Origin of the sequence: Rheinheimera sp. SA_1 (genome assembly GCF_001669775.1) — a bacterium.
GTDB lineage: Bacteria > Pseudomonadota > Gammaproteobacteria > Enterobacterales > Alteromonadaceae > Pararheinheimera.
This window is the reverse complement of record NZ_LXWK01000015.1, coordinates 518,838-576,508: the sequence shown is the minus strand read 5'-3', so window position 1 is coordinate 576,508 and position 57,671 is coordinate 518,838. Positions and strand designations below refer to the sequence as shown.

Annotated in this window: 58 protein-coding genes (1 of these 58 only partly in view); 42 read left to right on the top strand and 16 right to left on the bottom strand. The window is 48.1% G+C overall.

Features of this window, described 5'->3' with window-relative positions; genetic code table 11:
• Positions 1 to 2: 2 nt before the first annotated feature.
• Together A5320_RS09885 and A5320_RS09880 are read left to right on the top strand one after the other, a co-directional pair.
• The gene (locus A5320_RS09885) at positions 3 to 977 is read left to right on the top strand and encodes an NAD-dependent 4,6-dehydratase LegB (protein ID WP_068063921.1); all 975 of its coding nucleotides are present in this window, start codon (positions 3 to 5) and stop codon (positions 975 to 977) included.
• A gap of 8 nt (positions 978 to 985) precedes the next feature.
• Entirely contained in the window at positions 986 to 2,131 is a 1,146-nt protein-coding gene (locus A5320_RS09880; protein WP_068063919.1) for a LegC family aminotransferase, read from the top strand.
• A gap of 22 nt (positions 2,132 to 2,153) precedes the next feature.
• Here the strand turns inward: A5320_RS09880 and neuC are convergent, their stop codons facing one another.
• From neuC to A5320_RS09855, 5 genes are read right to left on the bottom strand one after another with little or no spacing between them, the layout of a single operon-like run.
• The gene (neuC, locus tag A5320_RS09875) at positions 2,154 to 3,311 is read right to left on the bottom strand and encodes a UDP-N-acetylglucosamine 2-epimerase (RefSeq protein ID WP_068063917.1); all 1,158 of its coding nucleotides are present in this window, start codon (positions 3,309 to 3,311) and stop codon (positions 2,154 to 2,156) included.
• The gene (locus tag A5320_RS09870) at positions 3,298 to 3,960 is read right to left on the bottom strand and encodes an HAD family hydrolase (RefSeq protein ID WP_068063915.1); all 663 of its coding nucleotides are present in this window, start codon (positions 3,958 to 3,960) and stop codon (positions 3,298 to 3,300) included. The genes neuC and A5320_RS09870 overlap by 14 nt, the downstream gene beginning before the upstream one ends.
• Complete coding sequence (locus A5320_RS09865) at positions 3,938 to 4,834, bottom strand: ATP-grasp domain-containing protein (RefSeq protein WP_068063912.1); 897 nt, start codon at positions 4,832 to 4,834, stop codon at positions 3,938 to 3,940. Before A5320_RS09865 ends, A5320_RS09870 begins: the two co-directional genes overlap by 23 nt.
• A 12-nt stretch (positions 4,835 to 4,846) precedes the next feature.
• Entirely contained in the window at positions 4,847 to 5,536 is a 690-nt protein-coding gene (locus A5320_RS09860; protein ID WP_068063910.1) for a class I SAM-dependent methyltransferase, read from the bottom strand.
• A 1-nt stretch (position 5,537) separates the two neighbouring features.
• Positions 5,538 to 6,233, bottom strand: a complete 696-nt coding sequence (locus tag A5320_RS09855) for a class I SAM-dependent methyltransferase (RefSeq protein ID WP_197490055.1) — start codon at positions 6,231 to 6,233, stop codon at positions 5,538 to 5,540.
• 198 nt (positions 6,234 to 6,431) lie between these two features.
• On the opposite strand from A5320_RS09855, the gene A5320_RS09850 reads away from it, so the two are divergent.
• From A5320_RS09850 to A5320_RS09790, 13 genes are all read left to right on the top strand, one after another.
• Positions 6,432 to 7,100, top strand: a complete 669-nt coding sequence (locus tag A5320_RS09850) for a PIG-L deacetylase family protein (protein WP_068063908.1) — start codon at positions 6,432 to 6,434, stop codon at positions 7,098 to 7,100.
• Positions 7,097 to 8,182 carry an N-acetylneuraminate synthase gene (gene neuB, locus A5320_RS09845; protein WP_068063906.1) on the top strand — a complete coding sequence of 362 codons (1,086 nt, stop codon included), beginning with the start codon at positions 7,097 to 7,099 and terminating at the stop codon, positions 8,180 to 8,182. Before A5320_RS09850 ends, neuB begins: the two co-directional genes overlap by 4 nt.
• Positions 8,158 to 8,820, top strand: a complete 663-nt coding sequence (locus tag A5320_RS09840) for an acetyltransferase (protein WP_068063904.1) — start codon at positions 8,158 to 8,160, stop codon at positions 8,818 to 8,820. Before neuB ends, A5320_RS09840 begins: the two co-directional genes overlap by 25 nt.
• Complete coding sequence (locus A5320_RS09835; protein WP_197490054.1) at positions 8,774 to 9,880, top strand: nucleotidyltransferase family protein; 1,107 nt, start codon at positions 8,774 to 8,776, stop codon at positions 9,878 to 9,880. Before A5320_RS09840 ends, A5320_RS09835 begins: the two co-directional genes overlap by 47 nt.
• Positions 9,881 to 9,883: 3 nt before the next feature.
• Complete coding sequence (locus tag A5320_RS09830) at positions 9,884 to 10,867, top strand: Gfo/Idh/MocA family protein (protein ID WP_082971659.1); 984 nt, start codon at positions 9,884 to 9,886, stop codon at positions 10,865 to 10,867.
• A 2-nt stretch (positions 10,868 to 10,869) separates the two neighbouring features.
• Positions 10,870 to 11,565 carry an acylneuraminate cytidylyltransferase family protein gene (locus A5320_RS09825; protein ID WP_068063897.1) on the top strand — a complete coding sequence of 232 codons (696 nt, stop codon included), beginning with the start codon at positions 10,870 to 10,872 and terminating at the stop codon, positions 11,563 to 11,565.
• Positions 11,555 to 12,304, top strand: a complete 750-nt coding sequence (locus tag A5320_RS09820; RefSeq protein WP_157605762.1) for an oxidoreductase — start codon at positions 11,555 to 11,557, stop codon at positions 12,302 to 12,304. Before A5320_RS09825 ends, A5320_RS09820 begins: the two co-directional genes overlap by 11 nt.
• Positions 12,285 to 13,286, top strand: a complete 1,002-nt coding sequence (locus A5320_RS09815; protein ID WP_157605760.1) for a Gfo/Idh/MocA family oxidoreductase — start codon at positions 12,285 to 12,287, stop codon at positions 13,284 to 13,286. Before A5320_RS09820 ends, A5320_RS09815 begins: the two co-directional genes overlap by 20 nt.
• A 12-nt stretch (positions 13,287 to 13,298) precedes the next feature.
• Positions 13,299 to 14,270 (top strand): Gfo/Idh/MocA family oxidoreductase, encoded by a 972-nt coding sequence (locus A5320_RS09810; protein ID WP_068063892.1) that lies wholly within the window; start codon positions 13,299 to 13,301, stop codon positions 14,268 to 14,270.
• 21 nt (positions 14,271 to 14,291) lie between these two features.
• Entirely contained in the window at positions 14,292 to 15,041 is a 750-nt protein-coding gene (locus A5320_RS09805; protein ID WP_068063890.1) for an SGNH/GDSL hydrolase family protein, read from the top strand.
• The gene (locus A5320_RS09800) at positions 15,035 to 16,087 is read left to right on the top strand and encodes a polysialyltransferase family glycosyltransferase (RefSeq protein ID WP_068063888.1); all 1,053 of its coding nucleotides are present in this window, start codon (positions 15,035 to 15,037) and stop codon (positions 16,085 to 16,087) included. The genes A5320_RS09805 and A5320_RS09800 overlap by 7 nt, the downstream gene beginning before the upstream one ends.
• 109 nt (positions 16,088 to 16,196) lie before the next feature.
• Positions 16,197 to 16,613 carry a glycerol-3-phosphate cytidylyltransferase gene (tagD, locus tag A5320_RS09795; RefSeq protein ID WP_068063886.1) on the top strand — a complete coding sequence of 139 codons (417 nt, stop codon included), beginning with the start codon at positions 16,197 to 16,199 and terminating at the stop codon, positions 16,611 to 16,613.
• Positions 16,614 to 16,651: 38 nt separating this feature from the next.
• Positions 16,652 to 18,064 (top strand): CDP-glycerol glycerophosphotransferase family protein, encoded by a 1,413-nt coding sequence (locus A5320_RS09790; protein ID WP_068063884.1) that lies wholly within the window; start codon positions 16,652 to 16,654, stop codon positions 18,062 to 18,064.
• Here A5320_RS09790 and A5320_RS09785 read toward each other — a convergent pair.
• The 11 genes from A5320_RS09785 to pseB all read right to left on the bottom strand — a co-directional run bounded on the left by A5320_RS09785 (position 18,061) and on the right by pseB (position 28,769).
• Positions 18,061 to 19,236 carry an acyl-CoA reductase gene (locus tag A5320_RS09785; protein WP_068063882.1) on the bottom strand — a complete coding sequence of 392 codons (1,176 nt, stop codon included), beginning with the start codon at positions 19,234 to 19,236 and terminating at the stop codon, positions 18,061 to 18,063. The genes A5320_RS09790 and A5320_RS09785 overlap by 4 nt on opposite strands.
• A complete protein-coding gene (locus A5320_RS09780; RefSeq protein ID WP_068063880.1) occupies positions 19,233 to 20,378 on the bottom strand; it encodes a LuxE/PaaK family acyltransferase in 1,146 nt (381 codons plus the stop codon). The genes A5320_RS09785 and A5320_RS09780 overlap by 4 nt, the downstream gene beginning before the upstream one ends.
• Positions 20,365 to 21,864, bottom strand: coding sequence for an AMP-binding protein (locus tag A5320_RS09775; RefSeq protein WP_082971658.1), 1,500 nt, complete (start codon positions 21,862 to 21,864; stop codon positions 20,365 to 20,367). The genes A5320_RS09780 and A5320_RS09775 overlap by 14 nt, the downstream gene beginning before the upstream one ends.
• On the bottom strand, positions 21,861 to 22,622 hold the full coding sequence (locus tag A5320_RS09770; protein WP_068063878.1) for an SDR family NAD(P)-dependent oxidoreductase: 762 nt from the start codon (positions 22,620 to 22,622) through the stop codon (positions 21,861 to 21,863). The genes A5320_RS09775 and A5320_RS09770 overlap by 4 nt, the downstream gene beginning before the upstream one ends.
• On the bottom strand, positions 22,622 to 22,924 hold the full coding sequence (locus A5320_RS09765) for an acyl carrier protein (RefSeq protein WP_068063876.1): 303 nt from the start codon (positions 22,922 to 22,924) through the stop codon (positions 22,622 to 22,624). Before A5320_RS09765 ends, A5320_RS09770 begins: the two co-directional genes overlap by 1 nt.
• A gap of 1 nt (position 22,925) precedes the next feature.
• Positions 22,926 to 23,516, bottom strand: a complete 591-nt coding sequence (locus A5320_RS09760; protein ID WP_068063874.1) for a GNAT family N-acetyltransferase — start codon at positions 23,514 to 23,516, stop codon at positions 22,926 to 22,928.
• Positions 23,517 to 23,551: 35 nt separating this feature from the next.
• A complete protein-coding gene (gene pseI / locus A5320_RS09755; RefSeq protein WP_068063872.1) occupies positions 23,552 to 24,610 on the bottom strand; it encodes a pseudaminic acid synthase in 1,059 nt (352 codons plus the stop codon).
• Positions 24,611 to 24,710: 100 nt separating this feature from the next.
• Positions 24,711 to 25,856, bottom strand: coding sequence for a UDP-2,4-diacetamido-2,4,6-trideoxy-beta-L-altropyranose hydrolase (gene pseG / locus A5320_RS09750; RefSeq protein ID WP_068063870.1), 1,146 nt, complete (start codon positions 25,854 to 25,856; stop codon positions 24,711 to 24,713).
• On the bottom strand, positions 25,856 to 26,596 hold the full coding sequence (gene pseF / locus A5320_RS09745) for a pseudaminic acid cytidylyltransferase (RefSeq protein ID WP_068063868.1): 741 nt from the start codon (positions 26,594 to 26,596) through the stop codon (positions 25,856 to 25,858). Before pseF ends, pseG begins: the two co-directional genes overlap by 1 nt.
• A gap of 5 nt (positions 26,597 to 26,601) precedes the next feature.
• Positions 26,602 to 27,771 (bottom strand): UDP-4-amino-4,6-dideoxy-N-acetyl-beta-L-altrosamine transaminase, encoded by a 1,170-nt coding sequence (gene pseC / locus A5320_RS09740; RefSeq protein WP_068063866.1) that lies wholly within the window; start codon positions 27,769 to 27,771, stop codon positions 26,602 to 26,604.
• Positions 27,768 to 28,769, bottom strand: coding sequence for a UDP-N-acetylglucosamine 4,6-dehydratase (inverting) (pseB, locus tag A5320_RS09735; protein ID WP_068063864.1), 1,002 nt, complete (start codon positions 28,767 to 28,769; stop codon positions 27,768 to 27,770). Before pseB ends, pseC begins: the two co-directional genes overlap by 4 nt.
• Before the next feature lie 236 nt (positions 28,770 to 29,005).
• Between pseB and A5320_RS09730 the strand changes: the two genes are divergently transcribed.
• The 27 genes from A5320_RS09730 to A5320_RS09600 all read left to right on the top strand — a co-directional run.
• Entirely contained in the window at positions 29,006 to 29,803 is a 798-nt protein-coding gene (locus A5320_RS09730; protein ID WP_082971657.1) for a flagellin, read from the top strand.
• 135 nt (positions 29,804 to 29,938) lie between these two features.
• The gene (locus A5320_RS09725) at positions 29,939 to 31,402 is read left to right on the top strand and encodes a sigma-54 interaction domain-containing protein (protein WP_068063860.1); all 1,464 of its coding nucleotides are present in this window, start codon (positions 29,939 to 29,941) and stop codon (positions 31,400 to 31,402) included.
• A gap of 129 nt (positions 31,403 to 31,531) precedes the next feature.
• Positions 31,532 to 32,854: a sensor histidine kinase gene (locus tag A5320_RS09720; RefSeq protein WP_082971656.1), complete on the top strand. Its 1,323-nt coding sequence runs from the start codon at positions 31,532 to 31,534 to the stop codon at positions 32,852 to 32,854.
• On the top strand, positions 32,841 to 34,196 hold the full coding sequence (locus A5320_RS09715; RefSeq protein WP_068063858.1) for a sigma-54-dependent transcriptional regulator: 1,356 nt from the start codon (positions 32,841 to 32,843) through the stop codon (positions 34,194 to 34,196). Before A5320_RS09720 ends, A5320_RS09715 begins: the two co-directional genes overlap by 14 nt.
• Positions 34,197 to 34,458: 262 nt before the next feature.
• Complete coding sequence (gene fliE / locus A5320_RS09710) at positions 34,459 to 34,794, top strand: flagellar hook-basal body complex protein FliE (RefSeq protein WP_068063856.1); 336 nt, start codon at positions 34,459 to 34,461, stop codon at positions 34,792 to 34,794.
• A gap of 13 nt (positions 34,795 to 34,807) precedes the next feature.
• The gene (fliF, locus tag A5320_RS09705; RefSeq protein WP_068063854.1) at positions 34,808 to 36,523 is read left to right on the top strand and encodes a flagellar basal-body MS-ring/collar protein FliF; all 1,716 of its coding nucleotides are present in this window, start codon (positions 34,808 to 34,810) and stop codon (positions 36,521 to 36,523) included.
• On the top strand, positions 36,516 to 37,553 hold the full coding sequence (gene fliG, locus A5320_RS09700) for a flagellar motor switch protein FliG (RefSeq protein ID WP_068063852.1): 1,038 nt from the start codon (positions 36,516 to 36,518) through the stop codon (positions 37,551 to 37,553). The genes fliF and fliG overlap by 8 nt, the downstream gene beginning before the upstream one ends.
• A gap of 95 nt (positions 37,554 to 37,648) precedes the next feature.
• Positions 37,649 to 38,554: a flagellar assembly protein FliH gene (gene fliH, locus A5320_RS09695; RefSeq protein ID WP_082971655.1), complete on the top strand. Its 906-nt coding sequence runs from the start codon at positions 37,649 to 37,651 to the stop codon at positions 38,552 to 38,554.
• A 27-nt stretch (positions 38,555 to 38,581) separates the two neighbouring features.
• A complete protein-coding gene (fliI, locus tag A5320_RS09690; protein WP_068063848.1) occupies positions 38,582 to 39,934 on the top strand; it encodes a flagellar protein export ATPase FliI in 1,353 nt (450 codons plus the stop codon).
• Positions 39,935 to 39,936: 2 nt separating this feature from the next.
• Positions 39,937 to 40,389: a flagellar export protein FliJ gene (gene fliJ / locus A5320_RS09685; RefSeq protein WP_068063847.1), complete on the top strand. Its 453-nt coding sequence runs from the start codon at positions 39,937 to 39,939 to the stop codon at positions 40,387 to 40,389.
• Between the two features lie 153 nt (positions 40,390 to 40,542).
• Positions 40,543 to 42,477, top strand: a complete 1,935-nt coding sequence (locus A5320_RS09680; protein WP_068063845.1) for a flagellar hook-length control protein FliK — start codon at positions 40,543 to 40,545, stop codon at positions 42,475 to 42,477.
• Between the two features lie 94 nt (positions 42,478 to 42,571).
• Positions 42,572 to 43,123: a flagellar basal body-associated protein FliL gene (gene fliL, locus A5320_RS09675; protein WP_068063843.1), complete on the top strand. Its 552-nt coding sequence runs from the start codon at positions 42,572 to 42,574 to the stop codon at positions 43,121 to 43,123.
• A 30-nt stretch (positions 43,124 to 43,153) separates the two neighbouring features.
• Positions 43,154 to 44,248 (top strand): flagellar motor switch protein FliM, encoded by a 1,095-nt coding sequence (gene fliM / locus A5320_RS09670; protein ID WP_068063842.1) that lies wholly within the window; start codon positions 43,154 to 43,156, stop codon positions 44,246 to 44,248.
• Complete coding sequence (gene fliN, locus A5320_RS09665; protein WP_068063840.1) at positions 44,248 to 44,637, top strand: flagellar motor switch protein FliN; 390 nt, start codon at positions 44,248 to 44,250, stop codon at positions 44,635 to 44,637. The genes fliM and fliN overlap by 1 nt, the downstream gene beginning before the upstream one ends.
• Positions 44,637 to 45,068 carry a flagellar biosynthetic protein FliO gene (gene fliO, locus A5320_RS09660; protein WP_068063839.1) on the top strand — a complete coding sequence of 144 codons (432 nt, stop codon included), beginning with the start codon at positions 44,637 to 44,639 and terminating at the stop codon, positions 45,066 to 45,068. The genes fliN and fliO overlap by 1 nt, the downstream gene beginning before the upstream one ends.
• A 9-nt stretch (positions 45,069 to 45,077) precedes the next feature.
• Entirely contained in the window at positions 45,078 to 45,821 is a 744-nt protein-coding gene (fliP, locus tag A5320_RS09655) for a flagellar type III secretion system pore protein FliP (RefSeq protein WP_068063837.1), read from the top strand.
• Positions 45,818 to 46,087 (top strand): flagellar biosynthesis protein FliQ, encoded by a 270-nt coding sequence (gene fliQ / locus A5320_RS09650; protein WP_068063835.1) that lies wholly within the window; start codon positions 45,818 to 45,820, stop codon positions 46,085 to 46,087. The genes fliP and fliQ overlap by 4 nt, the downstream gene beginning before the upstream one ends.
• A gap of 1 nt (position 46,088) precedes the next feature.
• Positions 46,089 to 46,862 carry a flagellar biosynthetic protein FliR gene (fliR, locus tag A5320_RS09645; RefSeq protein ID WP_068063833.1) on the top strand — a complete coding sequence of 258 codons (774 nt, stop codon included), beginning with the start codon at positions 46,089 to 46,091 and terminating at the stop codon, positions 46,860 to 46,862.
• Positions 46,863 to 46,877: 15 nt separating this feature from the next.
• Complete coding sequence (gene flhB / locus A5320_RS09640; protein ID WP_068063831.1) at positions 46,878 to 48,008, top strand: flagellar biosynthesis protein FlhB; 1,131 nt, start codon at positions 46,878 to 46,880, stop codon at positions 48,006 to 48,008.
• 126 nt (positions 48,009 to 48,134) lie between these two features.
• Entirely contained in the window at positions 48,135 to 50,237 is a 2,103-nt protein-coding gene (gene flhA, locus A5320_RS09635) for a flagellar biosynthesis protein FlhA (RefSeq protein WP_068063829.1), read from the top strand.
• Positions 50,238 to 50,247: 10 nt separating this feature from the next.
• The gene (gene flhF / locus A5320_RS09630) at positions 50,248 to 51,675 is read left to right on the top strand and encodes a flagellar biosynthesis protein FlhF (RefSeq protein WP_068063827.1); all 1,428 of its coding nucleotides are present in this window, start codon (positions 50,248 to 50,250) and stop codon (positions 51,673 to 51,675) included.
• The gene (locus tag A5320_RS09625; protein WP_068063825.1) at positions 51,668 to 52,549 is read left to right on the top strand and encodes a MinD/ParA family protein; all 882 of its coding nucleotides are present in this window, start codon (positions 51,668 to 51,670) and stop codon (positions 52,547 to 52,549) included. The genes flhF and A5320_RS09625 overlap by 8 nt, the downstream gene beginning before the upstream one ends.
• Positions 52,546 to 53,265: an RNA polymerase sigma factor FliA gene (locus tag A5320_RS09620; RefSeq protein ID WP_068063823.1), complete on the top strand. Its 720-nt coding sequence runs from the start codon at positions 52,546 to 52,548 to the stop codon at positions 53,263 to 53,265. The genes A5320_RS09625 and A5320_RS09620 overlap by 4 nt, the downstream gene beginning before the upstream one ends.
• Positions 53,266 to 53,318: 53 nt before the next feature.
• Positions 53,319 to 53,690 carry a chemotaxis response regulator CheY gene (gene cheY, locus A5320_RS09615; RefSeq protein WP_206099418.1) on the top strand — a complete coding sequence of 124 codons (372 nt, stop codon included), beginning with the start codon at positions 53,319 to 53,321 and terminating at the stop codon, positions 53,688 to 53,690.
• Between the two features lie 25 nt (positions 53,691 to 53,715).
• Complete coding sequence (locus tag A5320_RS09610) at positions 53,716 to 54,468, top strand: protein phosphatase CheZ (protein WP_068063819.1); 753 nt, start codon at positions 53,716 to 53,718, stop codon at positions 54,466 to 54,468.
• Between the two features lie 15 nt (positions 54,469 to 54,483).
• Entirely contained in the window at positions 54,484 to 56,727 is a 2,244-nt protein-coding gene (locus tag A5320_RS09605) for a chemotaxis protein CheA (RefSeq protein WP_068063818.1), read from the top strand.
• A gap of 11 nt (positions 56,728 to 56,738) precedes the next feature.
• Positions 56,739 to 57,671, top strand: the 5' portion of a protein-coding gene (locus tag A5320_RS09600) for a protein-glutamate methylesterase/protein-glutamine glutaminase (protein ID WP_068063816.1). 207 nt of this gene lie beyond the right edge of the window; 933 of the gene's 1,140 nt are visible here — the first part of the coding sequence; it begins with the start codon at positions 56,739 to 56,741; its stop codon lies off the right edge, out of view.

The window sequence follows — 57,671 nt, the reverse complement described above, 5'->3', positions numbered from 1 at the left end:
CAATGCAAGTATTAGTGACTGGTGCAGATGGATTTATAGGTTCACATCTGGTTGAAATGCTGCTCCAGCAAGGTTATCAGGTTCGTGCTTTGGTTTGTTACAACTCTTTTAATTCATGGGGTTGGCTTGATGGTGTATCAAATAACAACCTTGAAGTTGTAGCAGGGGACATCCGGGATCCATTTTTCTGCCGCAAATTATGCCAAGGGATCGACACTGTTTTTCATCTGGCAGCTTTAATTGCTATACCATTTTCTTATGCTGCGCCTCAAAGTTATGTTGAAACAAACGTAACCGGCACTCTTAATATGTGTCAGGCGGCTTTAGATTCTGGCGTGAAGCGTTTTATTCAGACTTCAACCAGCGAGGTTTATGGTACGGCGTTATATGTTCCTATCGACGAAAAACACCCTTTGCAGGCACAGTCACCTTACAGCGCTTCCAAAATTGGTGCTGATGCGATGGCCATGAGTTATTACAGTGCCTTCGGGCTGCCAGTCATCATTGCCAGGCCGTTTAATACTTATGGACCTCGTCAGTCTGCAAGAGCAGTGATCCCGACGATAATCAGTCAGATTGCAACCGGTGTGACACAGATTAAGTTGGGGGATACCAGTCCAACCCGTGATTTTAATTATGTCCTTGATACCTGTGCAGGTTTTGAATTACTCAGTCGTTGCGATGCAGCAATTGGTGAGACTGTGAATATCAGTTCAAATTATGAGATATCTGTCGCCGATACTTTAGATTTGATCCGCAACCTGATGAAAAGTGATGTTGATTTCATCATGGATGAACAACGATTGCGCCCCCCGGGCTCTGAAGTGTTTAGATTATGGGGCGACAACAGCAAACTAGTACAATTAACTGGTTTTTCACCAGAACTTGATTTGACTGAAGGCTTACGCCGCACTATCGACTGGTTCACTCAGCCACAGCATCTGGCTCGCTATAAAGCTAGCCAATATAATAAGTAGACGCAGTTATGCACCAGCACTTGTTTGAATTTATCAGAGAGCTTTACCAGACAAAGGATTTTATCCCTTTGCATGCTCCTCGTTTTGTCGGACAGGAATCAGCTTATGTACAGCACACTTTAGACTCTACTTTTGTTTCCAGTGTAGGAGCTTATGTTGACCGGTTTGAAGCTGATCTAGCCTCGTACTGCAAGGTATCTAAAGCCGTCGCGGTCATGAATGGCACTGCAGCGCTGCAAGCCGCATTATATGCGGCAGGCGTGATAAACAATGATTTGGTGGTGACTCAGTCATTTACTTTTGTCGCTACCTGTAATGCTATTCATTGGTCAGGTGCAGAGCCAGTATTTGTTGATGTCTCTGAGCTTAGTCTTGGTTTATGTCCAAAGTCGCTGGCTGATTTTTTACAGCAACAATGTGAATTGACGGAAAAAGGCTGTATTCATATCAAAAGTCAGCGCAGGGTAAGGGCAGTTGTACCTATGCATACTTTTGGTCACCCGGTTCAGCTGGATGAGCTAATGCTACTGTGCCAGCAATGGCAGTTAGTGTTAGTTGAAGATGCTGCTGAAAGTCTGGGTTCTTTGTATAAAGGTAGACATACCGGTACTTTTGGCCGTTTTGGCACTTTAAGTTTTAATGGGAATAAAATTATTACTACGGGTGGTGGTGGCATGGTGCTTTGTGCTGATGCTAATGACGGCATGGCGCTTAAACATCTGACGACCACAGCCAAAATCCCACATAGTTATGAATTTGTGCATGACGACTATGGCTTTAATTATCGTATGCCAAATCTGAATGCAGCTTTGGGCTGCGGGCAACTGGAACAACTGGATGGTTTCATCGCGGATAAACGCGAAATCGCTGCCTTGTATCAGGACTTTTTTGCAGGCTCTGAGTTTCGTTGTATCAAAGAGCCGACTTATGCCCGGTCCAACTACTGGCTCAATGCCGTGATTTGTCCTTCAGCTGAAGTAAAAACACAATGGCTGGAGAGTGCTGCAGAGCAGGGCATTATGTTGCGCCCAGCCTGGCGACCCATGCATCAACTTGCTATCTATCAGCACTGTATTCGCACCAAATTAGCTGTAACTGAGCATCTGGCTGAGCATTTGGTTAATTTGCCCAGTTCAGTTCGCGAAACGCTTTAATGTAAAGCTGTCAGCTTGGACTTCAGTAAGTTATATCTTTAATCATGAAATTTGCATCCAGTGGAAGCTCGGCCAACAGAGCTGCAACTTTCTCTGACGAATGTCCGTCACCGTATGGATTGGAGCACTGCTGAATATGCCGGCGATATTCTTTGTCAAATACTGCTCTGGTGACAGAAGCAATAATTTCATCTTCTGAATGACTAACAAAACTGACGTTGTTCGCATGAAGGCGTCCTTTTTGTCTGTTTCCAATATTAACCACCGGTAACTTGAGTAAGGGGGCTTCCAGGATCCCAGCACTGGAGTTCCCGACCATACATGACGCATGCTTTAGCAAGTTGACAAATTGCAGGCGAGGGATGTTTTTAGCGATATGAATTAGAGGATATTGACGGTATTCTTCGATAGCGCGGATTAACTCATAGCCCCCAGCGTCACTATTGGGGTAAATAACTACAGCGGGGAGGTTTAGCTTTTTGAGTGCCCGCATTGTAATGCTCATCTGTTGATAGGCCTCTTCTATTTCCGTTGATATAACGTGTTGAATCACCACAATAAATGGGGATTTGAGCTCTGGAAAGTTCAGCTGTTTTGCCAGGATAGGCAAACTGATTAAGGGAGTGGTGCGTAAACGGTCCAGACCGGGATTCCCAATAGTGTGAACCCGAAACGGCTGCTCTCCCATGCGCAACAAGCGTTCACTACTCTCCATATTGCTGGTTAAATGCAGATGAACCAGCTTACTCACTGCATGCCTTACCTGATCATCGACATTACCTACCACTCTGTCTCCTCCACATAAGTGGGCAACAGCAATGTTCATGTAGGCCCCGGCAAGTGCTGTAGTCATTGATTCTTCACGATCTCCCAATACAAGTAACCAGTCAGGTTTGTACTGTTCAATCAATTGAATCAACCCCAGAAGTTGAATTGCCAGACCTTTCACCCGGGAAGAGGCTGTATCTGAGCTCAGTAAACTATGGATCTCTCCAAGCACTTTGAAGCCGTCTGCTTTGATATCATTCAGGGTGTAGCCATGTGCGGGTGAAAGATGGGCACCTGTGACCACTAATGCCAGATCTAAATATGGGTGAGCAGCAACAGCCTGGTAAACACTGGACATGATATCGTATTCAGACCTTATGCCTGTTACTGCCAATACTTTACGTTTTTGCATAATGATTCTCTTTGGATACAATGCGATGCTGGCAAAACACGAAACCTGCGGTGGTAGAAAAATCCTGATCTACAGTTCTGTCTCCAACATACATAACCTGACTTGCAGGAACCAGCGCTAGTTCTGGTAGCTGTGTCAAAGCTTTGGTTGACGGTTTGGCTGCATCAGGGGCTATACTGCCCGTAATAACGATGTTTTGAGGTTCAAACCAACGCAACAAACCGAGCTGCTTGATTTTATAATTCTGTGTAGCTACCTGGCCATCCGTGATTAAAAAAAGTGAAAAATGTGGCTTTAATTGATCAAGCATATCGATACTCGATTGCGGCAATTCTAATTTTGCTGGTGTTGAGCGATAAATTTTTACCGCTTCACTTACCATGGTCTGAATGTGCTCTTTGCCCATCGTATACTGATCGAGTAGTTCTGAAAAAATGAAGGGATAACTACTGCCTTTTTCTTGCCATCGCTGAAATAGCTTTTGATGCACCGCAGCGGCATCAATGTTCAGCTGCTTCGCAAAGTAGGCGCTTATCAGCTCATATGCCTGAATGACATAGTCTGCTTCATCGTACAAGGTGCCATCCAAATCAAAGCCTATATGACTGATGGTTTTCCTGTTTAGCTCAGTTAACAAAGTGTTCAGCATAATAGCGGTACATCTTCATTCCGTTTTGTACGGGAGGAATTTTGGGCTCAATGTTGTCAATAAATATAGCTATCATGGCTGGGATCCAATTCGTTGAGGCCGCGAATGCGAGTGCTGAACCTCCTCCTAACCGTGGATTGATTTCAATCACCTGTAGTCCTTGTGTTACATCGTCGATGAGTTGGATATTCACGGGGCCTTTGAAGGTAAAACTTTCACACACCTTGTGCACCAGTCTGCTTGTTTCGTCAGATATTTCGACCACGCCAACAATCGATTTACCTTCACGGACAGAGGCTCTGTAACGGGGGACGATACAAAGTGGTTTTCTATTGATACCAACCAGTACATCAACAGTGTATTCACGTCCCTGCAGCAATTGCTGAGAAATATGACCCTGCATAGCTACGGCATTCTGTTCAACTCTGACTCCTGCGCTTCCTCGCCCCAGTCTTGGTTTAATTAAAGGATACACTTGTTCAGTGCTGGTCAGTGGCATAGGGAGTTGATGGTTTTTGAAATGGGAATAGGTTAACCATTTATCTGTACAGGTCTTAATAGTGTGATGATCAGAGATCATCACATGTATACCCATTGCAGCGAACAATTCTTTACGTTCAGACCATCCGGTCAACGTATCGTCGAAGGTGGGAATTACCACATCAATACGGTGGCTGCGCATTAGTTCAATAGTTTTTTCCCACAGTAATGGGTCTTTCGCCGAAGGCATCAAAATAAAATCATCTGCCATATGGCGGGCTGCGATCTCTTCCTGAATATCTGAAGCTATAGCCTGATGGCCGGCTTGTTGTATTGCAGCTATTAAATAATGAGAGGTCAGGCAACCAGAAGCTTCAACCAAAAACCTTAGCATGTAATGCTCCTGTCAAAGCACGATATAGGAGATATTCGGATCAAAACTGAATCTCTGGAGTGAATACTTCGATAAGTCCAATACCTCTAGCAGTGCTTTTGTTTCACCTGGCCACCATGGGTTATTCACTTCATCAAACGCAATTATCGAACCTTTGCACATTCTAGGTAAAAAATGCTGTAGTGCTGTTTTAGTTGGCTCATACAAATCGAAGTCCAGAAATAACAGGCTGACAAGCACGTAAGGATGTTCTTGTATAAACTGAGGAATAGTGATGGTCGCATCTCCCTTGACCATAAATACTTTCTGCAAATGATTCAGGTAACGGTTTTGATCATATTCGGCAATTAATTCGTTCAGTTCCTGATAAACATCATAACCTGTGTCAAAGCCTCCGGCTTTCAGAGCGCCATTGTCAGATTGGTCGCCAGTTTTGTCTTCGTCATGTACTGCGGGGAAGCCGGTAAAAGTATCAAATCCAATAATGCGGCGATCCAAAGCGTAAGGCTCTAAACCTGCTGATAGTTTCGCCCAGCTCATCAAACCTGCGCCGTGATGAACACCACACTCGACGATACAGCCTTTAATGGGTTGCTGTAATTTAAACAACTCATATCTGGCTAAGAACCTGGTCATGCTCTGACGATTTATATATTTTTCAAAATGCCGCATTGGATCATTTAAAGATAATGGTTTGTTCATATTAATTGCACCGTTGGAGGATCAGATGAAAACGAGAATGGAATTGACCGCTCTTGGTATCCATACGTTTTATCAACGTAGTCTCTAAAATAGTGAAGAATGGAGTAAATAACTGGGAAATTTTTTCTGGGTTGAAATAGGACTGAATGGTGCCAAATTCATGAGATGTCTGAACGACTTCCTCACCACAATAATCCGGACCATGCCATGAGTCTTCACTACTGATTAAATCACAATAAAACAGCGCTCCAGGTTTGCAAACTCTGGCAGTTTCTTTTACCGCTGCACATGCAACATCAAATGGCATACTATCCAGTACGCCATGACTCATCACAAAATCAAACTCTTGGTCTGGCCAAGGTTGAAACCTTATATCGGCACATTGAAGCTTAGCCTGATTACCAAGGTTTTCTTTTTCTAACCAGGTTTTTGCAACAGCAATGGCGGTTTCCGACAGATCTATACCACAAATATCTATCCCCATTTTTGCAACAAAAACCACATGACGCCCAATGCCACATCCCAAATCCAGAACCTTAGCATCGCTTTTACACCGCCATTCTACTTGCTCTAATCCTGTGCGTTTAGCTATATATTTTGCGGTAAAACGAATGATTTCTTCATGTGGATAAAACATAAAATTGTCATGGTTTAGGTAGGATTGTTCCCAAAACATCTTTTTATCATCAATCGTCATAATGCCATTTCCGCTAGGTTTCCAATTCAACTTTGGTCTATATCGGCCGCAATTTTCTGCAATGTAGTAGCAATGCAGAAAATGTGGTGTACTTATTGCCTTAGTCTTTGATAATAATGTAACGAGATACCGATTATAAAGATAGAGTGTCAACTGATTGACAGGTGTTCATGGCTTGATTGAGAAAAGGGTCCTGATTTGACAAAAGTTCTAGTAGTTGCGCCCCACCCGGATGACGAAACTTTAGGTTGTGGTGGGACTTTATTGAAACACAAAGCCGCTGGGGACGAAATTCATTGGCTGATTGCCAGTTGCATGGACCCTTCCCAGGGCTATTCTGATGCGCAAATTTCTGAGCGGGAACGTATCATTAGCCAAGTCAGCAAAAGTTATGCGTTTGACTCGGTAACGCAGCTGCAGTATGTAGCGGGTCGTTTAGATACCTATTCTACCGGCACTCTTGTTAGCGATTTCAAGTGCTGTCTTGAACGAATTCAGCCAGATACCTTGTACCTGCCCTATAAATATGATGTTCACACTGATCATGCGGTGGTGTTTAATGCCATGGTATCAGCGTCAAAAAGTTTTAGAGCGCCGTACGTGAAAAGGTGGTTAGCTTATGAGACATTATCTGAGTCTGAGTTTTCGCTAGATCCTTTGAATGTGCATTTTAATCCCAACGTTTTTGTTGACGTAAGCCATTTCCGTAAAGCGAAGTTATCTATCTGTCTGCTGTATCACACAGAGATCTTTGCCCATCCTTTTCCCAGAAGTGTTGAAGCCGTAAACGCCAAGCTGACACTCAGGGGAGCTCAATGCAACGTTGATGCTGCAGAAAGCTTTGTGTTGTTAAAGGAAATTTTATGAAAACTTTTGTTATAGCGGAAGCAGGTGTCAACCATAACGGAAGCCTTGATTTGGCTTGCCAGTTGATTGATGCGGCCAAAAACGCTGGTGCTGATGCTGTGAAATTTCAGACATTTAAGACGGAACGGCTGGTTTTAGAAAAAACACCAAAAGCAGAATATCAAAAAGTGACAACCTCCGCTGATGAATCACAATATGAAATGTTGAAGAAGTTAGAGTTGTCATTTGATGAATTTCGCAAACTAAAGCAGCACTGTGAGTCGATAGGCATTGAGTTTATGTCAACGGGTTTTGATAGTGAAAGTATCGGCTTTCTACAGAGCCTGGACTTAGCCCGTTACAAAATTCCATCCGGTGAGTTGACCAATGCACCTCTGGTCTGGCAGGTTGCAAGGCAACGAAAGCCAATCATTCTCTCCACTGGCATGGCCAGCCTTGGCGAAATCGAATTTGCTTTGGCCGTGATTTGTTTTGCTTTGGGTCAAGATAATCCTCCGGCTAACAAAACTCAGATACTGCAGTACTTCAGTCAGGAAGTTAACAGGAGGCCGTTGGCCAACTATGTCACTTTGTTGCACTGCACTAGTAGTTACCCGACTCAAGCTCAGGACGTGAACTTAAACGCTATGCAAAGTATGGAAAAGTGCTTTGGGGTTGCCGTTGGTTATTCAGATCACACTATCGGTTATGTGGCTTCTTTGGCTGCGGTTGCTAAAGGGGCTACAGTGATAGAAAAGCATTTCACTTTGAGTAAAGACCTGCCAGGCCCAGATCACAAAGCGTCGCTTGATGTCCAGGAATTGACCAGATTTGTAGCTGATATCCGTGAACTTGATCAGATGTTAGGAGATGGTCGCAAGGTGCCACAAACCGCAGAGTTTTGTAACAGGCTGATTGCCAGACAACGTCTGGTAGCGCTTAAAGCAGTAAAAAAGGGAGAGCTGTTTACGCCCGAGACTTTAGGGACTAGCCGAAGCGTCTCAGGTCTTGATGCCGATCTTTACTGGGACTTGCTTTATACCAAGGCCAGCTATGACTATGAAGCTATGGAAGCTGTATGCCATCATCAGTTAAACCACTAATTTTTCTTGGCGCTGGTGGTCATGCGAAGGTTTTGCTGGCAATGGCTCGTCTTCTTCAATTTGAAGTGACAGGCGTTTGTTGTCCTTTACTCAGCGGCGACAGAGAAAGGACCTGGAATGGCATTGCTGTTTTAGGTGGGGATGAACAATTGGAACGACTAAATCCTGAAACCTGTCTGTTGGTGAACGCTGTCGGTTTTATGCCAGGCAACCAGCTAAGGCATCAGTTGTTTTGCAACGCAAAATCTAAAGGTTTTAACTTTGCCAGTCTGATTCACCCTTACGCGTTTGTTGATTCGAATTCCTTTCTAGGTGAAGGCTGTCAGGTCATGGCTGGTGCCGTAATTCAAGTAAACGCCAGTATTGCCGATAACAGTATTGTTAATTCCAATGCAACTATTGAACATGACTGCAGCATAGGTTTAAGTAACCATATAGCACCAGGTGCAACATTGTGTGGTGAAGTTGTCACTGGATCTCAAGTTTTTATTGGCGCAAATGCTACGTTGATTCAACAAGTTATCGTTAAATCTGGCGCTGTAATTGCTGCTGGTGCTTTGGTTTTAAGAGATGTGGAAGCAGGCAGCGTTCATGGTCGAAAATCTGGCCGAAGTGGAGGGCACAATGAAACCAAATAACTGGGGCAATATCGTCGTTTCACCCGATACTCCTCTGGCTGAAGCTATAGAAATTTTAGATCGGGAAGGAAAACGCAGTTTGTTAATAGCCACAGAGGACAATGTGCTGCTTGGAACTGTCAGTGATGGTGATGTGCGAAGGGCATTAATTCGGAAGGTCAATCTGGCAGAACCTGTCGACGCGGTTATGCAATGTACCCCTAAAGTCGCAGGTCTGGACTGGAGTAAAACAAGAATATTGAGTTTTATGGAGCAACATCAGTTGTTGCAGTTGCCTGTGCTGGATGAGAATAACCGGATTTGTGACGTGATGTTTCTTTACGATCTGTTGCAAAAACCCCGGATTGATAATCCAGTCTGCTTGATGGCGGGTGGTTTTGGCACGCGTTTGCGTCCACTAACAGATTTATGTCCTAAACCTATGCTAAAACTGGGCGATAAACCTATTCTGGAATTGATCCTTGAACGTTTTATCCACGCAGGGTTTCATAATTTTTATATTTCCACTCACTACCGTTCCGAGCAAATCACTGAACACTTTGGCGATGGCAGTCGCTACGGCGTTACTATCCGTTATCTGCATGAACATAAACCCTTAGGAACTGCCGGTGCTCTTGGATTATTGCATGGTACAGCGATTGAAAAACCATTATTTGTAATGAATGGCGATCTATTGACGGATGTAAACTTCCTGCAAATGTTGGCCTGTCATGAAGAACATGGAGGGGTAGCAACTATGTGCGTCCGGGAGTTTGAACAGCAAGTGCCTTATGGTGTGATCCAGACACAAGGTAGTCAAATCACTGATATTGTTGAAAAACCAAAGCATAAGTTTCTGGTTAACGCTGGCATCTATCTATTATCCCCAGAATTAGTCTCCACAGTAAGCCCTGAAGAGGTTATAGACATGCCTGATTTGATCAAAGGTTGCCTGAAAAAAGATTTACGTGTTAACCAGTATCGTATTGATGATGACTGGATTGACATAGGCCAACTGGATGATTTTAAAAGAGCCCAGCGACAGGTCGAAATCGCGTTTCAAAATAGCTTTGCAGGCTGAGTTATGTTTCAGGCAGTAGCAGTGGTGCGGCGTATCGTTATTGTAGGTTACGGCAATATAGGGCATCGTCATTTAGTCAATTGTCGTAGTTTATTTCCAGAGGCTGACATCTATGTGGTATCAAGTAGCGGTCGTGAGCTGGAGTTTACTGATGCAGCAGTTTTCCAGATAAATCTAAGTGAAGCCGTGAAACTCCATCCTGATTTTGCAATTGTTGCTTCTCCATCCAGTTTTCATCATCAGCACAGCATGCCTTTTATTGAGGCTGGTGTTCCCGTTTTATTGGAAAAACCAGTCTCAGATTGTATTGAGCACGCAGAGGACTTGCTTCAGCAAGCTCAGAACACACTGGTTAGCGTTGGCTATTGTCTACGTTACCTCCCCGCTTTTTCTGTAGTAAATCGGATACTCACTGAAATGAAGTTGGGACGGGTGCTCCATATCTACGCCCATGTTGGGCAATATTTGCCTGACTGGCGTAAATTTACAGAGTATCAACATTCGGTGACAGCATCAGCTGCGCTTGGTGGCGGTGTTTTGCTTGAGCTTAGTCATGAGTTCGATTATTTACACACCTTGTTTGGTGAACTGCATGCAGTTAGTTGTACGACAAAAATAGTGCCCGAGCTATCTACAGAGGTTGAGTTACAGGCTGATATGTTATTGCGAACAGCAGATGGTGTGAGCTGTTTTGTGCATATGGATGCAGTTCAAAAAACGGATCAGCGTTTTTGTTGTGTAGTTGGTTCTGATGCAAGCTTACGTTGGGATTTGAAAAAAAATACTGTAATAATTTCAGGTCCTGAAGGTGAGACGTTGATTTATTCTGACTCTTCTTATGATCGCAACATTATGTATCTGAATATGCTGAATGATTTTGTACATCGTATTCAAACAAAGAAACCGGCCGCGGTGTCGTTAGCAGCTGCAGTGGAAGTAGTCAAATTAATCGAACGCTTAAAACAACTTGCGAAAGAGGCCATTTAGTTATGTCCAGTTATGCATTTATCTTTGCCAGAGGCGGTTCTAAAGGGTTGCCCCGTAAGAATATTAAGCTGTTAAATAACAAACCACTGATATGTTATTCCATTGAAACTGCAAAAGCAGTGGAAGGTATTCAACATGTCTTTGTGTCCACTGATGATGATGAAATTGCGACAATAGCCCAATCTGCCGGAGCTCTTTTGATTCCACGCCCAGCAGAATTGGCTACGGACACAAGTGCAGAGTGGCTCTCATGGCGCCACGCGGTCTGTTGGGTCAGGGAACAGGTCGGTGATTTTGATACTTTTATCAGTCTGCCTGCGACCAGCCCACTTCGTGCCATCGAAGATGTGCAGGCTGCTATAGATAAATTTGCACAGAGTGATGCCGATATTTGTATTGCGGTGACTCCTGCTTCTCGTAATCCTTATTTTAATATGGTAAAGACCACTGTGGAGGGAAGGGTTGAGGTCGTTTGCGACAGTAGTGGCTTTGACCGTCGCCAGGATGCTCCTCAGGTTTTTGATATTACAACTGTTGTTTATGTCACTACTCCTGAATTTATTATGAGTGCTGACAGGGTCTTTGCAGGTAAAGTTGTTGCTATCGAAGTACCAAAAGAGCGAGCGGTAGATATAGACGATCACTACGACTTTTTGGTTGCAGAAGCTTTGATGAAAGAGGCAGGTCATGTTGCTTAAGAATAAAGTCATTCTAATCGCTGGCGCTGCGGGTAAGCTTGGTTCAGTTCTGGTGGATAAGGTACTGCAACAAGGTGCTTTGGTCGTCGCTGTAGACCTGAGTGTAGATATTTTGACAAAAAAGCTTGGTCAGGAACACAAGCATTTGCAGTTTCATGAAACAGATTTCACTGACGAAGAGCAAACCATGGCGTTGTTTGCGAAATTACCTCAACTGGATGGTGCTGTAAACTGCACTTATCCAAGAGGGCCTCAGTATGGTACCTCTGTTGCTCAATTATCTATGGCTGCATTTAATGAAACTGTGAGTCTACATTTGGGAGCTGCCTATCTATTTTGCCAGCAAGCAACAACGTACTTTCAGCAACATCAAAAACCTTTGTCGCTAGTGAATTTGTCGTCTGTTTATGGCTTGGTTGCTCCTAAGTTCGAGCTTTATCAAGATACAAAGATGACCATGCCGGTTGAGTATGCGGCGATCAAATCTGCAATCATTCATTTGAACCGCTATTTCACAAAGTATGTCAGAAATTCCGATTTTAGGGTTAACTCTGTTAGCCCAGGCGGTATCGCAGATAATCAGCCTGATGTGTTTCAACAGAAGTATCTGCAACATACCTGCGGCACAGGGATGTTGCAGGCTGAGGATGTATGTGGCCCTGTTATTTTTTTGCTGTCAGATTTAGCCCGTTATGTGAATGGCCAAAATATAGTGGTGGATGATGGCTTCACACTCTGACACCAGTGAAAGACAGACTTATTCACTTTGCATCATAGGTGCCGGAGCTCTGGGGAGCAGGCATCTTCAAGCTATGGCGAAGTTGCATTTTGCTAACATCTGTGTGGTTGATCCTTCTCCAGCGGCACTTGCTACAGCAGAGCAACGCTGGGTTGAGGTAGTTGATCCTTCGCAAAACAGTTTCGCGACTTTTACCGCAGATTTGCCTACACATATAAGTTGCTATGATTTAGTTGTTATTGCAACCAGTGCGATGCCACGACTTAAGGTAATGCAAGATTTGCTTGAGAAGTGCACTGTTAAAGCCCTTATCCTTGAAAAAGTATTGTTTACTCAATTGTCTGAATACAGTACTGCTACTGCATTACTCACACAGTATGCGGTTCCTGCCTGGGTAAATTGCACCCGTAGAACTTTTCGAAGCTACAAAGAATTAAAAGCGATGTTGCCAGTTGGAATGCCGTTGCATGTCAGAGTTGCTGGTGGTGAATGGGGACTGGGTTGCAATGCCATCCATTTTATTGATTTAGTTAGCTATCTGTCTGACGATCAAATAATGTCTGTTGATACAAAAGGGCTGGATCCTGGCTCTATTCCTTCAAAACGACAAGGCTATGTCGAGTTTGGCGGAAGCGTAGATGTTTATTTCAAGAATGGCAGTCAACTTGAGTTAGTGTCTTCAAAGGGAAAACACAGGCACCTTATTGAACTCAGAGTAGGTGAGCATCAATTCTTAATTGATGAAGTGAAAAAACAGCTGTTGTATTGTTTGGCTGACGATACAGTCTGGCGGACAGTGGCTTTTCATTTGCCACCAACAAGTGGCTCAATGACAGCAGTTTATCAGTCAATTTTGCAGCATCGCCATTGTGATTTACCTGATTTTCACCAATCAAGTCAGCAACATAAACAAATCATTGCTGCGTTGAGTAAGCACTTAGGCGGCGATTTCGCCAGCAATGGCATTTGCCCTATAACCTGAGGAGTTTGTCATATGTCAATCTGGTTGGTAGGGGCTGGTCCCATGGCACAACAGTACGCCAAGGTGCTGGATGCGATGCATTGTGACTATCAGGTTATTGGCCGTAGTCACAGGTCAGCATCTGAATTTACTGCTGCAACTGGCAAAACTGTGTTGCCCGGAGGCGTGGATGCAGTGTTACAGCGGTCTGTATTGACACCGTCCAAGGCTATTGTAGCTGTCGGTGCAAAAGAGTTGTTTAGTGTTGCCTCTAAGCTCATCATGGGGGGAGTGAAAGAACTGTTACTGGAAAAACCAGGGTGCTTGTATCGGAACGAGTTCAAACAATTAACTGACTTGGCGCTGGAGGCCGAGTGCAAAGTTTTCGTAGCGTACAACAGACGATATTTCACCTCTGTTATTAAAGCCCGGGACCTAATAGAGCAAGAAGGAGGTGTCAGTTCCTTTAATTTTGAATTTACTGAATGGAGCCATCTTTACCTTCAATCGGACAAAGATAAAGATATCCTCGCCAGAGCTTTGATAGGAAATTCAAGCCACGCAATAGATCTGGCTTTTTTTTTAGGTGGGAAACCAAAAGAGCTGTGTAGCTTCAGGGCCGGTTATTTACCTTGGCATGAGGCAGGCGCTCGATTTTCAGGCGCTGGCATCACAGAGGCAAATGCAACCTTCAGCTACTGTGCTGATTGGCAAGCAGCAGGACGTTGGTCAGTTGAAGTATTAACAGCTCAATATCGCTATATCCTTAAGCCTATGGAGACTTTGCATCGGATTAAAACTGGTAGCACTACGATGGAGAGTGTGGTGCTGGATGATGAAATCGATAAGCGTTTTAAGCCAGGATTATTCCGACAAACAGCTGCATTTATCCATGGTGACATCAGTTCGCTGTGTGGGCTGACAGAACAACTAATCATGTTTGATCTGTATTACAAAATGGCTGGCTATAAGGATGATAAAATTGCCGATAAACCAAATGTTTAGTGATATGCGAGGAAACAATAGATGAATAGTTCTGAAAAGATTATTTTGTTGATTGGTGATAGCTTTGGAATAAAAAGGGTTTATCAGGGAGACTGTTATGTTTCGGCCGAAGGTGCGTGGCCAGAACAGGTAAAACGTCAGTTTCCGAACCATAAAATAATAAGTGATTTTAGAAGTTATCGTCGTTTTGTTGAAATACCACAAATGATTACAGAAAAATATCCCGACTGTGATCTGGTCATTGTGCATGCCGGTATTGTGGATTGTTTTCCACGCCCGTTGTCGTCGGATGTCACGCGAAGTCCGAAGAAAATCTATAGTTGGTTGCGGCGTTTAGTGCGAAAGATGCGAAGATTCTGGATAAATTATATTTATAATAAAGCTTGGTCAAGTGCAGAAGATATTGAAAATGCATGCAACCAGTATGTTGAACTAGGAAAATGTAGGCAAATAGCCTTAATTACCCCAGTGCCAATGCCGCTGACGGAGTACATAAACACTCCGGGCGTACAGGAATCATTAATAGTTTATGCGAACAGATTAAGGGCGCTGAGCAAAGAGCATCAATTTGATCTGATTGATATCCATAAAGAATTAATTGCTTCTGATTTTTCAAAGTACTTGTATCCACACGATATGCATTTAAATCAGTTAGGGAATGATTGGTTGGCACAGCAAGCCATCGATTATTTGAAGGCCAAATTGCAATCAGCTAGCAGTCCCAATGATCAGTCGCAGAGTAAAGTGGCCGCGGGTTTCACCTTATGCTAAATAAAGCGTTATTTGTGATTGATACACCTGGACAGGTATTTAATCTAAAAGAAGCTCTAATAAGCTATAATATTGATGAATATGACATTATTGTTAACGATTGTTGCCGTGCTGATGCATATCAACAACTAGTCGTGTTGCTACAAAGTTTGTCACCTCGTAACTTGATCATCGTACCCAGAGTTACGGGTTCGGTCGAAAGCCGGATTAGTATTTATGCTCAACACTTGCCATATTTGACTCACCAACATTATCAACGGGTATTTTTCAGCAATATTCGCCAGCAGTGGCAACGCGACATTGTATGCAGTCTGCCTCAGGCTCAGGCAACGTTGATGGATGATGGGAACGCTTCGCTAGTTTTTTATTATGTTTTATTTTCTAAGCAACAATTTTTTGATTTTCCATTGGATTCTGATCAACAGCGTGCACATCTAGCCGCACAGATCAGAAGTAAATGGCAGGTCTCCGTTCAGCAACCGGCAAAGTTAGAACTATTCACGCTGTTTTCATTGCCGGAACTTCCGTGGCTTAGCGTGCGGCAAAATCAGATGAGCGCAATGACAAAAGTTCACCAAAACATTGCGCATGATCACGTACTTATCTTAGGTAGTGGTTTTGTTGAGTTGAATTACATAACGGTCAACAATTACATTGAGTTGCTTCAGAAAACGCAAGCTCTATTCCCTGGAAAGACTATTATTTACCAGCCGCATCGCATTTCTTCGGTCGAGTTGATTAATACTATTAAACAGAATACTTCATTTGAAGTAATGAGATTAGAGCAACCGGTTGAACAGTGGCTGTTTAATCATCCAACGCCTCCTGCTCGTGTTGTCAGTTATATCTCGATGGCTCTGTCAACCTGCGCTTTGTGTTTTCCGGCGCTTCAGGTGATTTGTGTAGATCCTGGGATGGATGCCTGGACAGGAGCACTTCAGTCGCACGTATGGAATGTGACACAGTGTAATAATTATCAAAGCATTCAAATCATTATGGATTATCTAAAAAACGATAGTAGCATTACCATGCATGCTGTTAAGTAATCCCTTTGATTGAAAAAACTATGCCTGTTACATTCGTCTCTGCTCCAGGCAAAACGTTATTAACGATATAATTGCAGCATATAATATGTACCACATGAGGATATAGTTGATGAAAACCATCCTAACCTACGGCACGTTCGACTTGTTCCATATTGGTCATCTGAATTTACTAAAACGTGCACGGGCTCTGGGTGACAAGCTGATTGTCGCAGTCTCCACCGATGAATTTAACGCCACCAAAGGTAAAACCACTCTAATGCCGTTTGAGCACCGGGTAGAACTGGTGCGTAGCGTGCGTTATGTCGATGAGGTCATTGCTGAATCGCAGTGGGAGCAGAAGATTGCTGACGTGCAGCAGCACAAGGTGGATGTGTTTGTGATGGGGTCGGACTGGCAGGGTAAGTTTGATTTTTTAACGCCCTATTGCGAAGTGGTTTATTTGCCACGGACCGACAATGTGTCTTCAACTGATTTGAAAAAAGCCATTCAGGTGTTTATGCAACTGAAACGGGATTTTCTGGATTAACATGCCTGCAGCAAGATTTCAGCAGCTAAGAGCGCCTGATGCCAATCTCGCGTGAAGTCAATGACTGGCAAGGCCAGCGTCTTTACATCGCACCGGATAATCCGGCCGGCAGGCATCTCGCGCTAGTACTGCAACAGCGAGGTGCTGTGGTGCTTGGGATGGTCGATAACCTGAAGCAGAGGCCTGATATTTGTAATCATGCTTCGCAAAGCAAACCTTATGATGCCGTGCTGATTGCCGTCAGTGATTTTCAGCAGAAAATCGCAGAAGGAATGCTACAAAATGGCTTTGTGGCCAACCAGATCTGGTGTTGCAACAGCTTGCAACCCTTGCAGTTTGTGCCTTTTCAAACAGGCTCGGTGCTGAAAAAGCTCGGAGTGATTCTTCATGAATATTTTGCATCGGTACTGGATTTGCTGCCTAAAGGTCCGGTGGTTTATTACGCCGAAAAGTATGTCGATAGCAACGTGCTGGTGGCTTTTGATGCACATTGTCGTCTGCATAAAAATGTTTATTTGGTGGTGAAAGACGCGCAGCGTTGTTTCCACCCAGCGCAAATTGACCAGGCATGGCAGGTACGCTGGATGCTGCAGCGGGCGAAGGTGCTGGTGCTGGATCATGAATCCACCGATCCGGTGTTGAATCGGGTGCGCACTCAGGCAAAAGTGGTGCAGCTGTGGCATGGTTTGCCGTTTAAGCATCTTGCTGGCAATAAACATTTTCCACATATTCTGGATGAAGCTTTTGCATCCAGTTCCAGCTGGTTTAATCAGCAGATTTTCCCCGGAATGTTTAAGGCCAGACACTATCTGGATTTTGGTTATCCTCGCAATGACGCTTTGCTGCAGGTGCCAGCACACCGCTGTTGGCACAATAGTCTGCCGGAGCAACAGTTACAGCAAATTCGGGCAGGCAAGAAACTGATTGTATTCATGCCAACCTACCGTGACAACGGCCAAAACGAGCATCCGATTGATTGGGCTGAATTACAGCAATTTCTGCAGCAGCACGACGCGGTGTTTGTGATGAAAACCCATCCGTTCCTGGCGCCTTTTGAAAAGCTGCGCCAACATGATGGCTGTAATCGGATTTTCCACTATCCCGGGCGTTTTAATGTTTATCCTTGGCTGGCGGACGCAGATTTGCTGATCACCGACTATTCGTCGGTAGCTTTTGACTTTCTGCTTTGTAATAAACCGGTTTTGCATTTTATGTATGACATTGAGCAGTACGCCAAAGTACGTGGTCAGTTTGCTATTGCCAAAGAAGATTTTATCGCCGGCAGCACGGCAGAGACTTTTGCGCAGTTGTTAGAGCAGATGGCACTGGATTTAACGTCCGACCGTTTTGCCGCCAAACGCCAGGCCTTGCAGCAGAAATTTAGTATGGTGAACACCCTGTGTTGTCCGACGCTGATTGCTTATTTGCAGCAGCTTAAACAGCAGCCTTAAACCTGGCAGACTATCTTGCGGCTAAACTGCTCAATCAAATTCACGCCATCCCAGTCCGGACTAAAACTCAGTGCCTGACCAACCGGCATGATTCTATCCAAGCCTGTGTGCACTGTGCTTAGCCAGTTTTTAAGTTGTGATGTATCCACACCCCATACTGTTAGCGTCTGATGTGCTTGTGTCAGCATTGGATTTAATCGTTGTAAGTCTGTAAGCGCTAATTCCAGAAACAAACCACAGCCCTGATGCAGATTGGTAAACATCGGCTCCAATTGCGCAACTGTGATGCGGGAAATTGTCTGTTGCTGGGTTAATGTCAGCTGAGTGTCACTACTCATAATCAGCTGTTGTGCATTGGCGAGTGCTTGATATTGCTCGCTGGCATTCAGTGGTTGTTTGTGCGCCACCAGTTCGGTAAAGGCTGGCCAAAACCGTTGCTGTGCTTGTTGTACCTGTGCTGTATCTCCCAGCCAAATTACTGCTTTGGCTGAAGAGCAACCTTGCTGCGAAAAGGTTAACTGGTCGCGATAGAACATTTGCAGTAGTTGCTGGAATTGCGTGTCGTCCGCCTGCAATAATGCTTCGGCTCCTAACAAACACAATGAGAATTTATGGCCAAAACTCAGCTCACGGGCATGCGCTGGCATCACTAACTGACGCTGTGCCTGGATCGCCTGATCTGAACCCCACAACACACGGCCATCGACCTCTGCAATCAGTGGTTTTAATTGTGGGCTGTCGTAACTGCATTGGATTAACTGAAAACGGGCATTTTGCAGCGGAAAAGCATCAGCGATACCGCGGATTTTTTCTATTAATACGGCAGTGCTGCCGCCACTGCGACTTGAGAGCCGAATGACGTTTTGGTTGCCACAGAGCAAACTTAAAATACCGGAATACACAAATAAACTGTCAACGTTGGCCGGCGCGCTATGAAATATTAGGCCCAATGGCTGGCGGAAAAAATCGCTTTGTTGATAGGGGGCCAGTAGCGGCTTTAAGTTGGCCTGGCGTAACCAGAAACCAAGTGCGATCAAATCCGGATAATCGCGGCTTTGCGGATCTTTGAGCAGCGCTTCTGACAACGCCTGACAGTAAGCAAAATCTGCTGGTGCAAAAGGGGCGCTCAGCATCGCTGGTTCGATGGCAGGATTTAGCACGGTAAAACTCATAGTGCGGCTCCTGTCTGAGTTTCTGCCTGAGCTCCTGACAGATCTTTGCGCTGAAGAGCCGGTACAAAAGTATCACTGCAACCACGCGCTTCAGTCTGTGGCAAGCGGCCAAGAATACGGAAATATTTACCGGGTAAACCACAACTGCAATTATCTTCGCCGAGCAATTGCGCCCGGTCTTCGGTCAGCAAACTATGGCCGGGGTAACTGCGTGGCAGCGTCGATAGCAGTTGCAATACGCCGGATTCGCCGATGTCCGCAACTTCCCAGCTTCCAGGGCGACGCACCAGCACATCGGCGTACACCGGGCAGTGCAGATGACCGGCGTTACATTCAACAAAAATGGCGCCGATTTGCTCGACCATGCCGTAAAAATTATGCACGCGGGAAATACCGGTAAGTTCAGCCACGGTTTGTTTAAACTGCTGATTACTGACCGCTTGATCTTCGAGTTTTTTCCAGCCGCCGCTATGCAGCAGAATACCTTGTGGTAAATGGATCCGACGGCCAATTAGCATTAAAGCCTGCAGCAAATGTTGCCAGACCATAAAGGTAAAGCCAAATAACAACACTGGGCCTTCACCATAAGACTCAACAAATTGCTCAAGCGCAGTCCAGTTCAGACTCATATCGGCGTTAAAAGCGTAACAATGATTGCGGCCCATAAAACTCAAACCCTGAATGCCAGCGCCACGGGCTGAAAAATTGCTGCGATCGCTGATAACCCCTGGATGGTCCAGGATCAACATCGGCAAACGGGCTTTGCCCAGCCAATGCTGCATGATTTTGACCAGTATTTTTGACTGCACTGCGGCACTGTCGCGATCGAGAAAAATTCGGGAAGGTGTGCCGGTGGTGCCGCTGGAATATAAGGTTTTAAATACGGCTTCTTGTGGTACTGATCGTAATTCGAGTTGTTTGAACAAGCGTACAGCGAGATAGGGCAGTTGCGCCAGATTGTCGACGCAGTTGTGATTACCGGCAGCATTCACAGAAAAATCTGGCCACTGTGCGGTGACTAATTGCTGATAGGCCGGACATTGTTGCTGGTGCCATAACGTCAGTGCCTGTAACTCCGCCAGCATGCGCGGGGTTTTATCGACAGCTGCAAGGGCGTAAGGCAGTTCATCAGCCAGCTGCATCGGCAGTACCTCCACCCGCCAGATTTAAAATGGCCTGATAGTGAATTTTACCACTGCTGGTATACGGAATATCACGTAATAACAGTACCTTAAACAAAGTTGGGTGCAGATGCAGTTGCTGCTGCAGGAAATGACTGACCTTTGCCGGCGCTTCCGATGCGGCATTAGGGTCAATTGCACCTATCACCAAAAAGTCGTCTCGGCCGGTACAGACCACTTTTAAGCCCTGACTGCTAAACGTCGTTTCAAGATGATCCAGCGTCCACCGTTTACCCTGCAGTTTTAACATCCGGTTTAACCGGCCAACAATCCGGTACAAGCCGTTTGGCAACTGTTCGGCCAAATCACCGGTCGCAAGCTCATTGAGGCGCTGAGTTGCGCGCAACTCGCTGGAATTGGTGGCATAACCCAGCATCACATTTGCACCGCGATAACACAGCTCTCCTGCGGTCAGCACTTTTTCGATCACCGTATGGTCCTGTGGGTCGCGCAGCAGCAATTCGCCGCCGGGAATGGCATTGCCAATGCAATCGGCATGATTTGGCAGATGTTCAGGGGCCAGATAAGCAATGCGAGCTGTGGCTTCGGTTTGACCGTACATCAGATAAACCGGGATTGGCCGCTGCTGACTCAGCTGCTGCACATAGCTGGTGAGCTCTGGGGTTAATTTGCCACCAGCCTGCGTCAGGTAACGCAAAGCGGGCAGCGGTAAACGTTCAAAACGTAAAGTTTTTAGCATTTGATAGCTAAAAGGCACACCGGCCAGACTATTCACCTGATGTTGATTGACCAGTTGCCAGAATTCTTTATTCATCACCGAATAGTCGGTCAGCACGATTTTCGCGCCCAGCAATAAATGGCTGTTCAGCACCGACAAGCCATACGAATAATGTAGTGGCAAGGATGTGATGGCGGTATCGGTGGCGAGCATCGGCAAATAGTCATTGATGGAGACCGCATTAGCCTGCAGATTCACTTGCGACAACATCACCGACTTCGGACTGCCGGTGCTGCCAGAGGTACTGAGTAATAAGGCTAAATCAGTTCTGGCCCGAAATGCTGAAGTGCTGATGCGGGTCATTTCGCCTTGTTCATTAATTAGCGCCGCTATTTCCAGACGTTTAATCAGTTCTTCAAGCTGAGCCGGTGGCAGCGCCGGATCCAGCAATAACAACGGCCGTTGATGACGCAGACAGCTTAAATAGGCGACGACTGAGGTTAAATTATTCCGGCATTGCAGCGCGCAAATCTGATGTGGCCAGACATCAAAACGGACAAAGTTTTGTGCAAAATGGTCGGCCAATTGTGCCAGTTTCTGGTAACTGACGGTTTGGCCATCATTCAGCACTAAAGCTGTGGCGTCACCAAACTGCTCGAGCTGGCGGGCAAAATGGCGCCGACGCTGCGGAGCTTGCTGTTCCTGCTGTTCTTTCTGTGAGTGAGTTAGCTCGTCGGTGATAATGTCAGCTAGCTTCGGATCGCTCATAAGCTAAAACCACCATCAATCGCGATGATTTGGCCGCTGATATATTTGGCATCGTTCGAACATAAAAACTGCACCAAAGCGGCGACTTCATCGGCCTGACCGGTGCGGCCAAGACTGATTTGCTGGCAAAGTTGTTGTTTTTTTAGAGCGCTATAATGGGCGGTGAGGTCAGTTTCAATAAAACCAGGCGCAACGGCATTGACCCGAATACCGAGTGCCCCCAGCTCTTTGGCCAATGCTTTGGTCAAACCCGACACCGCCGCTTTACTGGCAGCATAGGCAGATTGGCCGATAGCGCCGCTTTCGCCAACTTTCGATGCTAAATTGACGATATTTCCCGATTTTTGCCGGGACATCAGCCGTGCAGCCAGCTGACAACATTGATAACTGGCCGCGACATTCAGTGAAAATAACGCCTGTAGATCAGCGAGCCTGGTCATGCCCAGCATGCTGTCTTGCATCATGCCAGCGGCATTGATCAGATGATCTAGTCGTTGATGTTGTTGTTTGATTTGATTAAACACTTGCAGCACTGCGGCTTGATCAGTTAAGTCGCATGGCAGGACGGTTGCTGAAGCTGCACCAGCCTGTCGGCATTGTTCAGCGATGACGGTTAATCCAAGTTCATTGCGGGCGGTTAAAAGCAAATGATGGCCTGACGCCGCCAACCGCAGTGCCACTGCCGCGCCAATGCCACGGCTGGCGCCGGTGATTAGGCTTACTGGCGTATCAATGTCGGATGCGGCTGTTGAACCCATCAATCAGAACCCGCGTGATCAGTGGTGATATGCTCAAACACTACACCGTGTTTGCTCAGAATGGTTTTGGCCATCTGCACCGAGCTCATATCGATAATATCGTCGGTATCCAGCATCAGATTAAAACAATTTTCCAGTTCGGCAATCAGCAGCATATGGGCGGTCGAATCCCATTCGGCGATGCTGTTATAGGCTAAATCATCACTAATGCGCGCCACATCAATCGCCAGCGCCGTGGCGAAAGCATGTTTTAAGCGGCCGGTATTGCTGATTTGAAGGTCGGTATGATTGGCTGCTGTCATATTAATTCCGGATAAAATGGGCAAAAGTTGCCGCTGCTTTTAGATGATTTTCATTATTCAGTGTGAATACGGCCAGCTCAACCTGCTCAAAGCCAGTTAATTCGCTGCCAGTCTGTACTGTGACATTGTCTGGCTGGCGCTGATAACCGAGTTTTTCATTAAAGCGCAAAGCGGCATTATTACTTAGTTTCACTTGTGCCAATAGTGTCTTACAGTTAAGTCGTCCAAAGCAATACTGATTCAGCGCCAGCGCTGGGAAAAATGCCAGCAAGGTGCCACGAAACCGCGGATGCGCCAGATAAAAGCCTGATTCGATAGTTTCACACTTTCCAAGCTCCAAACCATCGTTACTTTTTAAATTGCAGGCGCCAATTGCTTCGTCTTTGTAATAAATCACAAATTGCGCTTGATGTTTGTCGTGTTGAATTCGCGTAAACCATTGTTGCTGCATTTCTGCGCTAATCAGTTGTTGCTGCAACATCGGCGCGGCAATGACCGGATCGTTGCGCCATTGGCGCAGTAATTCAAGTTGTTGGCGTTGCAGGGGCCGCAACTCGACGGAGAATTCGCAGATGTTTTGCTGATGCCACATACTATCGGCTGATGTGTTTTGAGGATTAGCAGCACTCAAAGCAACAAATCCCAGCTCAACGCAGTGCCTCGTTTGACATCGGCTTTCACTTGCCGTCCCAGCACCAGTTCCAGATATTTGGGCGCCAATCCTAACCCCGGACGAATAGCGCGTAAATTTTCGGCGGTGAGCACAGTACCGGCGGCTAAATCTGCACTGATATACAAGGAGCGCCGGTGTTTACGCGAAGCAATTTCTTTGTCAGTCACGCCATAATGGACCTTGCCAAGGGCAGTCCACGCGCGTTCGGTTTCGTCAACCAACTGTTTCATCTCAAACGGTTCCAGCGAAAACTCTGCATCCACACCACCTTCACTGCGATCCAGCACAAAGTGTTTTTCGATGACGGTGGCGCCAAGTGCCACGGCTGCGATCGACACGCCAATGCCAGTGGTGTGGTCGGAGAGCCCTGCCTGACAATCAAATAACTGTGCCAGATGGGGGATGGTCAAAAGGTTGGCATCAACCGGTCGTGCCGGATAATTGCTGGTGCATTTGAGCAAAATCAACTGAGTACAGCCGTGGCGTTTTAACACATCCACTGCATCAGCGAGCTCGGCAATGCTGGCCATGCCGGTGGACATAATCACCGGTTTACCGGTTTTTGCCACCGCCGCCAATAATGCATGATCAGTATTTTCAAAAGAGGCGATTTTGTAGCAAGGCACGTTGAGCGACTCTAAAAAGTCGACCGCGGTTAAATCAAAAGGGGTGCTAAACGCCAGCATGCCGTGGCTTTTTGCGCGCTCAAAGATGGCCTGATGCCAATCCCACGGCGTGTGGGCAATTTGATAGAGTTTGTACAATGAAGTACCGGCCCAGAGGCTGTCCGGATTATCGATAAAGAATTCACCGCTGTCGATATCCAGCGTCATGGTGTCTGCAGTGTAAGTTTGCAGTTTAATCGCCTGGGCGCCAGCAGCAGCAGCGGCGTCCACCATAGCTAAGGCTTTATCCAGCGATTGATCATGATTGCCGGACAATTCGGCGATGATCAAAGGCCGGTGCGTGGCGCCTACCTGAACATTACCCAGTTGGATTGTGGTTACTGCCATATAACTTCACTCTTAGTTGTGGATCCTGCGGTTTTCATTCGAACCGGATCGAAGCTGTTTTGCAGCTGTGACAAAGTTTTTGCTATTTAATCGCTGATGGTTAGTTTGCCTGATGTTCCAGCGTCTTCGCCAGTGCGCTTAAAAGACGCTGGCAACCCCCTTCCGGAGCAACCAACGTCGAAGCGGCTGCGGCCATCTGCAATAGTTTTTCCGGTTGTGTCAGCAGCTTTGCGATTTCGTCACTCAATCTGCCACTACTAAGCTCAGAACTACTGCCTAAGTATATACAAGCGCCTAGTTTAGCCAGATAAACGCTGGTCGGTTGCTGGTTTGGCGCCAGACTGACTACCAGCGCAGGTAATGCCATAGCACAACGTTCCCAGTGGGTTGCACCACCGCCGCCAATCATCAACTGTGCTTTGGCCATCAGCTGTGCCATCCCTGGCGTTTGCACGTATAGGGTTAGCCGATGGTCCCCTTCACACAGCTGCTGCAACAACGATAGGTGCGGATTGGCTGAACCAATCACGATATCGGCCAGCCAGGCCAAATTCTGAAGTTGCTGTAAAGCAGTAATTGCTAATGCAGTGAGATTGTCGATATCGCTGCCGCCAAAAAAAACTAGTAATTGATGAGGTGTTGCCGAGAAATCTTTTGATAGGGCAATGGGTTGCGCAGCTTCTGAAGTTGCGGCTTGTGTAAATTCTGGCCGCAGCAGAGCATAAGCCGGTCCGATAAATTGTTGGCAAGTGTTTGGCAGCAAACCTTGGTAACGCTCGGCTGCGTCTGGTAATAAATTTTGATCGAGTAAAAAATCGCAGTCGTGCTGTCGGTTGGCCAAATCATCAATCACCAGAATATGTCGGCAATGCTGGCTTAACGTCGTTTCGAATAATCGGCCGAGGCCATAATGGTCAATCACCAATAAATCGGGTTGTAGCGCTGCTTGTTGTAATGCATCGATGACAGCGGCAGCGTCTTCGGCTTCGCTGGCACCTAACCATTGGCGGTCGCCTTCTTTTACTGTGCTGGATGATGGGGTTTTAGTTGCATCAGCCAACAACGGCAACGCCAGACAAGCAAAGCCCTGATTTTCTATCAACTGAATTTGCTGACCAGGGTGTTCGCGACAACAAAACGTCACTAGCCAGCCGCGTTCACGCATGGCACGGGCGAGCGTTAAGCAGCGCATCAGGTGGCCAGAGCCAATCAACAGCGACGCATCAACCCGAAACAATACCTGCATCAGTCAGCCTTTGGCGGCTTGGCGCTTTGCGATACTCGTTGAAGCAGCAGCTGGTGCAATAACTCGGCGCGTTGCCAGTCATCAACAGTATCGATGTCCTGCACCAGATGTTGGGGTAATTCAAAAAGATAAGATGACTTCGAAAATACTGGCCGGGCTTCTGACCAACTTTGCGCCCGGCCCAGATAAAACTGGCCGGCATCATGAAAGGTTTCGGTTAAATCCTGCGAGCGTTTGCCAATTGCATCCGGTTGTACCGGAGCAACGGCGCCTGTCGTATCGCGATATAACGCCCGTTGAATGGGGAAACTAAAACGACAACCGGAAAAAATGTAATCAAGCTCTGGCTGCTGCGGCCATAAAGCCATCGCTTGTTGCAAAATTTCTGCACTTAACAGCGGGGCAGTGGCATAAATGCAGGCGATAATATCTAACGGGCCTTGTTCAGCATGCCATTGTTGCTGTGTGACCCAAGCAATCGCATGACGCACCACCGCAGAAGTGCCGGTGTGGTCATCGGCTAAAGCGGCAGGGCGGATAAATGGCACTGCTGCGCCATATTGCGCAGCGACTTCGGCAATTTCCTGATCGTCGGTTGACACCAGCACCTGGTCAAACATTTGACTATGCAATGCCGCTTCAATCGACCAGGCAATCATTGGTTTGCCATTAAACAGCTTGATATTTTTACGCGGGATCCGTTTGCTGCCACCCCGCGCCGGGATCACGGCAAGTTTCATTGTGGTTAGTCCTGTTGTGATGTCACAGCGCCAGTGGCTGCAGCAAGTGCTGCCGCGACCTGTTGCTGCATTGATAGCGTCAGATCGGCATACATAGGTAAACTAATAATTTTACTATAAAAAACTTCTGCGCCAGGGAAGTCGCCCCATTGGAAACCCAGTTGTTGATAGTAAGGCTGGGTATGAATAGGAATATAGTGCACATTGACGCCAATGCCCGCGGCGCGCAGTGCTTCGAATACCCGCAGCCGACTGTCGGCATCATCCAGCCGGATGATATATAAATGCCAGGCTGAAACCCCATCCACAGCTGCTGCTGGCAATTGTAGCGGCAGGTGTTGTAGCAGTGTTTGATAATGTTCAACGGCTTGCTGGCGGGCGACTAAAAATTGTGGCAAGCGGTGAAGTTGACTTAACCCAAGCGCGGCTTGCAATTCAGTCAGCCGGTAATTAAAACCCAGTTCAATTTGCTGATAGTACCAGGGGCCGTGGCTGGGTTCGGTCATATCCAACGGGTCACGGGTAATGCCATGACTGCGGTGCAGCTGCATTTGCGCAGCAAGCGCCGGGTCCTTGGTTAGCGCCATGCCACCTTCCGCAGTGGTAATAATTTTCACCGGGTGGAAACTAAACACACAAATATCGCTAAACTGGCAATGGCCTACCGGCATGCCCTGATAGGTTGCGCCTATAGCATGAGAGGCATCTTCAATAATTTTAATCTGATACTGCAGACACAAGGCGTGAATTGCCGCCATCTCGCAACTGTGGCCGGCCAGGTGCACCGGGATCAACACTTTTGGCAATTTTTGTACTGTGGCGGCCTGCTGCAGTTTTTCAGCAAGCGCGGTTACCGACATCAAACCGGTATCCGGGTCTACATCAACAAAGTCGATGGTCGCGCCGCAATATAAGGCGCAATTGGCCGAAGCAACAAAGCTGATGGGGCTGGTCCAGACGATATCACCTTGGGTGACACCCAGTGCCAGACATGCCAGATGCAGTGCCGAGGTCGCGCTATTCACGGCGATAGCATAATTCACCTGACATAACTGACTAACCGCCAGTTCAAATTCCGGAACTTTTGGCCCTTGGGTTAAGAAGTCCGATTGCAGCACTTCAAGCACTGCGGCAATATCGGATTCGTCAATATTCTGACGGCCGTAGGGGATCATGTCATCGCGGCCAGATTAAAGGCGGCTAATTCTTCCACAGTTAAAAAATGTGGATTTTTATCAGACACATACTCTGTACCTGCCGCCACCAGCCGACCATTTTCTTTTAATGCATTTATGGTGAAATTGTTGCCACGATTGGAAAACTGAATCGAAGGGGCAATCACAAAATGGTCATCATATTCGTAAGTGTTGTAAGACATATCCCCTGGACACATCATTTCATGTAGTTTTTCACCTGGGCGAATACCTACTTCTTTGATCGGCAGATTTGGCGCTATCGCCTTGGCTAAATCGACCACCCGCATCGATGGAATTTTAGGAACAAAAATCTCACCACCTAGCATCCGTTCGAAATTTTTAAGCACAAAATCAACACCTTGCTGTAAGCTAATCCAAAAACGGGTCATTTCAAGATGTGTTACCGGAATGTGGTCGGCGCCGCTGTCTCTGAGTTTTTCAAAAAATGGCACTACCGAGCCGCGTGAACCCACCACATTGCCATAACGCACTACCGAAAAACGTGGTTTGCTGCCGCCCGCGATGTTATTGGCGGCAACGAACAGCTTATCTGAAGCCAGTTTGGTGGCGCCATAAAGGTTGATCGGGTTGGCGGCTTTGTCGGTGGAGAGGGCTATCACCTTTTCTACATTGTTCTCAATAGCGGCATTAATCACATGCTCGGCGCCATTGATATTGGTTTTAATACATTCCATCGGGTTGTATTCGGCGGCTGGCACTTGTTTCAGCGCGGCGGCGTGGATTACAAAATCAACGCCCCGCATCGCGCGAATAAGCCGTTCCTGATCCCGCACATCACCAATAAAATACCGCATACAAGGTGCATTAAACTTTTGCTGCATCTCATACTGTTTCAGCTCGTCGCGGGAGTAAATAATGATTTTATTGGGCTTGTAGCGCTCAAGCAGCGTCTGGGTATATTTATGACCAAAAGAGCCGGTACCACCGGTGATGAAGATATTTTTGCCGTTAAACATATGTGCCCCTTTTCGACTTGCGAGCGCTGTGCCGCTGAGTATTGCGGCCTGATGTCGCGATATTGAAACAATAGCATAATCTATTCCACTTTTTAAAAGTGCTTTTAGCTGAAGTAGTTAGCGCTAATCTTTTATATCTCAATCAAACTGGCGAAAAAAAGCACAAGGGAATGCTTTGGTTTGACCCTCGATTGGGCTAAACTCAGCCCAGAACCAACATCGTCGGAGTAGTTGTGATGAATATCGGTGGCCCATCTTTAAGCGAATCGCTGTTAAAACTGAACAATTCAGAAAATGAAAATCTGCTAAAAAAACTGGCAACCGCCAAGCGCATCAACAGTGCTGCCGATGATGCTGCCGGTTTGCAAATTGCCAACCGGCTGACCCAAATCAACGGCGCAACGGTGCAGGGCGAGCGTAATGTTTATGACGGTATTTCGCTGGCGATGGTTGCTGACCAGGGCTTGCAAGGTATCAGCGATGGTCTGAATGAAATCGACCGGCTGGCAGTGCAGGCGGGCAATGGTTTATTGACCAGCTCGGATCGTCAGGCGCTGCAAAAACAAGCAGATGCTTACACAGCAGGTATTCAGGACCAGATTAAAAACACTGAATTTGGCGGTATTAAGTTATTTGATCAGGATAGTAATATCGGCATCGCCACCGGCAGTGGCAATATCAATATTAAAACTCAGGATTTACAGACTAAACTGACCGATAGCGGCGCTTTTAGCGTTGATTTGTCGTCTTCAGCCAAAGCTGCCGAATCACTGTCGAAAATCCGGCAGTCCAGTCAGCTTATAGATAACAACCGCACCGATCTTGGCGCAACACAGAATGCGTTAAGCTCAGCAGGACGTAACTTAAGTACGCAGAATGTCAATCAACAAGCAGCGATCAGCCGTATTCAGGACCTGGATTACGCCAAAGCTTCGACTGAACAGGCGCAGGCTGGTATTCGTGAACAAGCCTCTTATGCCGTAGCAGCACAAGGGCGGGTTTCGGAACAGCAAGCGTTGCAGTTACTGGCTTAATCGATAAAAAGTAAATTTGATACCCTTAAAAACGCTGGTTTTTTGACAGTAGCGTCAAAAAGTTAGCGTTTTACCTTGCATGACAGCGCTGGCTTTGCAAAAATGCTTTAAAAGCACAAGAAAAAGTCCAGCGCCATGATCCCCAGATTATTTATTCTTGATCAGCAAGAGCAACGTGCTCAACGGCTGAGTATCATTCTGAATTTTGTCGCTGAAGCGCATCAAATTGTTGATGAAACGCAATTGCTGGCACAACTGGCAATTGATCCCAAAGCTGTGGTGCTGCTGGGAGCCCTGGTCGGGCAGCAACACGAACAGCTTATCGAACAACATCCTGCCACCGCCTTTTTATTGCTCGGCGAGACGCTGAAACCTTTATTGCGGCATGCCAATGTGGTTGGTTTATTAAGCGAGCCTTTTGCTTATGCTTCGTTGACGCAACATCTGCGGGACTGTCAGGAATATCACCGGTTATTACCAGGGCAACGGGCGCAGGAATCGCAGGCGCGGTTTGTCGGGATGGTTGGTATGTCAGCCCAGATGCAACAAGTACGGTTTCTGATCCAGCAAGTGGCCCGCACCGACGCTAATGTGCTGATCCTTGGCGATTCCGGTACAGGTAAAGAAGTGGTCGCGCGCAACATTCATGTGTTATCCCATCGCGCTGACGGGCCATTTGTACCCATTAACTGTGGCGCTATTCCGGCTGAGTTGTTGGAAAGTGAGTTATTCGGTCATGAAAAAGGCGCTTTTACTGGCGCCATTTCGACCCGTAAAGGCCGGTTTGAGCTGGCGCAGGGCGGCACCTTATTCCTGGATGAAATTGGCGATATGCCACTGCCGATGCAGGTGAAGTTGTTGCGGGTGTTGCAGGAACGGATTTACGAGCGGGTTGGCGGCAACCAGCCGATCCGCGCCGACGTGCGGATCATCGCTGCCACTCATCGTCAGTTAGAAGATATGATCAACGAAGGCCGCTTTCGTGAAGATTTATTTTATCGACTCAATGTTTTTCCAATTGAAACACCGGCACTGAAAGACCGTCCGGACGATTTACCGTTGTTGTTGCAAGAATTACAGCACCGACTGGAACAACACGGTCAGGCTTCGATTAAATTTACTGAGCGGGCGATTGCTAGTCTGAAATTACATGGCTGGCCAGGTAACGTGCGTGAACTGGCCAATTTAGTCGAGCGTCTGGGCATTATGTTCCCGCATCAGGTGATTGATGTCGCCGAATTGCCACTGAAATATCGTCATATTGAAGTTGATAGTTATGTGCCGCATTATCCGGAATCCTTGCTGGAGCGGGACGCCATCAATGAATTGTTCCAATTTAATGATGAAGACGACAGCGAAGGCGACGCGCATTTTGCGCAGCATCCTGACAACAGTGCTTTTAACGTGCTGCCGGACGACGGTGTCGATTTAAAACAATTTTTGGCTGATTTAGAAATCACCCTGATCAGTCAGGCGTTGGAACGTCATGATTTTGTGGTGGCAAGAGCTGCGGATATTTTATGTTTACGTCGCACCACTTTGGTCGAGAAAATGCGGAAGTATAATTTAGGTCGCGACGATCTGGATGTTGCCGATTAACAAGACATATTTGGTGAACGTCAAAATATTGGCTAAAAAGTTAAGATTAATTAGCTGATTTAAAACAAGTTTTTGTGTGGCATGCTTTGTGCTTATTGACGTTAGTGTTAAAGACTAACGGAAATCACCATGAACAGCTTCGCCACCCTGGTAATAGCGCCTGCGACAGGCAGCAATGCCGACAGTTATCAGCCGTTGTTTGAACTGTCCATGCTGGGATCTCTGGCTGCTACGACGGCAGATGTAACTTTGAATACCTCTGCCGTCATTGCCTGGCCAAAAGTATCAAAGCTTGCCTCAGATCAATGCGTCAGTGCGCAACCAGCCAATGAGCAATTTGAAAGCACCCAGCCAGCCAACCCGCAATCTGGTGCCGAACAAGCCGAATTATCCCGCTTACAACATTTATTGCAGGTCTTGCCGACTGGCGTGGTGGTGCTTGATGCGCGTGGTTTTGTGCAACAAGCCAATCCGGTGGCCATTTCGATGCTCGGTGAACCGCTGACCGGGCAACGCTGGCTGGATGTGATCACCCGCAGCTTCCGGCCGCGCAGTGATGATGGTATGGAAGTGTCGCTGCATGATGGCCGTCGGGTGCAACTGGCGATCACCTCACTGCAGCCGGAACCTGGTCAACTCATTGTACTGACTGACTTAACTGAAACCCGGCAGCTGCAAAGCCGCATTGCCCACTTACAAAGATTATCTGCCCTTGGCAAAATGATGGCGTCCCTGGCGCATCAAATCCGTACGCCGTTATCCAGCGCCATGCTCTACGCTCAAAACCTGACCAATCAAAAACTCGACCAGACGTCCCGGCAACAATTCCAGCATAAATTGCTGAACCGGCTGCAGGATTTAGAGCAGCAAGTAAACGATTTACTGCTGTTCGCCCGCTCCGGCCGTGAAAAGCAGGTAGAACGGCTGTCAATGCAGCAGTTACTCAGTGAAGTGCATCTGTCGGTTGAAGCCATGGTGCAGTTACAGGACGGCGAGCTGGTCGTTGAATTACCGGAGCCGGATTTACCGGTGCTGGGCAATCATTCCGCGTTATGTGGCGCTGTCGGTAACCTTATTCAAAATGCACTGCAACATGCAGGCCCCGGCGCACGGATTGAAGTGTCGGCCATCGCAAGTATGGACGGCCAGTTGGTGACATTGGCGGTGGAAGACCATGGCCCAGGCGTGCCAGTGCATTTGCAACAACAAATTTTTGATCCGTTTTTTACTACGCGCAGCAACGGCACCGGCCTCGGTCTCGCCGTCGTTCAGGCTGTCGCGCATTCCCACAACGGCCAGGTTCGTTGTATCACCGGTAAATCCGGTGGCGCACGTTTTGAAATGATTTTGCCGGTGTACCAATCGGCGGCTGTAGCAACAAATTCAACCGCAGCGATAAATAGACCTGCAGCGACAAATTTAACTGAGGAGCAGCACAATGCAGCACACTAAAATTCTGGTGGTGGAAGACGACGCCGGGTTGCGTGAAGCACTGGTCGATACATTAAGCCTGGCGCAGTATCAGGTGATTGCTGCGGACAGCGCTGAGCAGGCGATGCAATTGTTAAAGCAGCATAAAATCAGACTGGTGATTAGCGATGTGCAAATGGGCGGTATTTCCGGCCTGGAGCTGCTTAAATCGATCAAACTGAATTACAACAATATTCCGGTATTGATGATGACGGCTTATGCCACGGTTAACGATGCGGTACAAGCCATCCGCTTGGGTGCCGTCGATTATCTGGCGAAACCTTTTTCACCGCAAGTGTTGGTGAATATGGTCAGCCGGTATGTGCCTTTGGATGAAGTGGCTGCTTTTGAGCCGATTGTAGCGGCACCTATTAGTCAGCAGTTGGTGAAACTTGCGGCTAAAGTGGCGCGTTCTGATGCCAGCGTGATGGTGCTTGGACCGAGTGGCTCGGGCAAAGAAGTGTTGGCGCGGTATATTCATCAACAATCACCGCGCCATGAAGGGCCATTTATTGCGATTAACTGCGCCGCTATTCCGGAAAATATGCTGGAATCGACCTTGTTCGGTTACGAAAAAGGCGCTTTTACCGGTGCTATTCAGGCCTGCCCTGGCAAGTTCGAGCAAGCGCAGCACGGCACTATTCTGCTGGATGAAATCAGTGAAATGGATCTGAACCTGCAGGCAAAGTTACTGCGGGTGTTGCAGGAGCGGGAAGTGGAGCGGCTGGGCAGTCGCAAAACAATTAAACTGGATGTGCGGGTGATTGCCACCAGCAACCGTGATTTACGCCAAACCGTGCAACAAGGGCTATTCCGCGAAGACTTATTTTACCGCCTGAACGTGTTTCCACTGACCTGGTCGGCGCTGGCCGATCGGATCGAAGACGTATTGCCATTATGCCGGCATCTGTTAGAGCGGCATTGCCAGCAGCAAGGCGAACCGGTGCCAAACCTGACCGCAGCCGCGCAGCGAAAATTATTGCAACACGACTGGCCGGGCAACGTGCGCGAGCTGGATAACGTGATGCAACGGGCATTGATTGTGCACACTGCGCCGGACATTACCGCCGACGACATTTTGCTGGAATTGGGTTCTGGCTCCAGCGATTGGCAGGGTGACGAGCCGGTGTCGATAGCGTTGGATCCGGATTTAAGTGTATTTAAATCAGAAGTCTACGAGCAGGAGCATCGGATCATCCTGGAAACGATGCGCGCCTGTGCCAATCGACGTAAAGATGTGGCAGAAAAGCTTGGCATCAGCGCCCGGACTTTAAGATATAAACTGGCACGGATGCGCGAGTCAGGTATTCAGTTACCGGCTTAAACAGTTTTTGGCAGTGGTAAAAAAACGCTCAGCGGATGATCAACATTCGCTGGGTTTAGACTGTTTTTCACGTTCTGTTTTAGCATCAACTTAAAGTAATCATCAAGGTTCAGCATCTCCCTTCCAGTTCACTACATCAGTTGTCAGCTTTTTGACAGACGAGTAAATCCATAACTAACTGAAAGTAAACAAATAAATTGTGGCACGCCTTGTGCTTTATCTGTTTATTCTGGTTTTACACCACCGCAACAGGTAAACAGCAATGGACATCAAAGGCGCCGCTTTATTTCAGGAAATGCAGTCGTATGCCAATCAGGCCCGCAACATTTCTAATGATATCCGCCCGCAGGAAATGCAGGTTCAGAACAGCAGTCAATCGGACTTCTCCAGTTTACTGAAACAGGCCATTGATAACGTCAATGGGCTGCAAAAGCAAAGCAATACGCTGGCAACTGCGGTGGAAATGGGTGACCCAAATGTGTCTTTGGCGCAGGCGATGATTGCTGGTCAAAAGTCGTCGATTGCTTTTGAAGCAACAGTGCAGATTCGGAATAAGCTGGTGGAAGCTTATAAAGAAGTCATGTCGATGCCGGTGTAAGGGGGAATAAACTGTGGCTGAATCTACCTCAACTGAACTGACATTAAGCAGCAATGACTTTAGCGATACGCCAATGGCTGATCAAAGTCAGCAGGAACAAAAGTCAGGTTTCCTCGGCTCGATGGGCGGCATGGATATCGTGCGGCAAGTCACGCTGATTGTTGCTTTGACCATTTGTATTGCCATCGCCATTTTAATTATCCTCTGGGCACGCGAGCCGGAAATGCGGCCACTTGGCACCTTCGAAACTGCAGAACTTATTCAACATCTCGATTATCTTGACGGGCAAAAAGTCGCGTACAAGTTGGAAGGGAACGTCATTCTGGTGCCTGGTGATCGTTATCAGGATCTGAAATTGGGTCTGACCCGCGCCGGCATTCAACCAGAAAGTAACAGCGGTGATGATATTCTGATGCAGGACAGCGGTTTTGGTGTCAGTCAGCGACTGGAAATGGAACGGTTAAAACACAGCCGTGAGCAGCAACTAGCCCGCACTATTGAAGAGTTCCAAAGCATCGCCCGCGCCAGGGTATTACTGGCTATCCCGAAAGAAAACATTTTTGCCCGCACTGAAAAACTGCCGTCGGCCACCGTGATGATTACGGCCAAAGGTGGCAAAACCATTAAAGATGGTGAAGTGGATGCCATTGTCGATTTAGTTGCTTCAGCGGTGCAGGGGCTGGAACCAGCCAAAGTGACGGTGACCGATCAAAACGGCCGTTTACTGAATAGTGGTTCCCAAGATGCCAGTTCGGCACGCTCGCGCCGTGAGTACGAAATTGAGCAAAAACGTGAAGAAGAATATCGTCAGAAAATTGACTCTATCCTGATCCCGGTTTTGGGTATCGATAACTACACAGCGCAAGTCGATTTACTGATGGACTTCACCACCACCGAACAAACGCAAAAACGCTTTAACCCAGATTTGCCAGCGGTGCGCAGTGAAATGACCATTGAAGAAAACAGTGTGGGTGGCGGCTCGATGGGCATTCCAGGAGCATTGTCCAATCAGCCACCACTAAACTCCAATATTCCGGAACAGGCTACTGATGGCAATCCACCGATAGTTCCGGGGCGGAACAGCAAAGAATCAACCCGCAACTATGAGCTTGACACCACCATCAGCCATTCTACCCAACAATCTGGGGTGATCAGACGGTTAAGTGTGTCCGTGGCGGTGGACTATAAAATGGCGCCTCCGGTCGGTGATGCAGCCGCTCAACCAGCTGCCAGAGCACAGGCTGAGCTGCAAAATATCCGCCGGTTGTTGCAAGGTGGTATTGGTTTTGATGTGCAGCGTGGTGACACTATTGAAGTGGTTTCAGTACCGTTCACCCGCGAAGCGCTGGTGGAAGAGAAAAAACTGGAAATATTCGAGCAGCCTTGGTTTATGGAAATGATGCGGTTGGTGCTGGCGGCGCTGGTGATTATCGTGCTGATTATGGCCATCGTGAAACCAATGATCAAAAAACTGATCTACCCTGAAGATACCAGTGATTCTTACGATGAAAATTCATTATCGCGTGGCCTGGACCTGGGTGATGATACTATCGACATGCTGAGTAAAGAGTTTGACGCCAAGTCTGTCGGTTTTGCTGCCGATGGTACCTTGATGCTGCCAGACTTACATGGTGATGAAGACTTGTTAAAAGCGGTGCGGGCATTGGTTGCCAATGAACCTGAACTTTCCTCTCTGGTCGTGAAAAATTGGTTAGCTGAAGATGAGTAACGTTGATACCACTCAAAAACCGGCCTTTGACGTCGGTAAATTAGATGGGGTTGAAAAGGCCGCCATCCTGCTGCTGAGCTTGTCAGAAGAGGATGCTGCCCAGATCCTGAAACATTTAGAGCCGAAGCAGGTGCAGAAAGTCGGTATGGCGATGGCTTCTATTGAAGATCTGAACCAGGCGAAAATTTCAGCAGTGCATCGGTTGTTTATCGAACAAATTCAGAACTTTAGTACCATCGGCTTCCAGAGTGAAGACTTTATCCGCCGCGCCTTAACGGCGGCATTGGGTGAAGAAAAAGCATCAAACTTAATCGACCAGATTATTTTGGGTGGTGGTGCCAAAGGCTTAGATTCGCTGAAATGGATGGACTCGAAGCAGGTTGCCAATATCATCCGCAACGAGCACCCGCAGATCCAAACCATTGTATTGTCTTATCTGGAACCGGAACAATCGGCGGAAATTCTGTCGCAGTTCCCGGAAAAAGTCCGGCTCGATTTAACAATGCGTATCGCCAACCTGGAAGAAGTACAACCAGCGGCACTGCAGGAATTAAACGAGATCATGGAGAAACAGTTTGCCGGTCAGGCCGGTGCGCAGGCAGCGAAGATGGGTGGCTTAAAAGCCGCTGCCGATATCATGAACTACCTCGATACCAACGTCGAAGGTCAGTTGATGGATTCTATCCGCGAGCACGACGAAGAAATGGCGCAGCAAATCCAGGACTTAATGTTTGTGTTCGAAAACTTACTGGAAGTGGACGACCGTGCCATTCAGGCGATTTTGCGCGAAGTGCAACAAGATGTACTGATGAAAGCCTTAAAAGGCGCCGACGAAAACCTGAAAGAGAAAATTCTGAAAAATATGTCCAAACGTGCCGCCGAAATGCTGGCCGACGATTTGGAAGCGATGGGCCCGGTTCGCGTCAGCGAAGTGGAAACTGCACAGAAAGAAATTCTGTCAACGGCTCGCCGTCTGGCCGATGCCGGCGAAATTATGTTGGGCGGTGGCGGTGGCGAAGACTTCCTGTAACTCAAAGTGATCAGCACCGGATTTTGCAGCGGGATTTAAAAAGACGTTGCATCATCCGGCCTTGCAAGCCAGTAGTCAGCATTGAGCAGTGATAAATGACAACAAATATGTTTCAACAAAACCGGCCATTTAAGCCCGACCCAGGAGTAATGGACATTTTGAACGATTGGGACAAGCCGCTGCGGATCAGTGAGGACGAACCAGTTGCGAAAACCGCACCTGCAAATAATTCAGCGACTGCGGCGCCGGCAGAGCCTTCAATGTCGGTGGTGTCTCCCGCCAGTTTGTACAAAACCAATGCCCTTTACAAAAAACGTCCGGAGCCGGGCGAACGCTTGTCGGCCAAAAATGAAGAAGAACTTGTTATCAAACCGCTGACAGCTGACGATATCGAACAAATCCGCCAGGCAGCCTTTGATGAGGGGATCAGTCAGGGCAAAGAAGAAGGCTTTGGCCAGGGTTATAGTGAAGGTCGTGAGCAGGGTTATCAGGATGGTCTGCAACAAGGCCAGGCTGAAGGAAAAAAACTGGGTTTGAGCGAAGGCGAGCAGTTAATTCGCGATCAGCTTGCACAGCTGCAGGTGCTTATCGACCAGCTACAGCAACCACTGCAAAAAGTGGATGCCGAAGTTGAACAATCCTTACTGAATTTAGCGTTACAAATGGCGCAAGCGGTGATTGGGGTTGAAGTTAAAACCAATCCACAGTGCATCCTGAATACGCTGCGTGAAGCGGTGGATGCTCTGCCTTATCAGGCAGACAAACTAATTATCAAACTCCATCCAGCGGATGTCGCCGTTATTCAGCAGCATTACAGCCCTGAAGAAATCAGTGAGCGGTTGTGGCAAATCCGCAGTGAACCGGCACTGGAACGCGGCGATTGCCGGGTGGAAAGTACCGAATCCAGCGTCGACCGCACGTTAAAAACCCGGCTGCAAAGCAGTCTGGAGCATTTTTTGCAAGAACCCGCTATCAAGCCTGAACAGGCGGCAGAAGATTGACGCAGGCGCGAGCTTGCAGGGACTTTCATGACCAGTGCGACGACCAACCCAACGACTTTGGCAGAGCGCCTCGCGCTGCAACAACAATATATTAAACCAAACCGGCCGGTGGTTGCTGGTCGTCTGGTGCGGGTGGTTGGCCTGACTTTGGAAGCAACCGGCTGTTCGGCGGCGATCGGCCAAACTTGTGTCGTTGAAACAGCGAACGGCCTGCTGGAAGCAGAAGTGGTTGGTTTTGCTAAAGATCGGATTTTCCTGATGCCCAAAGACGACGTCACCGGTGTTGTGCCGGGAGCACGTGTCACCCCACTGCAGGATCACCGCGGCGTGCCGTTAAGTATGGCGCTGCTCGGCCGGGTGATTGATGGCGCCGGTAAACCACTGGACGGTAAAGGCCCGGTGCTTGCCAATGAATTCAGTAAAGGTAAAAAACCACCCATTAACCCATTACAGCGCCGCCCCATCAAGCAACCGCTGGATGTTGGTGTACGCGCGATCAACAGCATTATCACCGTCGGCAAAGGCCAACGGATGGGTTTATTTGCCGGTTCCGGTGTTGGTAAATCGGTGTTGCTCGGCATGATGACCCGCGGTACCGCCGCAGACGTGATTGTGGTCGGGCTGGTTGGCGAACGGGGCCGGGAAGTAAAAGAATTTATCGACGAAATTCTCGGTGATGTCGGTCGTAGTCGTTCAGTGGTCGTTGCTGCGCCAGCCGATGTATCACCTTTAATGCGCCTCAAAGGCTGTGAAACCGCTGTACAGGTGGCGGAATATTTCCGCGATCAGGGCCTGGATGTGTTGCTGCTGCTCGATTCCATTACCCGCTATGCCCAGGCGCAGCGGGAAATTGCTTTGGCCGTGGGCGAACCACCGGCCACCAAAGGCTACCCGCCGTCAGTGTTTGCGAAATTACCTGCGCTGGTTGAGCGGGCAGGCAACGGTGCTGAAGGCCAAGGTTCTATAACTGCTTTTTATACTGTGCTCTCGGAAGGCGATGATTTACAGGATCCGATTGCCGATGCTGCCAGGGCCATTTTAGACGGCCACATCGTGCTTTCGCGCCAGCTTGCCGACAGTGGCCATTTTCCGGCGATTGATATTGAACGTTCAATTAGTCGGGTGATGCCGGCAGTCACCAGTATGGAACATCAATTATTGGCCCGAAACATTAAACAGCTCTATGCCAGTTTCAGTCAAAGCAAAGACCTGATTGCCATCGGTGCTTATGTCAAAGGTTCGGATCCGATGCTGGATCAGGCAATTAGTCTGATGCCACGGATCAATAAATTTCTGCAACAAGGCATGACGGAAGTTGTGCCTTACGACGACAGCTTAACGGGTCTGGCAGGCCTGATCCCGGCCGGTAGAGGATTCTGAGCATGGCATTAAAACAACTGCAATTGCTGGCGAAAGTTCAGCTGGAAAAAGAAGAAAAACTGCAGGCGCAATTTGTGCAGGCGCACCAGTTTGCACAGCTGGCGGCAGATAAATATACCGGCCTGGCAAACTATCGCACCGACTATATCCGGCAGAGTCAACAGCGCGGTGCTGAAGGCATCGCCAGCCGGCAATTTAACCAGTACCTGAATTTCATCACCAAACTGGATCAGGCGTTGACGCAGCAAAATATGCAGGTGCAACAAGCGCAACGTGTTGTTGAAATGCGCCGCACCGCCTGGCTCACAATGCAAAAGAAGCGTAAAGCACTGGATTTATTGATTGATAAAGAGCTGCAGGCTGGTTATGTCCGGGCACAAAAACAAGAACAAAAGATGCTGGACGAAATGGCCACGCAACAGTTTTTCCGCCGGTTGCAGGCGGCAGAGCACTGAAATCCGTGACACTGCAGGATTGTGGCGCAGTTTTTGAATGGTTTTCGAATAGAGTGTAAATCGTTTAGCTGTAGTATCGAAACTAGTATCAAAAAAATATTACGACAACCAGCGGCAGCTGAGCTTCTGCCACTTATTCGACCCGGAGTCAGCATGCATATTGATAAGTCATTTCAGCTTTTATCTGCAGACAGCGGCAAAGTTGCCACTGACGAGACCCGGCGCCAGAATGCAGGCGACGAAGACGCTGAATTCAGTGAATTGTTGGGGGCTGAGTTAAGCCAACAAGACCAGCAAAAAGAAGCAGAAAAAGCTGCCGGAGCCGACAACAAAGCCGGGCAGGAAGTTGCCGCTTTATTGACGAAGCAAGCAAAAACTGCCGAACAAACCCTGGCTGATAAAGCAAAAGCTGCAGTGGCGGCGAGCAAAGATGCAACTGACGCAGCAAATAACACCGATAACGCAGCCATTGCGACATCCGGAGCCACGCTTGATGTCACAGTGGGAGTACCAACCGATGTGACCCGTCAGGCTGGAGTCACAATCGAGCCCGATGCTGATGCAGATTTTGACGCAGAGCAAACAGGCAGCTCGAATCCATGGTTGGCGATTATCAGTCAATCACATGATTTTAATGACATTTTATCTCAATCTTCGAAACAGTCTACAGCCGCCACTCATGACGCTGGTTTCACATCGGCAGAAATGCTGGCTGCAGAGCTATTGGGCGTGGCAGCGACTGAAAAAGCCGCGGCCGGGGCTGATCCCGCAACGGCAATCGCCGGGCAAACAACTGAAACCAGTGAACGTCTGGCAGAAGAACAAAAATTGGGTTTTGGCAAAGAATTGGCAAGCTCCGGTGACATTGCAAAAGCTCTGTCTGATACCACACTGTTGAATACCACTGAAGGACAGCAGGATACCAAAGGCAAAGCAATCACAGGGAATATGGACATTGCGCTCAATGCCGGTGAACCTGCCACCACAGACAGCAGTCGTCTTACTAAATTACCATCTGAGCAAATGAGTGTGCGGGAACTGGTTAAATCTGAACAACCACATTTGCAAACCCTGGTTGCCGGATCCGGCGATCAGCATGCCGCCGATGTTAGCTCAGGCACAGCACAACAAGTTGCCACTGGCAGCGCAGCAACAACGAGTCAGCCAACTCAGTTGCAGATATCGGCTGAGACAGTTGCCGGTCAACTGAGCCAGGCTGATGGCAAAGGTGCGAAGAATTCGGCAACAGCACCGGTTGACGTCGAGTTGCCAATTGAGGTTGGTCCGGACGTCAAAGCACTCAGCGCTTTAGTCACAGAATCTGCATCGGCAGCGCCATCAGCTAAAAATGCCCCGCAGAGTTTTGCCCAGTTTCAAAAAGCCGCGAATGCCGCTGCAGCCATAGTGCAGAAACAACTGTTGCAAGCTGAGCAGACGCAGCAGCCACTGCAGGATCTGGCAGCACAACAGCCACAAAAGTTTGCTGAGCTTAATCAGATACTTCCAGGCAGCCATGCCGACGCACCTATTGCTTTTAACACACTGCTGCAAACAGATCGGCCAATCAACAGTGGTGGAGCGATGGGCTCATCAACCGGTCAGCAGCAACAACAAGCGGCTTCTCAGTTGTTTGCGGCAAAGCTGAATGACAGCGTCCATAGCAATGAACAGCCAGCGCTGAATTTACTGGAGCCTTCTGCAGCAACTCAACTGAAAGAACGGGTGATGTTTCAGGTAAATCAGAAAATCCACAGTGCCGAGATTAAGTTAGCGCCGGAAGAACTGGGCAGCATGCAGATTAAAGTCCAGTTGCAACAAGAGCAGCTGTCAGTGCAATTTGTGGTGCAACAAGCCGGCGCCAAAGAAGCATTAGAGCAACAGATGCCGCGGCTGCGGGAAATGTTGGAAGAGCAGGGAATTGAGCTGACTCAGGGCGAGGTCAGTCAGCAGCGTGAAGGTTCTGCGGAACAACGCCAGACCCGCGAACGTAATCAGGGGCTGGATCAGGGGCTAGACACCGGCGACGAACCCTTGCAGCAGCAGGCGATAGTCCGAGTGTCTGACCGAATGGTCGATTATTATGCGTGATCTGCAGTTAAATCTGGCTGTTGGCGACTGGTTGATTGCTTTTGGTTTGATATGCGGTAAATAATAGAAAAAATGCTATTGAACCGGAGTACTTATGGCTGCTGAAAAAGACCTGCAAATCGCTGATGGCGGTGGCAAAAAGAAAAAAATGATTATTATCGCTGCGGCGGTAGTCGTGCTCGGTGGTGGTGTAGGTGGCTATCTGATGATGAGCGGTTCCGATGCACCGCCACCGGCAGCCGCAGTTGAAGGCGAAGCAGCTGCCGCAGGAGCTGAGCCTGCAGCTGAAGGCGCGGCCACTGGTGAAGCTGGCGCAGCTTCGATGGGCACGGCTTTATATGTGTCGATGCCAAGACCTTTTGTCTTTAACGTACCCGGCGCCGCCCGCGATCGGCTAGTACAAATTAAAGTGCAGCTGTTGGTGCGGGGCCAGAATAACGAAGAACTGGCGAAACAACATATTCCGTTGATTGAGAGCACCATGCTGAAAACGTTCAGCACCGCCAATGCCGACGATTTAGTCACTGCTGCTGGCAAAGACACGTTAAAAGCACTGGCATTAAAAGACGTGCAGGATGCTTTGGTGGGTGTGGCCGGTTCAATGGTGGTAGAAGAAGTGTTATTTACCGGTTTTGTCATGCAGTAATACCGGTGAGACCGAAAGAGGGTAACCAACTTGACTGATTTACTGTCACAAGACGAAATTGATGCGCTACTTCATGGTGTTGATGACGTTGAAGAAGAAGAGGTAGATGACGGTTCCGGACCGGGCGGACGCTCGGCTTTTGAATACGACTTTTCTTCGCAGGACCGTATCGTCCGGGGCCGGATGCCGACTCTGGAAATGGTCAACGAACGTTTTGCCCGCCATATGCGCATCAGCTTATTTAATATGATGCGCCGCACTGCTGAGGTATCAATCAACGGCGTGCAAATGATTAAATTCGGTGAATATGTCCACACGCTGTTTGTACCCACCAGCTTAAATATGGTGCGCTTCAGGCCACTCAAAGGCACGGGCCTGATTACGATGGAAGCGCGGTTGGTGTTTATCCTGGTGGATAACTTCTTCGGTGGTGATGGCCGTTATCACGCCAAAATCGAAGGCCGTGAATTTACGCCGACCGAACGCCGAATTATTCAGATGTTGCTCAAGCTGATTTTTGAAGACTACAAAGAAGCCTGGGCGCCGGTGATGGACGTGTCGTTTGAATATCTCGATTCCGAAGTGAACCCGGCGATGGCTAACATCGTCAGCCCGACCGAAGTGGTGGTGATCAGTTCTTTCCATATTGAGCTTGACGGTGGTGGTGGTGATTTCCACGTAGCCTTACCGTATTCAATGCTGGAGCCGATCCGCGAACTGCTGGATGCCGGCGTGCAAAGCGACAAAGAAGACACTGACTTGCGCTGGAGTAAAGCACTGCGCGACGAAATTATGGATGTCAAAGTCAATCTGACCACCAAGATGATGGATGTGGAGCTGACGCTGGAACAAGTGATGAACATGCAGCCGGGCGACATTATTCCGGTAGAAATTCCGGAGCATATCACGGTACTGGTCGAAGACTTACCAACCTATCGCGCCAAAATGGGGCGATCCCGCGACAATGTTGCGCTGAAAATTATTGAGAAAATTAAACGGCCTGAATCGGTCAAATCTGAGCTGCACGTCTTTACCAAAGGCGGTCGCCGCCTGGATAGCGATGCAGATATCAGTGAATTGGAAGCCGATTTAATTTTGACTGAACGTGCAGAGGAAAGATGGTAATGGCTGACGATAAAGATACGATGGACGAATGGGCTGCGGCTCTGGCGGAAGCCGAAGGGGGCGACGAAGCCCAGGCAGTTGAACTCGAAGAGCTGCAGGAAGAGCGAGGCCTCATCACCGCCGACGAAAAACGCAAACTGGAAACCATTCTGGATATTCCGGTGACTATTTCGATGGAAGTGGGCAGGGCGAAAATCAGTATCCGTAATCTACTGCAACTGAACCAGGGTTCGGTGGTAGAGCTGGAGCGGGTCGCGGGTGAGCCGCTGGACGTACTGGTCAACGGTACTTTGATTGCGCACGGCGAAGTGGTGGTGGTGAACGATAAATTTGGTATTCGTTTAACTGACGTGATCAGTCAGATTGAACGGATTAAGAAGTTACGTTAATGCCGCGTTTTGTTGCCAAATATGTCCCGTTTACAGCTGCGCTGTTGTTGGCGCTTGCTAGCTTTGGCGCTCTGGCGCAGGAAACTGCAACAGCGGTTGCCAAAGAAACTGCCAGAAATCCGGCGGCCATGCCAGGCGTTGGCCAGATTGTCATTTCCTTGGCGCTGGTGATCGGACTGGTGGTGTTGCTGGCGTTTTTCTACAAAAAAATGCAGTTAAAGATGCCGGGTTCAAAACATTTTAAGGTGGTTGCTACTTTAAATGTTGGTACCAGAGAACGACTGTTAGTTATTGAAATGCAAGGAAAACAGCGAGTGATTGGCGTCACTGCCAACAACGTAAATTTCCTGTTTGAACTCGAAACTCCGCTCATCGAAGAAAAGTTGGCATCAGATTTTCATACGCAGTTACAATCGTTCCTGAAAAAATAGACTGATGTCATGCTCCGATTGTTTTTGTTACTGCTGGTGCTACTAAGCCCGGCAGTATTTGCCGATAACGGCGCTATGTCTGCCCTGCAAATTACCACCAACCCTGACGGCAGTCAGGAATACAGCGTCACGCTACAAGTGCTGGCGATGATGACCGCGCTGAGCTTCCTGCCAGCGATGATTATCATGATGACCTGTTTCACCCGCATCATCATCGTACTGGCCATTTTGCGTCAAGCCATTGGTCTGATGCAAAGCCCATCGAATCAGGTGTTGATTGGTATCACCATTTTCATGACGTTTTTTATCATGGCGCCGGTGTTTAAGCAGGTTAACGACAGCGCCATTCAGCCTTACCTGAAAGAAGATATCACCTCCATTCAGGCATTGGATGCGGCGATTATTCCGATCAAGGCTTTTATGCTGCAGCAAACCCGGATCAAAGATTTAGATACCTTCGCCGAAATCGCCGGTCATCCGCCGGTGGCGAACCATAAAGATTTACCCATTACCATTGTGATCCCGGCTTTTGTTACCAGCGAACTGAAAACCGCGTTTCAGATTGGTTTTATGATTTTTATCCCATTTTTAATTATCGACCTGGTCGTCGCCAGCGTGCTGATGGCCATGGGGATGATGATGTTGTCGCCGATGATTGTCGCCTTGCCATTTAAACTGATGATGTTTGTACTGGTCGACGGTTGGTTGTTGGTGATGGGCACGTTAGCGACCAGTTATGGAGTGGGAACATGACACCAGAAGTCTTTGTCGATGTATTGAACAACGCGCTGTATATGGTGATCCTGATGGTCAGCATCATTATTCTGCCGTCGCTGGCGGTAGGCTTGGTGGTATCTATTTTCCAGGCAGCGACCTCCATCAACGAACAAACCTTAAGCTTTTTGCCACGTCTAATTGTCACCTTGCTGGCGCTGATGTACGGTGGCCACTGGATGACGACAACGCTGATGGACTTTACCATCGGCTTGTATCTGAGCATCCCGACCGTGGTGAGCTAAGGTGGAATTTCCGCTACAGATCCTGATGCAGGGCATTGCCGACTTTTTGTTGCCGCTGACCCGCATTGCTGCCATGTTCAGTCTGATGGCTGGTATTGGCGCGAAAACCGTGCCGATCCGGGTGAAAATGGGTTTGGCGGTGATGTTTACCCTGATCATTATGCCAGTGATCCCGCCGGTGAAAGACGTCAATCTGATGTCCTTTAATACCGTCATTCAAGTGATGCAACAGTTGATCATCGGCATGGCGATTGGCTTTATTTCGCTGATGTTTATCAATACCTTTATTCAGGCCGGGCAAATTCTGGCGACTCAGACCGGTTTAGCTTTTGCGTCGATGGTGGATCCGTCGAGTGGTGTCAGCGTACCTTCGATTGGTCAGTTTTATTTAATTCTCGCGACTTTGTTATTCTGGGTTGCTGATGGTCATTTGATTATGTTCCAGATGGTGGTGTTCAGTTTCACCTCATTGCCGATTGACGGTGGCTGGTGGGACGTATCGCATTATTGGACCATCGCCGAATTTGGGCTATGGATTTTTTCGGCCTCGCTAGCCATTGTATTAGCGCCTGTCACCGCGATGTTACTGGTCAATCTAGCCTTTGGCGTGATGACCCGCGCCGCACCACAGCTGAATATTTTCTCCATTGGTTTTCCGGTGACGATGATCGCAGGCTTGCTGATTATGTGGCTGACCATGGACACTTTTGCCTATCACTTTAATCTGCTTTGGCAACATGGTATCGAGTATACCTGTCAGCTGATTGGCTGCTAACGGGAGGAATGCCGGATGGCTGCTGACAGTGACATGGAAAAAACCGAAGACCCCACGAGTAAAAAGCTCGAGGAGGCTGCCAATAAAGGCAATATTGCCCGTTCCAAAGAACTGGCAACAGCATTGGTGTTGCTTGGCAGTAGCGTTGGGATTTTGATTTTCGGTAAAGAAGTCGCTAATACCACACTGACCGTCTGTAAACGATTATTATCGTTGAATTACAAAGATATTTTTGACGAGAATGCCATGTTTACCGCCATGGGGGCAGCACTGACGGAAGTGTCGATCCCGTTGTTTAAACTGTTTCTGGTGATTGCGGTTGCCGGAGTACTTGGCAACATTCTGCTTGGTGGGTACAACTTTACCTGGTATGGCGCCAGCTTTCGGCCAAGTAAACTAAACCCTTGGGCCGGACTCAAACGGATGGTTGGGTTACAAGCCCTGGTCGAGCTGTTTAAAAGTGCACTAAAAGTGGTGATCGTCGCCGGCGTTGCATATGTGCTGCTGGTGGTGTTTTTTGATGACATTATGGCGTTGTCGCTAATGAGTTCGCCGGAAGATATTGCCGCCGCCGTGTATTTACTGAGTTGGATGTTTTTTGGCTTGTGTTCCAGCATGCTGATTATCGCTGCCGTCGATGCACCTTATCAGACCTGGAATCATCACAAACAAATGATGATGACCAAGCAGGAAGTGGAAGACGAATATAAAAACTCTGAGGGTAACCCGGAAGTCAAAGGCCGCATTCGGCGCATGCAAATTCAGATGTCGCGCCGCCGGATGATGGAAGCAGTGCCGACAGCCGATGTGATCGTCACCAACCCGACGCATTACGCGGTGGCTTTAAAATATGAACATGGCAAATTCAGAGCACCGGTGGTGGTCGCCAAAGGTGTTGATCAGATGGCGATGTATATCCGCCAAATTGCCGATGCTAATAAAGTGCCAATCGTGGAATCACCAGCCTTAGCCCGTTCCATTTATTTCACCACCGAACTGGATCATCCTATTCCGGAACAGTTGTTTGCCGCTGTCGCACAGGTGTTGGCATATGTGTATCAGCTTAAAGCCTACCGTAAAGGTAAAGCGTCACGACCAAAAACTCTGGCTAAAGAGCTGCCGATCCCAGAAGGGTTCCGTCACTAAGTCAGCGTCTATGACATCGGTGCGCTGGTTTTTTATACATCCGCGAATGGTCGCAGACAATATCCGACTTTATGGAACAGTTTTTGCGTAACAGGCTTCGAGCGTCAATTTTCTATCGGATCCGTTATGCAGCTAAACCAGGTTTTCAACCAGTTTGATCGGAAACATCTTATCCATTTAAAAGGTTTTGGCACGCCGCTGCTGATTATGGCTGCGCTGGCGATGGTGGTATTACCCATGCCGCCGATCCTGCTGGACATCCTGTTTTCTTTTAATATCGCCTTGGCGCTGGTGGTGTTACTGGTCACCATTTATGTCAACAAACCGCTTGAATTCGCAATTTTCCCATCCGTTATTCTTATTGCAACTATCTTACGGCTGGCGCTGAACGTCGCCAGTACCAGGGTGGTGTTGTTAGAAGGTCACAACGGCCCGGGTGCCGCCGGAGCGGTGATTGAATCTTTTGGTCATGTGGTGATTGGCGGTAATTTCGCTGTCGGTATCGTGGTGTTTTTAATCCTGATTATCATCAACTTCGTGGTCGTGACCAAAGGTGCTGGCCGGATTGCCGAAGTAACAGCACGTTTTACCTTAGACGCCATGCCTGGTAAACAAATGGCGATTGATGCCGATTTAAACTCCGGTTTTATCGATCAGGATCAGGCGCGTAAACGCCGTGAAGAAGTGACGGCAGAAGCCGACTTTTATGGTTCGATGGACGGTGCGACTAAATTCGTCAAAGGGGATGCGGTGGCCGGTTTGGTGATCGTGGCGATTAACCTGATTGGCGGTTTGTTTATTGGCATGATTCAGCACGACCTGACATTCAGTAACTCATTGGAAATTTATACGCTGTTGACCATCGGTGACGGTTTAGTGGCGCAGATCCCTGGTTTATTATTATCGATTGGTACTGCAATTATTGTGACCCGGCAGAACAAAGATGCCGATATGGGCGAGCAGATGACCGGTCAGCTTGGGAATACTAAAGTCCTGACCATGGCTGCCAGCTTATTGTTTATTATGGGGATAGTGCCAGGAATGCCGCATCTGGCGTTCCTGAGTTTAGCTGCCGTAGTTGGTGGTGCTTCGTACTACATCCACAAACAAAAAACCTCGCCAAAATCGGAACTGGTCAGCCGCAAAACTGAGCTGGTACCCGGCAATGAAATGCAGCCGCAAAAAGAAATTGGTTGGGACGATGTGCAGCCAGTAGACATTATCGGGCTGGAAGTGGGTTACCGGCTTATTCCGTTAGTAGATAAATCGCAAGGCGGTGAACTGTTGACTCGCATTAAAGGCGTGCGCAAAAAATTATCGCAAGAGCTGGGATTTTTGATCCCGGCAGTACATATCCGTGACAATTTGGATCTTGAACCTAACACCTATCGGGTGACATTAATGGGCGTGACCAGCGGTAGCTCTGAACTGCGCCATGACAATGAACTGGCCATCAATCCAGGTCAGGTGTTTGGTACGGTCAAAGGTGTCGCCACTAAAGATCCGGCGTTCGGGCTGGAAGCGGTTTGGATTGCCAAAAATCAGCGCGAACATGCCCAGACGCTGGGTTATACCGTGGTGGATGCAGCGACTGTCGTTGCCACTCACCTGAGTCAAATATTGAGCAACAACGCCGCCAGTTTACTCGGCCACGAGGAAGTGCAGAACTTGCTGGATATGCTGGCCAAGGCATCACCCAAGCTGGTGGAAGCTCTGGTGCCAGATACATTGCCGCTGACCGCGGTGGTGAAAGTGCTGCAGAATTTATTGCATGAAGGTGTGCCGATCCGCGATATGCGCACCATCGTGCAGACGTTGGTGGATTACGGCGCGCGCAGCCAGGATATTGATGTATTAACCGCAGCGTGCCGTATTTCATTACGCCGGCTGATTGTGCAGGAAGTGGCAGGGGCCGCTGCTGAAATAGCGGTAATGACCTTTGCACCAGAGCTTGAACAAATGCTGCATCAATCGATGCAGGCAGCCGGCAACGATGGTTCCGGCATCGAACCAGGTCTTGCCGAGCGGATTCAGGATTCACTACGTTCGGCCAGTCAGCAACAGGAACTGGCAGGTGATCCGGCGGTATTATTGACTTCCGGCATTTTGCGCGCGGTGATGGCACGATTCGTGAAGTACACCATTCCAGGACTGCGGGTTTTGTCCTATCAGGAAATTCCGGACGATAAACAGGTTCGGATCGTCAGTGTGGTAGGGCAGGCGAGTTAGGAGTTAAAGCATGAAAATTAAACGTTTTGTCGCAAAAGATATGCGCACAGCGCTGACCGAAGTCAAAGAATTTCTTGGCCCTGATGCCATTATTCTGTCAAATAAAAAGGTTGCCGGCGGTGTCGAAATCGTCGCGGCAGTTGACCCGGAAGCCCCGCCAGCCAAGGTGCAGGCGGCTGAACCAGAAATAGCTGCTGTCAGCAATGTGCGAACTTCAAGGTTAGATATCCGGGTGGGTGATGACGACGAAGACAGCAGTCCACCAGCCGATTCGTTGCGGGCCTTGTTAGCCCGGCAAATGATTAAACAACAAAAATCTGTGCCAGAGGCACCGCAAGCTGCAGTCAAACCTTTGACGGCTAAATCCGCCGCGCCTGAAGACTCCATCCGTCCGTTTGGACAAAAATTAAACACGACAGCGCCAGAACGTCAGAATTCCGCCGCAGCGGGCATCAATTTACAAGAGCTTTCGAGCTTTCAAAAGCAACAAGCCAATCTGATGCAGCAACAATTTGACGCAATGCGGCAGGAAATGCTGTCGATGAAACATTTACTGCAACATCAGGTCTCTGGCTTGATGTGGCAAGACCTCGCAAGACGCGAGCCGGTGCGGGCGCTGGTGATAGAACAATTGCGGCAACTGGGTCTGACCGAAGCGATGGCTGATCAACTCGCTTGTTTTATGCCGGAAGACATCAGTGATACCGATGCCTGGAGTTGTGCACTGGATTTATTAGCTGGGCAGCTGACCACTACCAATGACGATATTATGCGGCGTGGCGGCGTGATCGCGCTGGTTGGGCCAACAGGTGTTGGCAAGACCACAACGGTCGCAAAACTGGCTGCACAGTTTGCTAAACGCCATGGCGCGGATCAGGTCGCATTAATTACCACCGATACCTTTCGGATTGGCGCTTTTGAACAATTAGCGACTTTTGGTCGTATTATCGGTTGTCCGGTAAAACAAGCGCGCGATCATGAAGAACTTGCGCTATTGTTAACCCAACTTCAGCAACGTAAATTAATTTTGATCGACACCGCCGGAATGAGCCAAAGGGACGTCCGATTAGCTGAAAATCTCGCATCGTTAGTGCATAATTCGCGTGTCAAAATAAAAAGTTATCTGGTATTGTCTGCGACATCGCAAGCGCGTGTCATGCAAGAGACAGTTGACCACTTTAAACGAATTTCTCTGGCGGGTTGTATTTTCACCAAACTTGATGAATGCTTAAGTCTCGGTGAAATCATTAATGTAGCAATTCAAAATGCTTTACCCGTCAGTTATTTGACGAATGGTCAACGTGTACCTGAGGACATCGATATTGCCGAAGCAGCAACGATGGTAGCTCAGGCAGAACAACTGCGCATGGCACACAATAGTTCGGGTCATCAGTGGTATCAGGATGGGCTTACTCGAACGGAAGAGACCTATGCATAATCATGAATTAACTTACGATCAAGCCAGTGGCCTGAGAAGAATGAAGCAGCAGATGGTAAAAGTAATTGCAGTGACAGGTGGCAAAGGAGGCGTGGGTAAAACCAACGTCACTTTGAATCTGGCCATGGCGATGGCACAAATGGGCAAAAAAGTGTTGGTGCTTGACGCCGACCTTGGCCTTGCCAACTGTGATGTCATGCTTGGCCTGCGGGTCGAGCGGAATCTTTCCCATGTGTTGTCTGGCGAAGCTGAGCTGGACGATATTCTGGTCACCGGTCCTTTTGGCATTAAGATTGTTCCGGCAACTTCGGGGACACAATCAATGACTGAGTTAAGCCCGGCGGAACACGCAGGCCTAATCCGGGCATTTAGTGAACTAAAAACGTCCTTTGATGTGTTATTGGTCGATACTGCTGCTGGTATTTCCGATATGGTGCTGAGCTTTTCGCGCGCATCGCAGGATGTGTTGGTGGTGGTGTGTGACGAGCCTTCGTCCATTACCGATGCCTACGCGCTGATGAAAATACTCAGTCGTGAACACGCAGTGCAAAAATTCAAAATTGTGGCGAATATGGTACGCAGTTTACGCGAAGGCCAGGAGCTGTTCGCGAAGCTGAGTCGGGTCACTGACCGGTTTTTAGATGTCACGCTGGAACTTGTGGCAACGATTCCATTTGATGAAAACGTACGTAAAGCAGCCCGTAAACAAAAAGCCTTTGTTGACGCTTTCCCAAAAACTCCGGCTTCGCTTGCAGTAAAAACGCTGGCGACCCGTGCTGTGCAGTGGCCGGTTCCTCCCAGCGCCTCAGGGCATCTGGAATTTTTCCTGGAACAACTCGTCCACTCAAACACTGAAGCCAGGGGGTTGGCTTGAATAGTCGGCTGGCAGCCTATGGTGCTGCAAATCAGATGCAGTTATTAGTCGAAAAACATGCGCCACTGGTCAAGCGAATCGCCTATCATTTGTTAGCCCGATTGCCCGCAAGTGTACAAGTCGACGATTTGATCCAGTCTGGCATGATAGGTTTGATTGAAGCGGCTAAGAATTTTGATGGCACCAAAGGCGCCAGTTTTGAAACTTTTGCCGGGATCCGGATCCGCGGCTCGATGCTTGATGAAATGCGTCGTGGCGATTGGACTCCGCGTTCTGTTCATCGTAATGCCCGGTTAATTGCTGAAACAATAGCCGAATTGGAAGCAGAATTCGGTCGTGACGTAAAAGATGTTGAAGTTGCTGAAAAACTTGATATAACTTTAGATGAATATCATCATATGCTCAGTGATGTCAGCAGCGGCCGCATTATTGGGATTGAAGATTTAGGCATTTCTGATGATGTGCTGGTGACAGCCAACGACAAGCAAGATGACCATTTATACGAAGAGCAGGCGAGTGATTCTTTTCAACAAGCTTTAATAAAAAATATCAGTAGCTTACCCGAGCGGGAAGCAATAGTATTGTCACTCTATTATAATGACGAACTGAACTTGAAAGAGATTGGCGAAGTGTTAAGCGTCAGCGAATCTCGGGTCAGTCAAATCCATAGTCAGGCGTTGGTGCGGCTTAGAGCCCGGATGCAAGACTGGTTGTAATACTTGAGAATAACCATTGAGGTATCTCGTCGGAGGGGATTTTGGATAAGAATATGAAAATTCTTGTGGTAGACGACTTTTCTACTATGAGACGCATCATCAAAAACCTGTTACGCGATCTTGGATTTACGAATGTCCAGGAAGCGGATGATGGCAGCACAGCATTACCAATGTTGCAAAATGGTGATTTCGATTTTGTCGTCACCGATTGGAACATGCCAGGAATGCAAGGTATTGATTTACTTCGTGCCATTCGCGCAGATGCCAGACTGAAACACATTCCAGTGTTGATGGTTACCGCAGAAGCCAAGAAAGAGCAGATTATTGCAGCTGCTCAGGCCGGTGTGAACGGATATATCGTGAAGCCTTTTACTGCAGCCACTTTACAAGAGAAATTATCAAAAGTATTTGAGCGTCTGGGTTAACCGTAACTGACACAGGAGTGGCGCCATGTCTGCAATTACGGCACCTATTATTACCTTAGAACAGGCTCGCGAGCTTGTGCAGTTGTTAGAAATGGAGCAGCAGGAAGCCGCAAACGAATTAGTGCAGGGGCTAGCGGTGCCGGGCTCCTCAGAATTGTTCGCTGAAGTTGGAAAATTAACCCGACAACTGCACGACTCACTAAAAAGTTTTCAAGTTGACCCTTCTATCGACAATTTGTTATCCGAAGACATACCAGATGCAAAACGCAGGTTGACCCATGTTATTGATATGACTGAGCAAGCTGCCAATAAAACGATGGACGCCGTCGAATCATGTTTACCTATTGCTGATAAACTGAACTCTGGGATCGGGCTAATTTTGCCTGATTGGCAGCGTTTAATGAAACGCGACCTAAAACTTGGTGAATTCAAAGAGTTATGCCATAGTCTTAATGATTTTCTGAATCAGGCATCCACGGATGCCAACGCGTTACAGGGTTCATTGACCGAAGTGCTGATGGCGCAGGATTATCAGGATTTAACCGGGCAAATTTTACGGCGTGTGATTGAACTGGTTCGTGAAGTTGAAGACAGTCTGATTGGCCTGTTAACGGCTTTTGGTCATACCAATTTGCCACAAGAAGACCGTCCCGTTGTGGTTAGAAAGCCCAAAGCCGGACATGAAGCCGAAGGCCCAATTATTGATGCCGAATTGCGTGATGATGTGGTATCAGGTCAGGACGATGTAGACGATTTATTATCGAGTTTAGGTTTCTAAGAGAGGTAGGCTAGCATGGGCTTTGATTTAGATGAGGACATTTTACAGGATTTCCTAGTCGAAGCCGGCGAGATCCTTGAGCTGTTGCAGGAGCAGTTGGTCGAACTAGAAAATAATCCCGACGATGCCAGCTTATTAAATGCAATATTTCGTGGTTTTCATACGGTAAAAGGCGGCGCCGGTTTTCTGTCGTTAACTGAATTAGTTGACGCTTGCCATGGTGCGGAAAACGTATTTGATATTTTACGCACCGGTAAAAGACGCGTCACATCCGAGTTGATGGACGTAATACTGCAAGCGCTTGATGCAATTAATGAAATGTTTGCCAATGTGCAAAATCGTCAGCCGTTAGAACCCGCATCCCCAGAAGTTTTACATGCTTTGCACCGCTTAAGCGAACCTGAGTCTGCCGATGAACAGCACCATGCTGCTGCACCAGAAATGAGTTTGGAAACTTTTGATGCAGCGGTTGAACTGGAAGTTGAGAGCGAAATTTCTGCCACTAATTCCGGTGACATCGATGACATCGATGAAGATGATTTTGAAAAACTGCTGGATGAATTACACGGCTCTGGTGCACCAGGCAGGACGCCAGTCGCAATTGAGACTAAACCTGCTCCAGTTAGTTTTACGCCCAGTGCCACCGAAGATATCACCGACGACGAATTTGAAGCAATTCTCGACCAATTGCATGGGAAAGGCTCGTTTGTTCCTGGCGAAACAGCCCCTGTTGCGGCTCCGGCTAAAACCACACCGGCGCCAGCGGCCGCAAAACCTGCCGCCAAAGCACCTGATGATATCAGTGATGATGAGTTTGAATCACTGCTCGATGAATTACATGGTAAAGGAAAAGCACCGGTAGGTCCGGCTGAAGCTGAAAAAGCTGTGGCTAAACCTGCAGCTCCGGTCGCTAAACCAGCGCCGAAAGCTGAAGTCGCTAAACCAGTTGAAACGCCAAAACCAGCAGCTCCGGCACCAGCTCCTGCGGCCGCCGCGAGTGCAGTAAAAGATCGTGATGGCGAAGACGGTAAAGGTGGCGGTAATGCTGCACAAGCCGACACCACAGTGCGCGTTGATACCAAGCGCCTTGATCAAATCATGAACATGGTGGGTGAGTTGGTACTGGTGCGTAACCGGTTAGTCAGTTTATCCGCCGTGGCGCAAAACGAAGAAATGAGTAAAGCCATTTCGAATCTGGATGTGGTGACTGCAGATTTGCAGGGCGCTGTGATGAAAACCCGGATGCAGCCGATCAAAAAAGTATTTGGTCGTTTCCCGCGGGTTGTTCGTGATTTAGCACGTTCGTTACATAAAGACATCAATCTGGTGCTAGAAGGCGAAGATACTGACCTGGATAAAAACCTGGTTGAGGCACTAGCCGATCCATTGGTCCACTTGGTGCGCAACTCGGTTGACCACGGTATTGAAATGCCGGATGTACGCGCTGCCAATGGCAAATCCCGAACTGGTTTGGTGAAGCTTGCTGCGCAACAGGCAGGTGACCATATTCTGTTAACGATTCAGGATGATGGCGCCGGTATGGATCCGGAAAAATTAAAAGCCATTGCGATTAAGCGTGGTGTACTTGATCCAGACGCAGCTGGCCGGATGTCGGACACTGAGGCATTTAACCTTATCTTTGCCCCGGGTTTCTCGACCAAAGAACAGATTTCGGATATTTCCGGTCGTGGTGTTGGTATGGATGTGGTGAAAACCAAAATCAACCAACTCAATGGTACTGTGCATATCCACTCGAAACTTGGTCAGGGCACTTTACTTGAAATCAAAGTTCCGCTGACGCTGGCAATTTTACCTACGTTAATGGTCATTGTCGGAAAACAACCTTTTGCTTTGCCATTGGCTACCGTCAGTGAAATTTTCCACCTCGACTTGTCAAAAACCAATACTGTGGATGGTCAATTGACCATCGTGGTACGTAATAAAGCAATTCCATTGTTTTATCTTGAGCATTGGCTGGTACGTGGTTCTGATCGGAAACTTCGCCGTGAACAGGGTCATGTCGTCATCGTACAGATTGGCACGCAACAGGTTGGTTTTGTGGTTGAAGCCTTAGTCGGTCAGGAAGAGGTGGTGATTAAACCGCTGGATGCCCTATTGCAGGGAACTCCTGGTATGGCCGGTGCAACTATTACTTCTGACGGTGGTATTGCGCTGATCCTCGACGTGCCAAACTTACTGAAGCATTATGCGAAAAAGTCGAAAATTAAGTTTGATCGGTTTAACAACTTAACTTCATAAGCGAGTCATCTATGTCGATCAGGGTGTTAGTGGTAGATGATTCGAGTTTTTTCCGTCGCAGATTGACGGAAATCCTGGCAGCCGATCCAGAATTACTGGTCATTGGCACTGCGAACAACGGTAAGGAGGCGGTCGAAAAGGCCGCTGAACTCAAGCCCGATGTCATTACCATGGACGTAGAAATGCCGGTGATGGATGGCATTCAGGCGGTGCGGGAGATTTTGAAAACTCAGCGAGTGCCGATCCTGATGTTCTCATCGTTAACTCACGCTGGTGCCAAAGCTACGCTGGACGCGCTGGATGCTGGCGCGGTCGACTTTCTGCCGAAGAAATTTGAAGATATCGCCCGCGACAAAGGTGAGGCGATTGAAGTGCTGCGTCAAAGGGTAAAAGCAGTGGCGCGACGCCGGTTGTTTGTCAGACCCGCAACGACAGCAACACCGCCGCCTGTTCGGCCTGCGGCATCAGCACTTGGCCGTACACCGCTGGCTCGCGCCGAGTTATTGCGCAGCACTGAGCGAACGGAACCGACCGAAGTGGCTAGTTCTGCAAACTTCAGACCTTCAGGTAAACAATATAAACTGGTTGCTATTGGTACATCTACCGGTGGTCCGGTTGCGCTGCAAACCATCATTACCGCTTTACCCGCAAATTTCCCGTTACCCATAGTTCTGGTACAGCATATGCCAGCAGCTTTCACTGGTGCTTTTGCCAGTCGGTTGAATTCATTGGCAAAAATTGAAGTCAAAGAAGCAGCAGACGGCGATATTCTGCGTCCTGGTGTGGCTTATCTGGCGCCAGGTGGCAAACAAATGTTGGTGGAAGGTTCTGATTCCCAGGCAAAATTGCGGATTAAAGACGACGACTCACCACGCATCACCTTTAAACCCAGTGTTGATATTACCTTTGGCACTGCAGCTAAAGTGTTTAGCGACAAAGTACTG

Coding starts and splice junctions, on each gene's coding strand:
- A5320_RS09825 (WP_068063897.1), top strand. CDS start 10,870: ATGTCCAGTTATGCATTTATCTTTGCCAGAGGCGGTTCTAAAGGGTTG.
- A5320_RS09720 (WP_082971656.1), top strand. CDS start 31,532: ATGAACAGCTTCGCCACCCTGGTAATAGCGCCTGCGACAGGCAGCAAT.
- A5320_RS09865 (WP_068063912.1), bottom strand. CDS start 4,834: ATGCTAAGGTTTTTGGTTGAAGCTTCTGGTTGCCTGACCTCTCATTAT.
- flhB (WP_068063831.1), top strand. CDS start 46,878: ATGGCTGCTGACAGTGACATGGAAAAAACCGAAGACCCCACGAGTAAA.
- fliP (WP_068063837.1), top strand. CDS start 45,078: ATGCTCCGATTGTTTTTGTTACTGCTGGTGCTACTAAGCCCGGCAGTA.
- A5320_RS09800 (WP_068063888.1), top strand. CDS start 15,035: ATGCTAAATAAAGCGTTATTTGTGATTGATACACCTGGACAGGTATTT.
- A5320_RS09785 (WP_068063882.1), bottom strand. CDS start 19,236: ATGAGTTTTACCGTGCTAAATCCTGCCATCGAACCAGCGATGCTGAGC.
- A5320_RS09775 (WP_082971658.1), bottom strand. CDS start 21,864: ATGAGCGATCCGAAGCTAGCTGACATTATCACCGACGAGCTAACTCAC.
- fliG (WP_068063852.1), top strand. CDS start 36,516: ATGAGTAACGTTGATACCACTCAAAAACCGGCCTTTGACGTCGGTAAA.
- A5320_RS09860 (WP_068063910.1), bottom strand. CDS start 5,536: ATGAACAAACCATTATCTTTAAATGATCCAATGCGGCATTTTGAAAAA.
- fliQ (WP_068063835.1), top strand. CDS start 45,818: ATGACACCAGAAGTCTTTGTCGATGTATTGAACAACGCGCTGTATATG.
- A5320_RS09870 (WP_068063915.1), bottom strand. CDS start 3,960: ATGCTGAACACTTTGTTAACTGAGCTAAACAGGAAAACCATCAGTCAT.
- pseB (WP_068063864.1), bottom strand. CDS start 28,769: ATGTTTAACGGCAAAAATATCTTCATCACCGGTGGTACCGGCTCTTTT.
- A5320_RS09885 (WP_068063921.1), top strand. CDS start 3: ATGCAAGTATTAGTGACTGGTGCAGATGGATTTATAGGTTCACATCTG.
- A5320_RS09780 (WP_068063880.1), bottom strand. CDS start 20,378: ATGCAGCTGGCTGATGAACTGCCTTACGCCCTTGCAGCTGTCGATAAA.
- fliE (WP_068063856.1), top strand. CDS start 34,459: ATGGACATCAAAGGCGCCGCTTTATTTCAGGAAATGCAGTCGTATGCC.
- pseI (WP_068063872.1), bottom strand. CDS start 24,610: ATGGCAGTAACCACAATCCAACTGGGTAATGTTCAGGTAGGCGCCACG.
- A5320_RS09760 (WP_068063874.1), bottom strand. CDS start 23,516: ATGTGGCATCAGCAAAACATCTGCGAATTCTCCGTCGAGTTGCGGCCC.
- cheY (WP_206099418.1), top strand. CDS start 53,319: ATGAAAATTCTTGTGGTAGACGACTTTTCTACTATGAGACGCATCATC.
- A5320_RS09610 (WP_068063819.1), top strand. CDS start 53,716: ATGTCTGCAATTACGGCACCTATTATTACCTTAGAACAGGCTCGCGAG.
- pseF (WP_068063868.1), bottom strand. CDS start 26,596: ATGAAACTTGCCGTGATCCCGGCGCGGGGTGGCAGCAAACGGATCCCG.
- neuC (WP_068063917.1), bottom strand. CDS start 3,311: ATGCAAAAACGTAAAGTATTGGCAGTAACAGGCATAAGGTCTGAATAC.
- A5320_RS09715 (WP_068063858.1), top strand. CDS start 32,841: ATGCAGCACACTAAAATTCTGGTGGTGGAAGACGACGCCGGGTTGCGT.
- A5320_RS09730 (WP_082971657.1), top strand. CDS start 29,006: ATGAATATCGGTGGCCCATCTTTAAGCGAATCGCTGTTAAAACTGAAC.
- pseC (WP_068063866.1), bottom strand. CDS start 27,771: ATGATCCCCTACGGCCGTCAGAATATTGACGAATCCGATATTGCCGCA.
- A5320_RS09820 (WP_157605762.1), top strand. CDS start 11,555: ATGTTGCTTAAGAATAAAGTCATTCTAATCGCTGGCGCTGCGGGTAAG.
- A5320_RS09805 (WP_068063890.1), top strand. CDS start 14,292: ATGAATAGTTCTGAAAAGATTATTTTGTTGATTGGTGATAGCTTTGGA.
- A5320_RS09790 (WP_068063884.1), top strand. CDS start 16,652: ATGCCAATCTCGCGTGAAGTCAATGACTGGCAAGGCCAGCGTCTTTAC.
- fliO (WP_068063839.1), top strand. CDS start 44,637: ATGCCGCGTTTTGTTGCCAAATATGTCCCGTTTACAGCTGCGCTGTTG.
- A5320_RS09680 (WP_068063845.1), top strand. CDS start 40,543: ATGCATATTGATAAGTCATTTCAGCTTTTATCTGCAGACAGCGGCAAA.
- A5320_RS09625 (WP_068063825.1), top strand. CDS start 51,668: ATGCATAATCATGAATTAACTTACGATCAAGCCAGTGGCCTGAGAAGA.
- fliH (WP_082971655.1), top strand. CDS start 37,649: ATGACAACAAATATGTTTCAACAAAACCGGCCATTTAAGCCCGACCCA.
- A5320_RS09605 (WP_068063818.1), top strand. CDS start 54,484: ATGGGCTTTGATTTAGATGAGGACATTTTACAGGATTTCCTAGTCGAA.
- A5320_RS09830 (WP_082971659.1), top strand. CDS start 9,884: ATGTTTCAGGCAGTAGCAGTGGTGCGGCGTATCGTTATTGTAGGTTAC.
- fliN (WP_068063840.1), top strand. CDS start 44,248: ATGGCTGACGATAAAGATACGATGGACGAATGGGCTGCGGCTCTGGCG.
- tagD (WP_068063886.1), top strand. CDS start 16,197: ATGAAAACCATCCTAACCTACGGCACGTTCGACTTGTTCCATATTGGT.
- flhA (WP_068063829.1), top strand. CDS start 48,135: ATGCAGCTAAACCAGGTTTTCAACCAGTTTGATCGGAAACATCTTATC.
- A5320_RS09765 (WP_068063876.1), bottom strand. CDS start 22,924: ATGACAGCAGCCAATCATACCGACCTTCAAATCAGCAATACCGGCCGC.
- A5320_RS09880 (WP_068063919.1), top strand. CDS start 986: ATGCACCAGCACTTGTTTGAATTTATCAGAGAGCTTTACCAGACAAAG.
- A5320_RS09810 (WP_068063892.1), top strand. CDS start 13,299: ATGTCAATCTGGTTGGTAGGGGCTGGTCCCATGGCACAACAGTACGCC.
- A5320_RS09725 (WP_068063860.1), top strand. CDS start 29,939: ATGATCCCCAGATTATTTATTCTTGATCAGCAAGAGCAACGTGCTCAA.
- A5320_RS09835 (WP_197490054.1), top strand. CDS start 8,774: ATGGTCGAAAATCTGGCCGAAGTGGAGGGCACAATGAAACCAAATAAC.
- pseG (WP_068063870.1), bottom strand. CDS start 25,856: ATGCAGGTATTGTTTCGGGTTGATGCGTCGCTGTTGATTGGCTCTGGC.
- A5320_RS09855 (WP_197490055.1), bottom strand. CDS start 6,233: ATGACGATTGATGATAAAAAGATGTTTTGGGAACAATCCTACCTAAAC.
- fliI (WP_068063848.1), top strand. CDS start 38,582: ATGACCAGTGCGACGACCAACCCAACGACTTTGGCAGAGCGCCTCGCG.
- A5320_RS09840 (WP_068063904.1), top strand. CDS start 8,158: ATGCCATCATCAGTTAAACCACTAATTTTTCTTGGCGCTGGTGGTCAT.
- fliL (WP_068063843.1), top strand. CDS start 42,572: ATGGCTGCTGAAAAAGACCTGCAAATCGCTGATGGCGGTGGCAAAAAG.
- A5320_RS09770 (WP_068063878.1), bottom strand. CDS start 22,622: ATGGGTTCAACAGCCGCATCCGACATTGATACGCCAGTAAGCCTAATC.
- A5320_RS09815 (WP_157605760.1), top strand. CDS start 12,285: ATGATGGCTTCACACTCTGACACCAGTGAAAGACAGACTTATTCACTT.
- fliJ (WP_068063847.1), top strand. CDS start 39,937: ATGGCATTAAAACAACTGCAATTGCTGGCGAAAGTTCAGCTGGAAAAA.
- neuB (WP_068063906.1), top strand. CDS start 7,097: ATGAAAACTTTTGTTATAGCGGAAGCAGGTGTCAACCATAACGGAAGC.
- flhF (WP_068063827.1), top strand. CDS start 50,248: ATGAAAATTAAACGTTTTGTCGCAAAAGATATGCGCACAGCGCTGACC.